Source organism: Jidongwangia harbinensis (genome assembly GCF_020216025.1).
Lineage (GTDB): Bacteria > Actinomycetota > Actinomycetes > Mycobacteriales > Micromonosporaceae > Actinoplanes > Actinoplanes harbinensis.
In genome coordinates, this window is sequence record NZ_JAIWNC010000028.1 from 1 (window position 1) to 57,671 (window position 57,671).

A 57,671-nucleotide genomic window follows, 5' to 3' on the forward strand; every position below is an offset into this window, starting at 1 on the left:
ACGCTGTGGGCCTCGGCGGCCAACCTCGTGCGCCGGCTGACCGGCACCAGCACCCCGTCCTGGCGGTGAACGGGCGTGAACACCACAACCATCCTCGACCTGATCGCCGCCCGGGAAGCGGCCGCGTCGGCTGCCCTCGACGACTTACGTGAGCAGCAGGCCAAGCTCGCCGCCGAGGTAGCCGGCATCGAGTGTGAACTGGCCGATCTGGCGACGACCCGCCAGACCCTGACCAAGATCCTCGAAAACGAAGTGACCGCCTCCGAGCCGGCCATCATCAGCGAGCCCTACCAGCAGATCCTCGCCGTGTTCACACCCGACCGCAGCGCCCTGCGCGCGAAAGACGTCTGCCTCGCCCTGGGCATCGGCACCGAACCCAAGGACACCGAAGGCATCCGCGCCAAGCTGAAACGCCTGGTCAACCGGCACATCCTGACCGAGACCCAACCCGGCCTATTCACCCTCACCCCGGAACGGGCATAACCTCCCGGACCGCCCTCTGAGAGGACGTCTGATTGACGTTGTTTGTGTGTTAAGTGGTTCTAACCGTATCGCCACGTTGGGGTGCTTTCGGCGGTGAGTCGTTTGGCGAGGTTGTCGATCATCGCGATGGTGATCATGCTGGCGGAGTTGTTGGGTCGGGTCTCGTATTATCCCGACGCTCTGGTTATCCCGAGCTGACCCGGTCTGGGCCGGGCAGCTCGGGATCTGGGTCCAGGTTGTTCGGGATAATCGGGTCTGTTCAGAGGCTGTCGAGGAAGGCCAGAACGGCGTCGGTCGGCTTGTAGCGTCCGGGTTTGGTGGCTGGTGGAGTGGTCCTGGCGAGGGCTCGTTCCTTCCGATTGAGGCCGATCACGGCCGGCTCAAGCGCCGGCTACGACCGATGCGCGGCCTCCAGACCGATCGGAGGGCCCAGGTGGTCATCGCCGGGCACGCCTTCGTGCAGAATCTGCGACGCGGCCACTACGACATAGCACTCGACAATCCGCCGGCCACACGACTCGCCGCCGTCTTCGCCGGACTCGCTCGAGTTATCTGACCAGCGGCGGCCGAAGATTCGTCGCGCTTGCCGAACAGATAATGCAACCTAGCCGCTTGTACTGCCCCGACCATCAACGGACGGCTTGATCGACACTGCGGAGTGCGGACCGCTTACCCGGGTGCTCGACGTAGAACTTGAGGGCCCGGTACGCGGGCAGCGCGTGGGCGCCGAGCCAGTAGGAGCGGGCGATCATGAAGGGTAGGGCCTGGCCTTCGAAGGTGACGAATCGGCCGGTGTGCCGTCGTTCTCGCGTGCCGGGAGTGGGCATGGCCCGGACCGTGATCCACGGGTTCCGGCCCTCCCGGGGCTGGACATCCACGACCGCGTCCCACGGAACGAAGTGCTCCAGGACGAGGGAGCGGTGGTAAATGCCGGTAGGGGTCAGCACGATCGTGCCCGGAGCCAGGCGCAGGAGTACGACGAGGAACCAGCCGGTGAAGACCGCGAACCCTCCCGCGATCGCGGCGACGATCCAGCCGGTCACCGAACCGGCGGCGGCCACCACCGCGGCGAATCCGCCGGCCAGCAGCACCACCAGTGCCAGCGTTACGGACAGCCAGTAGTACGGTCCGCGAGCGTACGGAAAAGCTAGCCCCTTCTCGCCCTTGTCGGTCTCTCCCAAAACCCGGACGTCGTCGGCCGGGCGGGGACTACGCAGACCGCTGATGGCGATGCCGGCGATGTGGGCGCCTAGGACAGCGCTCAGGCCGAAGACGACCGCCGGGACGGCGTCCCCGGTCACTGCCGTGGCGACTGCGGCCAGCGCCAAGCCGGCCGTGACCACCGTGAGGAAGGCTGCCGACAGCACCCGGACGGCGGTGCGACGCGGGGCCGGCCAGCCGGCGGGTGGGTCCTGGTTCTGATCCATCTCGGGTACGCCCTGTCGTGAAGTCAGAAGATACTGTTCCAGACCTTCTTCGCCGTGTCGCCGACCGCTTCGCCGGCGTCGGACACGCCTTCGCCGATCGCCTTGAAGCCGTCGTCGATCGCCTGCTGGGTGCCGTCCGGCAAGCGGTCGTAGGCGGCGTCGAGAGCCCCACTGGTCGCCATCCCGATGACGATGCCGGCTCCCGCGCCCACGACCGTGCCGACCGGCCCGCCGATCATGGTGCCCACTGCCGCCCCGGCGGCCATGGAGGCCATGGCGCCGCCGACACCGCTGACGACGGCCTTCCCGACGGGCTTGCCGGTATGGATGTCGTAGCCGATGTCCACCGCGGTGACGGCGAGGCCGATGACGGGAATGCGAGCCTCGATCTTGCTGCCGGCCCGCAGGGCTCTGCGTTCGAACTCGTCGGCCTCTAGGTACTTCTGCCAGGACGCGAGGTTGAGCGCCTTCGCCTCCGGCGATCCACCGCGCGATTTGAGATAGTTGTTGACGGCGTCCTCGGAGGCCGCCTTGAGCAGGTCGCTCTGCTTCTTCAGCTGGCTCACGTGCCGCGCGGCGAGACCGCCGATGACACCTTCGTTCACAAAGCCGGCGGCGATGATCACCGGCTTCTTCCGGAGGTCGTCCAGAGCGTTCTGAAGGGTGTCCTTGGCGAAGTCGCCGATACTGCGAGCCCACTTCGCCTGCGCCTCCGCCTGCGCGTATGCCGTCACCTTCGCCTGATGCTCGTGGTACGCGGTGACCTGGCCGTGGTACACCTGAGCCTGCTCCGGCGTCGCCGCCGCGGACAGCGCCGCCGGTAGCGTCGGGCCTGCCCCCGGGTCCAGGATGGTGGAGCCGGCCAGCGCAAGCCCGCCCTCCAGCGCGATGGCGCGAGCCCGCTGCATGCCGACCTGGGCCGTGGTGAGGTCGTCGGCGTAGGAGTTGAGCGACCGCCCCGCTCGTTCCGCGTCGGCGCGCAGGCGGTCGGCCTCGCGGGCACCGGCATCCAGTTTGCTGGAGAACGCCGGTCCGGCGTCGCCACGCCAGCCGCTCTCCGCCTCGTCCCGAACCTTGAACAGGTCGGTGACGGACTCACCGACCGCCGAGGCCAGCGACGCCGTCAGCCACGAGGCCGAAGCCCGGATGCTGGCCGGATCGCCCTCCAGTTGCGTGTCGATGGGCATCAGTACCCCCGGAACGTTTCCGCCGCCGCCTGGTCCCGGCCGGCGTAGTCCCGGCGGGCTTGGGCGACCGCCTCGCTGGCACCCTTCATCCCCAATACCAGATTGCCGGCGCTCTCGGTCAGGTGAGCGATCGCCGCACCGATGATTCCGGAGACCTCACCGGCGTCCGGCACACCCGGTGCCCTGCCGCCGACGGCATCGAGGGCGTCGGCCGACTCGCCCAGCCGGCCGGCTATCGTGTCCAGCGCACTCAGGTCCGCATCGGTCTGGTCAGCCATCGGCTTCGTCCCCGGTACGACGCAACTCCTCGGGAATGTCCAGATCGAGCAGCACCAGCTCGAAGCCGGTGATCGAACGCACCTGCTCCAGGTCCTTGGTGAGCATGACGGTCCACCGCTGGAACGGCCCACAGTGCGCGATCAACCGGTCCATCGCCGAATAGACCAGCAGCGCGAGTCGCCCGTCCCGTGTCACCCGGAGATCGATGGCGAGCTCGGCATCGGTCTCCGTCGGCGCACACGGGACATAGATGACCGGCGGGAAGGTGTGAGCCGGATCGTGCACACCACCGAGCAGCCGCTCGGTGTCCAGCGTGCCGCTCTCCGCAAAGCCACTCATAGACCGAAGTCTACGAAGTACACACCGCCTGACCTGCGTAAACTGGCCCTTCGACAACTTGCTCCTCGACCATACGCGCTACCCCCGACCCGGCGACGAACATGACGCCCCACTGCTTCGAACCTCGGCACTACGGCGTACGCCAGGCTGATGAATCAGACGGCCGAGATAAGAGGAGGGATACACGATCGCTGCCGTACCAGCCGACGCTTCAAGTTAGGCCTTGCATGGATTCGCCAGATCCTTGAAGTGATCTCGGACGTAGCCAGCTTCTTCTCCTTGTTCCCAGGTGCGAGTTTCATCGCTGTGCCGGGACGTGTAGAAGTCTTGAGACGTCCTTGTACCTAGGGTCCGGTGCTGCCTTCCTTGCCGGCAGTCTTTCCATAGCCGGTTGCCAGAGCGCGGAAGCCTTGGGCCACCGGTGACGTGAGACCCGGCCGTCCGTCGACTGTCGCCTCCGGGCGGCCGGGCTGTCACCCCGCGCATGGGAGGACGGCCAGTGGATCAGTCGTTGTGTACATCGCCGCAATTCCGAACGCCGTATATAGGCACGAGGCGCCGGAACATCCGCTTCAGTCCATTAAGAATTGCACCCTCAATCACGCGCAGTCAATGACGAGATCATGTAAGCCGATGTTTCATAGCCTCTGGTTACTGACCTAGCCGTTAACGCCGACCACATCTCCGTACAGGGACTCACCAATATCAGCCGTAGGATATCGCGGGCTGCGATGCAGCGCACGGGGCTCAGTAACGTCTATGATGATCGTCATCAGACTCGCTGACTCCACACCTCAAACCTCATGGCAAGCACTCATCCGAGTGATAGTTCCATCCGAAGTGCATGGCGTCGCTCAGAGTGGTGGCAGGCCCCGGCGGGTCTCTCAGTGCCAGGATGGGAATGATCTTTTCTTGGCGGTACGATCGTACCCCGCGATACTGAGCAGACAGGGAGGGTGTCATCGCGATCTCCGCCCTGGGCCTGGCAGCCGGCAAGGCTGCAACGCACGCGGCCACAAAGGCATTGACGCTTCTGGTGTCCCGGAAACTGATCACTCCACGGCAGCGGGCGAAGGTTGCCGAAGACGCTATGCGCATCCTGTCAACCGATCCTTCTGTAGCAGCGGGCCTCCCTAGTGAGAATTTCGTTAACGAGCTATCAAGCGTTCAGATTCGATCATTTATCGATTTTGTCGAATCAGCCCAATTCGGTCAGACTGTAAAGCAGGCAATGATCATGCCACGCAATGAGGAAACCACTTCCGCGCTGCGTGAACAGCTGCGTAGCGGTCTGCGGCATCGCCAAGCGTTCGACAGAGGCCAGCTGTTCACCGCGACGGATGTTCTGGAGCAAGTGGTGCACAGCGCCGTTGAGGCGATCACCCGTGCCTCTTCGCCCGGTTTCCAGCGAGACGGCTGGGCAGTGGTTACCGCCGCAAGCGTCGCCGCATCGGCGGTGCGCAACGGCGAACTGCTCGCAAGCCTCCGATCGACCTCGGAGATTCACAGCTTCGCCGAAATGCTGCGTAGTGCGGCCCAATTCGGGCATAGCAAGCTAGAGGTGGCGGCGAACGGCGCCCGCAGGAAGGTGGAGTACTCGCAGCTGTACGTCCCACCGGACTTGGCGTACTCACGGGTGCCCGCGCCAGGTTCACTTTTTGAGGGCTATGGCTCGTTGTCGGTCTCCGAACTGCTCGATCTGGAACGCAACTTGGTGATCCTTGGTGACCCAGGGGCAGGTAAGTCCACTCTAGCCGCGAAGCTGACGCACGATCTGGCGGCCGACGTCTACGAACGGCATCGCGGCCAGGTGCCCCTACTGCTCAAGGTCCGAGACTTCTCGCAGGGCATCCGCACCGACCACGAACCGCTGATGCACTACTTACATGCGTCGTGCCGGCGTCCCAGAAACTTGCTTCCTCCGCCCGGGGCGATCGAGTACCTGCTGCTGAACGGTCTCGGCACCGTCATCATCGACGGCGTCGATGAGCTAGGTGACAGTTCGGCGCGGGAATCGTTTTTCGACCTCGTGCAAGGTTTTGTCCATCTCTATCCGTTGGCCCGGGTGATAGTCACCTCACGGCGGGTGGGGTACGGCGAAGCCTCGCTGGACCCCAGCCTGTTCTCAACCTTTGAGCTGAGACCGTTCGACAGCAGCCAGGTAGCCGAGTACGTCGTACGCTGGTTCCGGCTGGACACATTCGGTGATGACAACGAGGCCGAGATACTAGCCGACGGCTTCATGCAACAAAGCGAACTGGCTTCCGACCTGCGGTCAAATGCGCTGTTGCTGTCCCTGTTGTGTTCGCTGTACTCAGCGGTCCGCTATATCCCCACAAATCGACCGGAAATTTACAACAAGTGCGCGAACCTGCTCTTCGAGAATTGGGATCGGCAGCGGGGGATCGAAGTTGCCCATCGCTACGAGTCGCATATCCGGCCGGCGGTACAGAAGATGGCGATCCACCTGTTTCGCGACGCGCAGGGCCGTCAGGCCCTGCCTCGCAGTGAATGGATGCAGTTCCTCACTAGCTACCTCCAATCGCGACGTTTCCCTAACGTACTCGATGCAGAGCTGGCAGCCTCGGACTTCCTCGACTTTTGCGCCGGGCGAGCGTGGGTCATAACCGATGTCGGATCCGACCAATTTGAACCGCACTACGGATTTGTTCACCCCACATTCCTGGAATACTTCACCGCAGCGCAACTAGTCAAAGAGCGCCCGCGTCCGGCTGAGGTATTTGGCAAGATCGAGCCGCATCTCGGCGACGTATCGTGGCGCATGGTGTCCCAGCTAGCCGTACAAATCCTGAACGACAGCTTCGACGACGGGGCCGATGAGTTGATCAAATTCATGCTGATCAATCACCGGGCGCGAGCTCGTACCCGGGCTGGCCAGGACGTCTACTTAAACTTCATCGCCTCGCTAATGGAGGTCGTTGCTCCACACAACGACAGTCTGGAGGATGCAGTAGGACGGATCGTGACGGCCTCGTGTCAGGTCCCGGTGGCGGAGCGCTTCACCACCCCCACTGAACCGGCGCCGCGAAAGTACGATCCGGTCGCCGCGGTCGGGCCGGTCGACGAGCCGTTCCTTGCACTGCTCGGTGTGACCATGGCGGAGAACGCCGAGCGGATCGCCTCTGCGATCGCGCGCAACCTATGGGCCTGCGCCGCCGACCCGTTAGCCCACCCGTCTGTCGGGCCGTTGTGGGTGGCTCTCCAACAGACGATTTGCGACAGCTTTGAAGTCGCCCGGACAGCGGCCGAACTACTCTCAGGCCAGCGCGTTCCAGCCGTCGTGAGCGACTGGCGACGCCAACTTCAATGGCCGGCGGCAGGTGACCTTGCAACCGGCGGCATCGCGGTGCTGTACCGGCAGATGTACTGCCTGGGTGTCCTGTCACCGACCCCGCTCAACGAAATGATTCACGAATTCGAGCGTGCCGCCGACGCCCCTACCGCACAACGGAGGGTTGCCCGGCGGATCAGCTTACAACTTCGTGATTACCTAACGTATTTGAATGCGCACCCCGACGAGCGTGCAGCGCTCGACCTATTGCCGAGTGAGATGCCCGAAGACACCTGGGTGCTGATCGTTCAGAATCCTGACTGGCTAGACTCAGAGGCCCGGCTGTCCCTCAAGTCCCTTCTCTGGAGACCACGTTAACGACACAGCCACCACCGACCGCTGTGCACAGCGTCAACTGCATCCTTGGGTGCCCTTGCCCAACGGCCACATGATGACCTGACGTCTTCGCGGGCTGGTGCCCCCGATGATATGGACGTGCGTTCCGACCGCCGGCGCACGGACACACCTCGAAGGGCGCAACAGCGTGGTTGCTGTTCGCGCGGTGAGCGTGCACGAGCAGTGAGCCTTTTTCATCGTGACGGCGCAGGTCACGGGCAGTGCGGGAGGCCGGTGTCCATGTAGGACGAGGCTCCCGGTAAGACAGCAAATCGACCAAGATCAGATGCCCCAACCGGGAGCCTCGCTGTGCTGTCTTACCCTGCCGCGATTCCGTTGTCCACCCGCAGCCTGAACCACCTCGCCGTCCTCATCCGGGCACACCGTGAGCTGCGGCGATCCCGATGGCGGCGCCTCGACCCCGGCCGGCAGGCCCTGCTCGCTCTGGCCCACCTGCGCAACGGTGACACCCTGACCCGGCTCGCCGCCGGGTTCAAGATCGGTGTCACGACGGCCTGGCGCTACGCCCGCGAGGCCATCGACCTGCTCGCCGCGACCGCCGACGACCTGGCCACAGCGATGGACAGGATCCGGCTGCTCGCCTACGCCATCCTGGACGGCACCTTGATCTCGATCGACCGGGTCGCCGACCAGAGGCCGTACTACTCCGGAAAGCACAAGCGCCATGGCATGAACGTGCAGGTCATCGCGGACGCGACCGGACGTCTCGTTTGGGCCTCGGCCGCTCTGCCCGGCTCGACGCATGACCTGACCGCCGCCCGCACCCACAGCATCATCGACGCGCTGACCAGCGCCGACGTCATGACTTTCGCCGATAAGGGTTATCAGGGTGCCCACGGCAGCGTGCGCCGTTCAAGCGGCGCCGCTTCCGGCCGAAGCTGTCACGCCGGCAGAAGACGGTCAACCGGGCGCACGCGAAGATCCGCGCCCGCGGTGAACGCGCGATCGCCACGCTCAAGACCTGGAAAATCCTGGCCAAGCTGCGCTGCTGCCCACGCCGCGCGACCGCGATCGTGCAGGCCATTCTCGCCCTGCACCACGTCGAAGCCAACCGCTACGCAGGATGAAAAGGGCTCAGTGTTGTAATGGCGCAGATGCCCAGCCAGCACCCCGTACAACTGGCGCTCGCTCCAGATCAGCGTCCAGTCCACACACTCGAACCCAACCGTGCGCACCCAGCGCTCCGCGTACGCATTCGCGCGAGGCGCCCGCGGCGCAATCTTCACCACGTCAATGCCCACCGCAACCAATACCGCGTCGAACGCGGCGCTGAACTTCGCATCCCGATCCCCGATCAGGTACCGCAACCGGCGTGCCTGTTCATCCAGTTCCATCAGTAGGTTCCGGGCCCGCTGCACCACCCACGCCCCTGTCGGGTGGGCGGTGATCCCCAGCAGATGCACCCCGCGTCGTTGAACGTCGACAACGAACAGTACCTACAGCCGAGTCAGGCCAACCGTTTCCACGGTGAAAAAGTCCGTCGCCAGCAGACCGCCGGCCTGAATGTGCAGGAACTGGCTCCAGCTCGGGCCATTACGCCGCGGTGCCGGCCCGAGACCATGCCGGCGCAGGATCCGCCGTACCGAGGTCGCCGAGACCCGCACGCCGAGGTCACGGCACTCCCCCACGATCCGCAGATACCCCCAGCGAGGGTTCTCCTGCGCCAGTCGCACCACTAGCGCGACAATCTCCTCGTCCACACCGCGCCGGTCACGACCGGAGGCGGATAGGTCCACCGGCGGGCGATCAACTCCCGACGCCATCGCAGCAGCGTCGCGGGTGTGACCAGGAAGACCGCCCAACGCTCCCGCGGCAACAGCTTCGCCAGCACAGCCAACAACATTCGGTCCGCCGGTGTATACCGCGGACGCGTCACCTGCCGGGCCAGCACCGCAAACTGATGCCGAAACACCGCGATCTCCACCGCATCCGCGTCCGGTGTCGGACCACAGCCCAACACCCCCAGAACCCGCCGAACGATCAACAACGCGACCGTATGAACCACCACACCACCAAGCCTGCCCGACCCGGGTCTCCCCAGGCCAGAGTCCTCACCCTGAAGTGGCACCCAACAGGCGCCCCTTCCGCCACTCGAATCGTCGGTGCGACGGTGTCGAACGGAAGCGCACGGTCGGTGACTCGTCGGGAGCCTCCTACGGCAGCGCGCTAAGAGCGGTGCGGAAATCTGAGAAGGAAGCGTTAGTGCCTTCGGGCTTGTCGAGGACTTGCAACTCGCGAACCTTGGCGAAGATCCCGGGAGCATCTGACTCTCTATAGTCGCGATACCTGTTGTTGCGGACAGCGCGTCGGAACTCCTCCTTCGCGTTCCTGATAAGTCCGGTGTTACGACCCATGTACCTCTGAGACAGTTTCCAATGTGACCGGTAGGCCGACACTGCAGTTGGCCACAGAAAAAGCCACGCTTCCATTTCCCATGCGGGCGTAACCGCAGTTACATCAAAACCTTCTGCGCGGAATGCCGTTTCAATCTCCTTGGCATCACCTACGTGAGCTGGAGTTACCGCGTCGCAATCCCGATGCACGAGCACGCACACCACGGAGGAAGTCGCCATCTCAGCGCGTATGACATCGCACATTCCGGACACGTGACTTCGGACGCTCTCCGGATTGGCGCCTTTGCTGAAGACTGGAGGTCGGCGAAGCGGCTTAACAGCGCCTGCGAACGTCGGAACAGCCGCCAATACGACCTCACGGATCGATCTGGTGTCGTTTTCATCTTCGCCGAATATTAAGATTGAGGATGCCCGGTCCCAAGGACCTGCGCGTCGGCGAGAACTCATAATGGCGTTCCGCCGAGCGATCCAGAGAACCACAGTTCACCCAATCCCAATCGCCCCTCAGTAGCCGCCTCCTTGAGCCGGATTTCCTCAGGGTCGGCCGCAGGAAGGATTGTTGACCCATCCTCCGATCGCTCACAAACTAGCAATTCTTCGGGCTTAAGCCGGTTCACGAGTGCAGGTGAGTGCGTCACGATGAGCAGTTGGGTACGCGTTGACGCCTCGCGCAGCCTTTCAACAAGCCTGTCCAACACGTAGGGATGCAATCCGTGATCGATTTCCTCAATGCAGGTCAATTGCGGCGGGTGCGGGTCGTACAACAGGGCCAAGAGCGCAAGTACCCGTATCGTGCCATACGATGTATCTGCCAAGTAGGTATTCGAACGCAGGCCTCGCTCAACCAGCTTCACCGCCATGGATGGCGCGGGCCCATCGATTCCCTCAAGCTCAATAGATTCCAGGCCCGGAACCATTGCACGAGCATCGTCAAGGAAGTCGCCATATACGTCGTCGTCCTTCATCAGTTGCATGATGACAGACGCGAGATTGCCCGCATCGGGAGAAAGCGACCGTTTCGAGATGCGCGACGGCTGTTTGGCTGATTCGACATCAGGGTTGAACACCCGAAAGTTACTGAAGAGTTGAGCCACACGATCAATCTCCTCGCCCCCCTCACTCTTGGGGAGTTGGCGGAGAGCGGCGAGTGCCAGAGTGTTGGTGCTCAGATGTAAGCTCTGTTCCGGATCCTCGGACCCACTTGTGACCCGGATGAATTCAGCCTTCCCACCACTAACCGTGATACGGCGACCTCTACCAGCTGTACGCTTAAACGTGAATTGCTCTTGGCGTACCAGTACGCGACGCTCGCGTGACGCTCGCCGCGTCCAAAATGACAGGCGGTACTCATCAGGAGTCTTCTCGTGACTATAGCGCGTAACGTTGGCCTTGACCTCGATCGCCACCGCGCCCGTAGTATCGCCTCTGAAGCGCACACGATCGTAACCGCCGCGGCGTTCAAGCGCCGACTGTAGATCGTGGCGCGCGGAGTCGCCGAGGAAGGCAATAAGGTCAAGGAAGTTGCTCTTGCCCGCTTGGTTGGGCCCCACGAGGACATTCAAGGGTTGGAGTTCTACGGATACCCGTTTGAGACTCCGAAAGTTCTGAGCGCTTACGGACAGCAAGGGACGCACGTGACGAGCCTACATGCATGAGCAGACGTAGCGCTCTAAGCAGCGAGGACCTGACTGCCTGCTGCACGCTGAACGAACGTCGCCGCGGCAGGTTAGAGCCCGGCGCCCGCCCTGACCGACAGGCACGACCGGCCGGCCGCAGCGCGGACACGCACTGACGTAGATTAAGGCAACGAGTCGTGCCGACGATTGCGGTTAGTTAAGAGTCGGCACGGCAAACCCGCACGCGACAGGGCCGGATTCCTCCCGCACGGTCGACACCAGCCCAGCCGGGCCAGCACGCTCACCCCAGGCTGCAGCACCCGCTCCCGGCGTAACCGCGCCCGGGCATGCTCGAACAGCGCCACTGCGCCCTCGGCGTGACGAGCGTGCAACAGAGGCGCCCGCCGCCGATCAGCCGGTCGGCGTCGTGGTCGTCGGCGGCAGCTCGAGCACTTCGCCGGGATAGATCAGCCCGGGCCGTCCGGACCTGATCCGGTCTCGGTTGTCGGTGATCAGACGATGCCAGTATCGGGCGATGTCGGCGTCGTTCCACGCGGTTGCCGGGGCGCGTGGACCCTGCGCGTGGGCGATGCTCCACAGGTTGTCGCCCGGCTTCCGGATCGATCCCCCTGGTCTGCGCGACCAGAACGGTGCCGTCGGCCCGCACGGCGAGCCCGTGGCGCCGGGGATCGTGGCGAGCGTGCCGTCCGGGGCGATCCGGCGTACGGTCCCGGCGTCCCGATCCGCCGCCAGCAGGTTGCCCGCGGCGTCGAAGACGAGGTCGCACGGCGCCCGCAGGGCGGCGGCGACCGCCGGGCCGCCATCGCCGTCCGAGCCGTTACCGGCCACCGTGGTGATGATGCCGCCGGCGTCGATGCGGCGGATACGATGGTTACCGGCGTCGGACACGTTGCCCGCCGGGTCGACGGCCGGTCCGCCACGGTCGTGCAGACCCGACGGCAGATTCAGTTCCGTGCCGGTGGCCGGGCCGCCGTCACCGGAGTAGCCGCGGGTGCCGGCGCCGGCCAGAATCACTTCGTTGCCGGTGCTCAGGTCGACGGTCAGGCAAGTGGACGCGAACCCGGGTGCTGGTCGACTCAACGCGGCGGGAATGTGCCCGCCTGTACAAGCGCTGCACCTACAACGCCACTCGTGCGCTGGCCAGGATGATGGAACTGGAGAGGGGGGCCGCTTCACGCCGGGCTAGTTGCGGCATCCGTGAGCGCCGTGCACGCGATTATCGAGCCTCCGGACGGGAGCCGACTCGCTAGTTCAACCGCCTCTACCAGGGAGCTTGCAGGGTTCCTTCAATTCCGAGAGCACTGCCCCACTCCCGCTTTGACCAGCCACCAAGGTCACCAAGGCAAAGGTCCGCGGGTCAAGCGGTCCAGGAGCGCCATGCGGACCCCCGGATGAGGCCTTCGCTGCCTTAACGAAGCAGAAGTCTTGGACTTGAGCTGCGGAATCGCACAACCGAGGCAGTTCAGGCGACCTTGGCCTCCTCCTTTGACCCCCAGTACTCAGATCGGTCAGCGGCATGCTCATGCGTGTCTTCCCTGGTCGTCGTCCAGCATACCTGGGCGAGTTCAAGGGCCTACGTCTATGACGTGTTGGCCACACCGGCAACGACGTCGGTGGACGCCCCCCCAATTCGGCCGGCGCGGGCAGTGGACCAGAGGAGACGGTGAGATTGTGGGAGTTGGAACGAACAGCTTCAGCAATCCCGTGCCGAGCAGCCCCGATACCCGGGTGTGTTTGGGTCGGAGCGGTCGTGTGGCTTAGGTTAGGTCGCGAGTATCAGCTCAACGAGTGAACTTTCGCTAGTGCCGTGACCAAGAACGTTTGAGGTGTTGGGTCACGCTGCTCGTGCGGCTGGTTGGCCCCAGCGTCGTTGTCGTTCGCTGCGGATGCGAGCGCGTTCGCGGCGTTGCGCGGCCAGGACGTCGGGGTGGCGGGCGTTGGCGTTACGCCAGCGCAGGTATCGGTGAAGGTGGCGGGTCAACGCGACGTGGTTCGGGTGGTTCGAGCCGACGATCACGAAGGTACGCAGTGGCCCGAACTGGGCCTCGATCGGGTTGGCCCACGAGGCGTAGGTCGGGGTGAAGCACAGCTCGACCTTGTTCCGGGCCGCCCACGTGCGGATCTTGGTGCCTTTGTGTGCGGACAGGTTGTCCAGGATCACGTAGATCGGCGCCCCGTCCGGCCGGGCTTTGCGGATCGACTTGAGCGCTGCCAGGGTGTTCGCGGCGCTCTTGCGGCGATGCACGACACCCCAGAGTTGGTCGTCACCGACCGAGTAGCAGCCGTGGAACTGCCGGACGCCGTGCAGCTTGTGATAGTTCGCGGGCAGCCGTTTCGGATGCGCGGCCGGCGCCCACCCGGCGCCGGTCTGCGGACGGATCACCAGCGGGCCGAACTCGTCGAAGGCGAACACCCGCAGCGGGAAGCGGCTGCTCACGTACTCGATCCGGGCGAGCTTCACGTCGCGGTGCGCGTCGTTGGACTCCTTCCATGTCTTGGTCCGCTGGAAGGTGATCCGGTGGCGGTGCAGGATCTGCCGCAACCGTTCCCGCCCGATCTCAATCGGGCGGGTGGCCTGCGCACACAGGTAGTCGGCGAGCTTTCGGACGCTCCACCGAGTGAACGGCCGCCCCAGACTCTCAGGGCGGGTGTTGGCCGTCGCGACGATGAACTGCTGATCGTCAAGACTGATCTGGCGGGGACGGCCACCCGCCCAGCGAGGGTCCAGGCTGGCCATCCCCAACTCGTTAAACCGGTGGATGACCTGCCGAACCGTGTCCTCGTCCGCCTGCACCAAACGAGCGATAGCCGGCACGGTGTTCCCTCCGGCCGAGGCGAGCACGACCATCGCCCGCCGTAATCGGATCGGTGAACCGGTGCCTCTGCGCGTGATCCTCAGCAGCTGCTGACCTTCCTGGTCACCGAGCCGCCGCACGCGTACGGGATCTGCCACCGTCACAGCCTGAACGGCTAAACACCGCCCGTCCTTCAGGCCGAACGGCGTGTCACCCAACACCGCGAACGTTCGTGGTCACGGCACTAGTTGACGTGTCGCATGATGCGATGCGATAGGCCCCTGACGGTCAGCTCACGTCCTGCGGGACGGGCCATGCCCACTGCTTGGAGCGGACGAACAGCACCCACGGTAGCTCGATCTTGTTCTCACCGCGGTCGGGCGCGCGCGAGCACTCGAACTTGTCGAGGCACTCGTAGATGTCCATGTAGGTGAAGTAGTAGTCCCGTGGTGTTTGATAGCACCTGACGATGAGCCTCCAGACGGGGTCGGTAAGTTCTCGGGGCCGCGTCTTCGGCGTCAGCTGCTCGATCATGGCACTGAGGTGCTCCGGCATGTACGGGTTCTCGGGAACCATGGGCGCCTCCCCGGTGAGAGTCTCCACCTCGGAAGCTACGGACGGCCTCGATACGGGTCCATGACACGTTGTGACAGGATGATGACGTTCCGGCGGCATGCCACTGCCTATTTAGGCGCGCCGCTCTGTCCGTTCCGGTCCGCGGATGTCTAGCCTTCCCCGGTGCTGCATGTCGCCGTGCTCGACCCGCTCCCCTTGTTCGGCCAGGGAGCGGCGACGGTGCTGGCCGCGGCCGGCCACGAGGTGCAGGTTCCCGAGGACGTACGCTCCTGGGCGGAATCCCGCCGTCCCGCCGTCGTCCTGCTGACGTTGCTCGCCGGGCCCGACTGGGGGCTGCTGGTCCCGCTGCGCGACATGCCGGAGGTCGCGGTAATCGCCGTGCTGCAGGACCTGCACCCCGCGGCGATCCGGGCGGTGCGGATGGGCGCACGGTCGGTCCTGCTGCGTACGGCGGGTCCCGCGGCCCTGTTGCGAACAGTGGAGGCCACGGCGGACGGGCAGGCTGTGCTGCCCGCCGAACTGCTGTCCATGTTGGCCGACGCACCGCAGGCCGGACCGGCGACCTTGTCGGAGGAGCGGCTGTCGTGGCTGCGGCGGTTGGCAGCGGGGTCCACCGTGGCGGACCTGGCGGACACGGCCGGCTACTCGGAGCGGGCGATGTACCGAATCCTCAAGCAGATCTACCGGGACATGGGCGTGAGCAACCGGATGCAGGCGGTGTTGCGAGCCCAGGAGCTCGGCTGGCTGCCGGGGGAAGGGAGTTCAGTCCGTGGGGCGTGAGGAGTTGCTGGCCAGGGCGTCGAGCAACGGTTGCAGGCGGCCGGGCGGTTGCGCGTACCCCGCAAGCGTGTTCAAGAGGAAATCGCGGCGCGCACGCAGGACCGAGGCGCCGCAATCGGGGGTGACCAGATATTCCAGGGCCGCCTCCGGCTGGGGGGAGAGCGCGGCGATCGCGAATCCCAGCATGTCGCGGGCGCCGCGGTCGTTCTCGTCCCGGACCCGTTCCCCGGCCTCGTCGGCGAGATCCCGGAAGAGGTCCGCCGCCTTGGCGGGGTCGGACTTCTGGTGCAGCAGCGCGTTCAGGGCGGGCACTGCCAGGGCGCTTCGCGGCGCCCGGTACGGCTCCGCATCTTCGATGTGCCGGCGGGCCTCCTCCGGTTTCCCGGCGTAGAGGGCAGCCCAGCAGAGAGTCGTGCGAGCCTGAAGGACCACGACGGCGTTGTTGGTCTGCACCGCCTGTTCCAGCGCGGTGGCCGCCTCGTCGCCGGCACCTCCGAAGGACCCGGTGGCGAGCAGCCGGTCCGCCTCGGCCTCATGGCAGGCGGCCAGATGCCATTCGCTGTCGCGGGCAGCTGCCCGGGCACGCCGGATCAGGTCTCCCGCCGCACCAGTGTCGCCGGTCTCGACGCGCCACCGGGCGATCCGCAGCAGCAGCCCGATCGGCTCGCCGTCGGCGAGGGCGAGCGCCTCGTTCGCACGGGCGAAAGCGCGGTCGTACTGACCCCAGCGGTGGTGGCATTCGGCCAATTCCTTCAGCGCGGCTCGCAGGACCGCCGGCAACTGCTGCTGGCGCGCCTCCTTCCGGGCCTCCTCGTAGTAGTTGTAGGCGAGGTCGGCGCGCCCGGACAGCCAGTAGTAGGTGCCGAAGTTGTAGCGGATCGTGGCCGAGATCTCGGGGTGGCTTAGCTTGTTGGCCTCGTCCAGCGCCCGCCCGTAGGCAATGTTCGCCGCGTCGAAGTCGCCGACCGACGCGTACGCGTGCCCCAGCTCGTTGTCGTTGAGCATCTCCAAGCCGGGGATGCCGATCTTGCCCTGCATCGTCTTCCGCTCGGCGAGCAGCAGATGACCACAGTTCCACCGCTTGAGGACACCGGTCATCGACTCCATCGCAGCGTACGCCATCGGATAGCGCCGGCCCTCCATCAGGACCGCGACATACGCGAAATGCATGCGCAGGTCGTCGAGCGAGCGCGGATCTGCCGGCAGCCGCGACCGCAGCACCTCCGCGACCCGACGCAGGAGCGCGGACCGTGCCGCCGGGGCAACCGGCAAGAACCAATCGGCGTCGGCGAACGTCAGGCAATACCCGTCATCGATCCGGCGGACGAGCTCGTGCTTCTCGAACCTTTGCAGGGTCGCGATGACCACCGACGGGGCGACCGGCGCAGTGATGGTCGCGGCGATCGCGACGGCGTCCATCGTCGTCCGGAAAGCGGCCACCGCCTCGATCACCTCACGGGAAAGGTCCTCGAGGTTCTCCACCAGGATTCCGGCGAGCCGGCGTGGCATGGTCAGCGGATCAAGGCCGACGATGGTGTCCGCGACCACGTTGATCCCGAGGGCGCGGCTTGGTTCGGCGAGCGCGACGATGGCAAGCATCAGCTGGCCGCATCGCGGATTGCCGTTGAGCCGGTCGTAAAGGACGGCGTGCCGTGCCTCCGGTATCTTGCCGAACTCCGCGTCGCGATCCGTCAGGAACTTCCTGAACTCCGCGCGTGGCAGCTTGCCGATCGAAGTCGCCGACTCTTGCGTCCACAGCCGCGGGCCGGACGAATCCAAGGCGTCCCGGCTGACCAGGACAACCGTGGCGCGATGCAGCTCGTGCCGGTAGATCGCCTCCAGCGCCTCGTCCACCTGGAGGTCGACGTGGTGCCGCCCGTCCGGGACGGCCAAATGCTCGGCGCTCTCGATCACGATCACGATGCGGGTCAGCCCGGCGTTGCGCAGCGCGAGCCGCAGACGAGCGAGTCGGGTCTCGCCGGGATGAAGTTCCGCCGGTTCATCCAAACCCTCAAGATCACCAATTAGAGTGCGGACGTCGAAGCGCAGCCCGGGAGTTAGAACGTGCCGGTACACGGTCAGCGACACGCCGGCCTTCTCCAGATCGCCGAGCACGCTGTCGACGACCTTTGTCTTGCCGAATCCGGCCAGGCCGACCACCCGCACCACACCCGGCGGCAGGTCGCGCTTAAACAGGTCGTACAGGCCGTCGTACTCCTTCTCGCGGTCCAGCAGGGTCGGGTCGCGGGTCGGCGCTGTCGCAGTGGCGGGAGGCGCCGGGGCCGGGACACCCGCACCTCGGAACGAGAGGATCAGCGACAGGGTGCCTGTCGTCATACCGACGATCCAGCTCATCACCTCGACCCAGGGCCAGACGCCCTCGCCCGGATCGGTGAACGCCTTCCACCAGTCGAAACGGAAGCCGAGAATCGCGAACGCGGACAGCACGGTAACCGATGGGAGCCCGTACAGCATCGACCGCTGTCTCATTCCGTCATCATGACGCCCCAGAGAGTGAACGCATAGAGCGGAGCACGGTGTCGGTCCCGTCCGGACGGTGAACAGGGCCCGATGACGGGCGCGGCGGTAGTTGCAGTTGCCGGGCATTGCGCCCGCTCTCGACGACCCCGCGTCGCCGACCTGCCGAACCACATCCGCACTGGCGCGCGCAAACTCTGGAGGGCCGTGACCGATTCTGGAGGGTTGTCTCATCGTTCGGTGCCCCACCGCCCGAGTCGCCGGCGCGATCAATCGCCCGGGAGCGTACGGAGCACGCCGGCCCGGCATCGGCTCGGCAGTACGGGTCAGCTGCGAGGTTGTGCCCCCCTCCCCCCTCCCCCTCCGCGGCGCGGAGCCGGCGCCGGGCCGAGTAAAAGAGTCCGTCCCTGCGGGCGCCCCACGGCCCCTAATACCTGTCGTCGCCGGTGGGGTTCGCGTCCCCGGATCGACACATTCCGATGATTCCTGCCTGGTGCAGTTCTGGCCGACCGACAAAACCTGCGCGCCTACGGACTGCAGCCGTCGGCGCCTAGGAAGGCGCCAGTGTTCGAGCTCCGGCGTTGCACCCGCTTACCGTTCTGCCGGGTGATAGCTGTGCCGGCGTCGCCGCCGATTCGCGTTAACCATCGGGCGGCGTCGCAACAGCCAGGTCAGCCCCAAACGGCCAGGGGTTGGAGGCAAGGCTCGACCCCATGTGGCCCGCACGAGTGCGCCTGCCCAATCTGGCAGTCAGGAATCACGCTGGCACGGATGCACCCGGTCCCGCCAGCGCATGGGAGCTCAGGCCCGAGAGACGGTTGCCAGACTCGTAGCGGACGAACCGACTCAATGAGTTTTTAAGCGACTTCGAACGCCGCGTGTCAGCCGGTTTCGGCGCCACCAGTCTTCGGGTCGGCTTCGTGTCGCTGAGTTTCAGCGCCACTCGCGCGGACCGCTCCGCGGCTGTAGGCGAGCCACACTGTCCAGTGGAGTAGCTGTTCTCGTTGTCGCCGTCTGGCCCGCCGGAGGGCATTGAAGTCGGCCAAGGCGATGTCGAGGCGACCGAAGGCAATCTCGGGCCGGGACCCAGTCGGTGGGTTCCAGTCGTTGACGTGGACGACCAAGCACCTCCACGAAGCCTCCGGGGTGCCCTCGTACCAGTAAGGGAGTAAGGCGAAGATCTCCTGACCTCGCGGGTGGAAGTCCTTTGCCTGTCGACTGAATCCGCGCTGCTCGGCAGTGCTGATCAGTTTTGTCAGTTCGTCGTTGGAGACGACGCGCAGGTCAGCGGGCACGGGCCAGCCGAGCCAAGACTGCACTGCCTTTCGCTTGATGCTAAGCCCGCGCAGCCGGATCAAACCTTGCCTCCTTGATCGGCATGTATGTTCTCACGCTCTGGATCGCTCGTATGGGCCCTGACCTTGGATTTGATACCGAGTTTGAGCGCCACCGGCTGGCGGACCCGATCGGGTGGATTCGATGTCAGCGAGTTTCAGCGCCACCGAGAGTGGTGGAAGCATCGGCTGGTCGGGACGGAGGTCCGCCGATGCCGCGGATGTCGAAGGTCGAACTGTTCGCGGCGATCCGCAGGGACTCGCGGGCGGGCATGTCCGGACGGGCCATCGCGACCAAGTATCGGGTCAGCCGGCACACGGTCAGCGATGCTCTGGCGTCTGCGTGGCCGCGCGAACGCAAGCCCTTTGCCGCCACGGCCCTCGGTGCTGGATCCGTTCAAGACCGTCATCGACGACATCCTCCGGGCGGACCTGGACGCGCCGCGCAAGCAGCGGCATACCGCGAAACGGATCTTCGATCGGCTGATCGACGAACACAGCATGCAGGCCGTCTCCTACCAGGTGGTCCGCGGTTACGTCGCCGAACGCAAGCCGAAGATCCGGGCCGAGGCCGGCCACGGCCCGGTCAATGTGTTCCTCCCGCAGACACACCGGCCGGGCGAGGAAGCTGAGGCCGACTTCGGTGAGATCGTGATCAACCTGCGGGGTGAGCCGGTGACCTGCATGTTGTTCTCGCTGCGGCTGTCGTTCTCCGGCAAGACGGTGCACCGGATCTTCGCCTCGGGCGGCACCGAGGCGTTCCTGGAAGGCCACATCCACGCGTTCACCACGCTGGGCGGCGTCCCGACCGACAAAATCCGCTACGACAACCTGAAAGCCGCGGTCGCCCAGGTACTCGGCTTCTCCCGCCAGCGAGTAGAAACGGCCCGGTGGACCGCCTTCCGATCCCACTACGGCATCGAAGCCTTCTACTGCCAACCAGGGCTGCAAGGAGCGCTACCCCATTATTCGGCGGTCATCGAGCGCGGTTCCAAGCGGCGAGGCAGCCGAGGCATCCAGGACGGCCCGCTCAGCGCCACAGCGGCCGCTCGGTCCGTCGTATTCGGAGACCCCGGCTCGGTGTTGGTCGCCGCTCAACCTCGTCCCGTTCGAGGGCTGTCCCCATTGTCGTGAGGTGCTCCTGGGGCACGATTCCCCGCCGCCTGTTCATGAACCGCTCGTGCGGTGACGCAGACAGACTGGGCAGAACGGGTGGGGAGGGCCACATGGCCGACGATGCTGCTCTCATCGGGTCGATCGCCCGGGGCGATCGCGATGCGCTGGCGACACTCTACTCTCGGCACGCGTCCTGGCTGCAGGTTCGCCTGCGGCGGCGTTGCGTGGACGACGACGTGGTTGCTGAGGCGTTGCAGGAGACGTTCGTCGCGGCGTGGCGTGGCGCTGGCCGGTGGCGCGGTGAGGGGGACGTCGGCGCCTGGCTGTGGGGTATCGCGATACGCCGGATGATCGATCTACTCGCGAAGCGTCCGCGGCACTGTCCGCTGGCTGGAGTTCCGGATCCTGTTGTGGCTTCGGCCGAGGAGCAGGTTCTGGTACGCGTGGAGTATGCCGACGTGGCCACGGCGCTCAATCGGCTGTCCCCGGACCTAGTCGCCGTGGTGCAGGCCACGGTGCTCGACGGCCTCACCACCCGGGAGGCCGCCCGCCTCCTGCAAATCCCACAGGGCACGGTCAAGACCCGGATGGCCCGCGCTCGGCTGCTGTTGAGGGAGGCGCTGTCATGACCGTCTGGCACGCTGACGACGCCTTGCTCGCGGCGTACGCCGGGGGCGGCCTCGACCAGGCCCGCGCGGCTTCGGTCGAGCAGCATCTGACTGGTTGTGCCAGCTGCCGAGCCGCGATCGCGCCGCATGCCGACGCCGCGTTGATAGCCCGGGCCTGGGCCGGCACGGTGGATCGGCTGGACCGGCCACGTACGTCTCCGTTCGAACGGCTGCTTATCGCGCTGGGGTTGTCGCCGTCGGCGGCGCGGCTGGCCACTGGGGCCTCGGCGGCGCGCCGGGCGTGGGTGGCCGGCTGCGTGCTGGTGGCCGGCTTCGCCATCGCCGCGCGGGAGATGGACGGTCCGATGGCTCTCTGGTTCCTCACGGTGGCTCCGCTGGCCCCGCTGACCGGGGTGGCGTTGGCGTACGGACCGGGCGTGTTCTCTATGCACGAGGTGGTGGCGGCCGCGCCGTACCCCCGGCTGCGGCTGGTGCTGCTGCGGTGCCTTCCAGTCCTGCCGATGACGGTCCTGCTGCTGGTCGTGGGCGGGCTGGTGTTGCCTGGCACGGCGGGGGCGGCGTTGTGGTTGCTGCCCGGGCTCGCCCTGGCGGCCCTCGGCCTGGTCGCCGAGCGGCTGGTCGGCGTCCAGACGGCGATCGGCGGGCTGGCCGCGCTGTGGATGGGCGGGGTCGCCTCGGCGCGGATCACCACCGGGTCGGTGCTGGGCGCCTTCTCCCCGACGGTGCAGCTGCTGTCCTCGGCCATCGTCCTCGGCGCGGTGTGCCTCGCGCTGGTCGGCGCCCGACGGACAAGGAGCTTCTGGTGACGGACATCGGGCTAACTGAGGTGAGCAAGAGCTACGGGCGGCGCCGGGTCCTGAACCGGGTCACCCTGGACGTCGGCACCGGTGTACTCGGCCTGCTGGGCCCCAACGGCGCAGGCAAGACGACCCTGATGCGCGTGCTGGCCACCGTCGCCCAGGCCGACGCCGGGCGGGTCGAGCTGCTCGGCCGGGACGCGCGGGACCCGCTAGCGCAGGTGGCGATCCGCCGCCGGCTGGGCTACGTCCCGCAGGAGACCGGCTTCCCGCGCGGCTTCACTGCCTTCGAGTACGTCGACTATGTGGCCATCCTCAAGGAGATGACCGACCGTCGCACCCGGCACGACGAGGTTCGCCGGGTGCTCGAAACCATGGGCCTGACCACGCACGCGCGGCGCCGGGTGTGGCGCCTGTCCGGCGGCATGAAGCGACGCCTGATGATCGCCCAGGCCCTACTCAGCGACCCACGGCTGCTCATCCTGGACGAGCCGACCGCCGGCCTGGATCCAGAGCAGCGGCTACGCCTGCGAGACACGATCTCGACGCTGGCCGAGAACCGGTGCGTGGTCGTGTCCACACACCAGACCGAAGATGTGGCGGCGTTCTGCCCACGGCTGGTGGTGCTGCACGAGGGCAGCATCCGCTTCGACGGCAACCCGCAGCAACTGGCCGCCGCCGCGGCTGGGCGCGTGTGGCGCTCCGAGCAGCGCGATCCCGGCGCCCGGCTGGCCTGGCGCACCAGCGACGGAAGGCTACGACAGGTCGGCTCACCACCGCCCGGCGCCACCCTGGTCGAGCCATCGATCGAGGACGGCTACCTACTCCTGGTGGGTTCGTCCGAGCCTGTGGTGAAGGCGACGGCATGAGCATCGCCACCGCGGCCGCCCGGCGGCTCGGTGTGGTGGAGGCACGCCGGATGGTGCGCCATCCGGTGTACCCGGTGGCGATGGTGTACATCGCCGTCTTCGTCGTCGAGGCGGTCCTGAGCGGACAGACGGGCCCGCCCGCCAACGAGGCGTACACGGTCGTGATACTCACCCTGCTGTTCGTCTACGCGCCCGCGACTATCGTGGCCGCTAACCGGGTAGCCGCGGCCCCGTTCCGGTCCCGGGCCCGCGAGCCGTTGGACGCCACACCTGTCGACGAGCGCCAGCGCACCACGGGCGCGATCATCGGCGTGCTGCGCGGACCAGCTCTGGTGAGTTTCGCGATCACCGGACTGTTGCTGGTGATCGGAGAGTTCACCACCGCGCACCCGGAGCGGCCCATCGATGTGGTGTACCACCGCACGGCGCTGGAGTACCTGCAGGTTCCCGCCGTCGTCCTGGGTGCGGGTCTGCTGGGTATCGCGGTCGCCCGGTGGCTGCCCTGGCCTGGTGCGCTTCCACTGACCGTGTTCCTGGTGTGGTTCGGCACGGAGACGATGTACTGGTCTACCTATACCGGCACCGTGCACGACCGCACCTGGTTCGCTTTGTGGCCGGTCTGGATGGCCTCGAACGCGCCCTCTGGCATGCTGCCGAGGCAGCCGCTAGGGCAGGAGATGTGGCATCTGACGTACCTGCTCGGCCTGGGGGCCCTGGCCGGTGTCGCGGCCATGCTGCGCACCGGCGGAGCACGCCGGGCATGGTGCGCTGCCGCGGCGGCGGCGGTACTGGCGACCGTGACCGCTGGCTGGTTGCAGACACGGTGACTGCGGCACGCCGGCCAGCGGGAAGGAGGCAGTCGATGATGAGTCCGGCCGCGCGGCGGCTCGGTGCGGTAGAGGCCCGCCGGATGCTGCGCCACCCGGCGTACCCGGTGGCGATGCTGTACCTCGTCGTCTTTGCCGTTGAGGTCGTCTGGAACCGCCAGACCGGCCCAGCCGCCAACTTTGCGTATGCGCTTGTGCTGCTGTGCTTGCTGTTCGTCTACGCTCCGGTGACGATCGTGGTCGCCAACCGGGTGGCCGCGGCCACGTTCCGGTCCCGGGTCCGTGAGCCGTTGGACGCCACACCTGTCGACGAACGGCAGCGCACCACGGGTGCGATCATCGGCGTGCTGCGCGGTCCGGTCCTGGTGAGTTTCGCGATCACCGGACTGTTGTTGGTGATCGGAGAGTTCACCATCGCGCACCCGGAGCGGCCCATCGATGTGGTGTACCAGCGCACGGCGCTGGAGCACCTGCAGGTCCCCGCGGTCGTCTTGGGAGCGGGTCTGCTGGGCATCGCGGTTGCCCGGTGGCTGCCCTGGCCCGGCGCGCTGCCGCTGACCGTGCTCCTGGCATGGATCGGCACGGTCACGACGTACCAGCCTACGACCGGCGCGGTGCACGACCGTACCTGGTTCGCGCTGTGGCCGGTGTGGTTCTCCGTGGAGGAGGGCATGCTGTCGCGGCAGCCGCTCGATCAGGAGATGTGGCACCTGGCATACCTGTGCGGGCTCGGGGCCCTGGCCGGTGTCGTGGCGCTACTGCACACCCGCGGACCGCGCCGGGCGTTGTGGACGGCCGCGGTCACCGCCGTGGTCGCGGCCACCGCCGGCGGCTGGTTACAGACGCGCTGAGCCCTTGGCAGGAAGGAGACAGGTCGATGTCCGTGCGCAAGGCGCGGCAGGTGACTCCGGCCGCGCGGCGACTCGGCGCGGTGGAGGCGCGTCGGATGCTGCGGCACCCGGCCTATCCGATGGCCATGCTGTACATCGTGGCGTTCGGCACCGCGATGGTCGTCAACGATGAGGGTGCGCCAGCCAACCAGGCCTACCTGATCGTGATGCTGAGCGTGCTGCTCGTCTACGCGCCGGCGACGATCGTGGTTGCCAACCGGGTGGCCGCGGCCACGTTTCGGTCCCGGGTCCGCGAGCCGTTGGACGCCGTGCCGGTCGATGAGCGGCAGCGCACGGTGGGCGCGATCCTGGGCGTGCTGCGCGGCCCGGTGCTGGTCGGGTGTGCGGCCGCCGCGCTGCTGTTGGTGCTCGACGGGTACGCCACTCCGTACACCGCGGTGCGCAACGACGCGGTCTACCCCCGTACGGCGTGGGAATACCTGCAGTTGCCGGCCCTAGTGCTCGGCGCCGGGCTGCTCGGCATCGCGGTGGCCCGCTGGCTGCCCTGGCCCGGCGTGCTGCCACTGACCGTGCTCGTGGTCGGATTCGGCACGATCGCGATGTATCCCGTCACCGTGGCCGACTCGGTGCATGCCTCGGCCTGGTACGCGCTGTGGCCGGCATGGTTCGCGCTGGACGTCGGCATGCTGCCGCGGAAGCCGCTCGATCAGGAGATGTGGCACCTGGCATACCTGCTCGGGCTCGGAGCCCTGGCCGGTGTCGCATCGCTTCTGCACACCCGGGGACCGCGCCGGACATTGTGCATTGCCGTGGCGGTGGCCGTCCTGGTCACCGCGGCTGCTGGCTGGCTGCAGACACGGTGACAGTGGGCACGCCAGCCGGCAGGGGAAGGAGACGGGCGATGACGACTCCGGCCGCACGGCGACTCGGCGCGGTGGAGGCACGCCAGATGCTGCGCCACCCCGCGTATCCCATCGCGATGCTCTACATCCTCACATGGGACGTCACGTTGCTGATCAACCACGAGGGCGACCCACCGGCCAACCGCGCCTACATGGTCTTGGCCTTCAGCCTGGTGCACGTCTACGCGCCGGTGACATTCGTGGCGGCGAACCTGGTCACCGCCGCCACCTATCGATCGCGAGTCCGGGAGCCGTTAGACGCCACCCCCGTCGACGGCCGGCAACGCACGGTGGGCGCCATCGTGGGGTTGGTGCGCGGCCCGGTCATCGTGGACTCCCCGGTGCGGCACTGCTGCTGGTGCTCGGCGAGTTCACCACCGCGCACACCCCTCTGGCCAGCGAGCGGGTGTACCAGCGCACCGCTGTGGAGTACCTACAGGTGCCGACGCTCGTGCTCGGCGCGGGCTTACTCGGCATCGCAGTCGCCCGCTGGCTGCCCTGGCCTGGCCTGCTCCCGCTGACCACGCTCACATTGTGGCTCGGCACCATCGCCCTGTACTACCACTTCACCGAGTACATCGGCCCTACGCTGGGCGGTCCGCCCGAGGTGGTGCAGCCAAGGACCTGGCTCGCGTTGTGGCCGGTCTGGTTCGCATCCAACCAAGGCATCCTTCCCCGGCAACCACTCGGCCAGGAGATGTGGCATCTGGCATACCTGCTCGGACTCGGCGCACTTGCCGGCACTGCGGCCGTGCTGCGCACCGACGGGCCCCGCCGCAGCGTCTGGGCCGCAGCCGCTGGGATCGCCGCACAGCCATCGCCGGCCGGCTGCAACTCGGCTGAGGGACCGCCAACCGGTTCATCAATACGCGCCTGCCTGCAGCATGCGCACCATTGCCTCCGACCCGCCGTGACCAAGAACCATCCGGCCGTGGCCGCAGACAGCTTGGTAGACGGAATCGGCAGCCGCCGAAGCGCAGCGTGGCCCTCAGTCGTCAACTCTGACCAGGGCAATGATGCGCGAACACCATCGATGTAAGGAGCTCCGGTGAAACGAGCGCGCTACCAGATCAGCATCAACGGTTTCGACGTGAAGAACCAGTCATGGGACCACGCATTGCAAGTTGACGGCAAAGACGACGAGGTGTTCATCGGCTGGAACAGCAAGAAAATGCGCTCCGACGGCACCCTCATCTACGAGGCCGCGACTCGTAAGTCGGCAACGATCGGTGACGTCAACGGTCAATCCGGCCGAGTCGTCGGCGGAAGCGCTTCCAGCAAAGGAGGACTCAGGGATGGGGACAGATATCCACACGACAAGCCATGGATGAAGAAGCGCGTATTCGACCTTCCTGCGATTCCGCCCTTCATCTGGTCGCCGACTCGAATCGAGATCAGTCCGGAAGTTCCTTCCGGCCGCGACTATCCACCCATGAACTGCTTCACCGACACGATCACCGAAGGCGAGGTGGTCTACTTCACGCCTAGCATCTGGGAATTTGATCTCGGTCAAAGCGCATGGGAAGGCATGCTCGCTTGGCTAAGGGACACTGACGACAAGTTCGGTGCTCGGGCGAAAGAGATCTTCACGAAGGTATTCCCTCCGAACAACTGGATCTTCGACGCCGTCTCCCTCGGCATACAGACCGCTTCCACGCTGACCAGCATCACCGGTAGCTCGGGCAGTCGTCCCATCGGGACGGTGCGCAGCGCCACGAACCCCGCGACGTTCGTTTTCAACCCCTGGATCCTTGAGCTGACCTTCGAACGGGCGGAAGCGCTGATTGCGGCCGAGCCCGCCGGCGTCGGGCATGGCGTCTTGGCGATCCCGTACACCGACGACATCTCCCTACGCGGCAGCTATCAGCTCTACCTGCAAGTCGAGCGGCTGGGGCCAGTCGAAGGATAGCCGCCCGACGCGAGCACCACCGGGCCATTCAGTATGAGTGGAACTACGGCGCCAACCCTATGTTTCGACTGATCTGACGGGCACGATGGGTGGCGAGACCTCTCGGCTTAGCTGGGAGGTCCGTCGCACTGTTCTAACGGTGTCTTGCCGGGACTGCCGCCTTGGCTGCAGTTGTCACGACGGCAATCGTAGGTGCTCCTTCATCGGCCCACGCCGCCACAATTGACTTCTTGGCGGCTTCCGTTCTCGAGGATAGCCAGCCGTATCAGTTGGTTTTTGAATGGGCTCTTCGCTGCCTGGAAACCCCATTGGACACCGACGGCGTGGATTGACGGCTCTTCGAAGTTGAGCGGGGTTCGGAGTCGGCGGCGACCCGGGACATAGGGGCTCGCAGCCCATCGGTGATCATCTGAGTGTCGAGTTCGGATGGTCACAAGTGAAGAGCTGCGAGCATGGTCAACGATACGACCCGGCTGCTGGGCCTGGATGGGCTGGTGGTGGAGGGGGTCGAGGTGGACGCTGACGGCGTCCCGGTGGTGGACCTGTCCACCGGTTGTGAGCAGGCACGATGCTGTCCGGGGTGTGGGCGGCGGGCGGCGCAGATCAAGCAGTGGGCGACTACCCGGCCACGGGATCTGCCGGTCGCCGGGCGGACGATGCGGCTGCGGTGGCGTAAACGGCGCTGGTACTGCCCGACCGCGGCTTGTCCGCGGAAATCGTTCACCGAGCAGGTCGCCCAGGTGCCGGCCCGGTCGAGGCTGACCATGCGGTTGCGGCAGGCGGCCGGGGCGGCAGTCGCCGACGGCGGTCGCACGATCGTGCAGTCGGCTCGCGATCACGGCGTCTCGTGGCCGGTCGTCGCGCAGGCGTTCACCGCCCACGCGAGCAGGGTGTTGCCGGACGAACCGGAGCCGGTCGCGGTACTCGGCATCGACGAGGTCCGCCGCGGCGAACCGCACTGGGCATGGGATGAGAAGGCCGGTTCGTGGACCAAGACCGCGGACCGGTGGCACGTCGGCTTCTGCGATCTGTCCGCTGGTCAGGGACTGCTCGCCCAGGTCGAAGGGCGCACCACCGCCGCGGTCACCGGCTGGCTGGCCGCTCGATCACCGGCCTGGCGCGAGCAGATCACGGCGGTCGCGATCGACATGTGCACCGTGTTCAAGGCCGCGATCCGGCAGATGCTGCCGCACGCGCTGCTGGTCGTCGATCACTTCCACGTCGTGCAGCTGGCCAACCGGGCGGTCACCGAGGTCCGCCGCCGGGTGACGCTCACTGCGCGGGGCCGTCGTGGCCGCGGCAGCGATCCTGAGTGGCGGATGCGGAACCGGCTGACCCGCTCGGCGACCCGGATGAGCGGCAAGCACGTCGACCGCCTGACCGACACTCTCGAGGCCCTGCCCACCCGGATCGGCGCCCCGATCCTGGCCACGTGGAACGCGAAAGAGGACCTGCTCGACCTGCTCGCCACCGCCCGCACCCAGCCCGACCGCGAACACGTCCATCGGCTGCTACGCCGCTTCTACACCCGCTGCGCCGCCACTGACCTGCCCGAACTACACCGGCTCGCCACCACGATCGAGACCTGGTGGCCGCAAATCTCGGCGTTCCTGGCCACGGGTATCACCAACGCCGGCTCCGAAGGCACCAACCGCGTCATCAAGACCGTCGCCCGCGACGCCTACGGCTTCCGGAACCCAGAAAATCAGCGGCTACGTACCCGCACCGCGACCACCCGCCGGCACCGCGGACACCTCAACCCCGCTTAACTTCGCAGAGCCGGATTGACTGTTCCAGTGGCCGTGTCACGGCGGTGACCACCAAAGTGGATCTTTTCGCCGACGACTGTCGGTTCAGCAAGATCATTCGGTTTACGACGGAGGCTGTTTTACGGCATCGGCGAACAGTGCGAGGATGTTCAAAACCAGGACTGCAGGGACAGCGGAGAGCGCAAGACTCGTCAGGAGTGGCGGCTGTCGTACGTCCAGGGCAGCTACTACGAGATTGTCAACCGATAAACCGGCCTTTGTCTCGGCATCCGGCATGGTGGCTCAGGCAGCCATGCCGATCAAGTATCGCTGCGGTGGGAACCCAACTTTGGGCCCTGCGGTAACCCTTAAAGGCCGATCAAGTGGCATAGGCGCACGCCGAGTGGTCTGGGCGCTAACCGCGGGCCACACCTGTCATCCTAGCTAGTGCACAACGCGTCGGACGGTTGTCCACGGAGCGCAAAATCGCTCCGCTGCTTGGCGAAGGCAGCCTTCCTATCCCACCTGTAGTGCTGACCCACCAGTTGACCCAGGACAGCACCACAGGTCTGGGCCAACGCCGCGGGCCGCCAGGTAAAGATCCCCACTCACGCGCGTCGACTTCGACCACGCACAGGAGACACTGCATGAACAACAACAGGCCGGATCATCTCCAAAGGAATCCGCTGAGAAGAATGACGGCAATGGCCACAGCGGCGGCGGCCGCCCAGGCAATGTTTGCCGGTGTCGCGCTGACTGCCGGCGTGATGTCCGCACCAGCGGCGCAGGCCAAACCCAAATGCAACGGCCCCTACCCACAGTCCACGTGCTCTCCGCAGGAGAACCGTGCCCCGACTGGCACTGAGACCTTCGACCAGCAAGGCGGCGTGTTCTGCATGTGCCGGGTCGGTGGCCTGTACTTTTCTGGTCACGCTTGCGACGCCCGCGGCGAGACCGTGAACGTCGACATATCCGAAGGAGCCGGACAAAGACGGGAGGGAGCCTACTTGTTTGGGAATGGCTTCGTGGAGGACGACGGCGGGCCAGTCGGCTAAGGAGCCAAGCGAACAGCTCCTCGGTCGACGGCCGGCTGCTTCCAGAGTCTCGCACCGTGGCGGTGGCGGGACTGGACCGGTCAACCAAGGCTCGACACGGAAGCGGTTTCGGATGCCCCGCGCCTGCCAAGCGGGGGCCCAATCGAGGGCAACCGTATTCGCTCGTTAAGGCAACGTGGCCAGGTCCGGTATGTCGCCAAGGGCGCCCGGCGGCGGGAGCGGGCCGGTGCACGCCGTCGGCCCCGTCGACGCCTACCTCGCCGCGCGCGCGAGTGCGGCCGGCATAGTCGTCGAGGCGCTGACTGGTCCGCTGATAGCCACCAGCAAGGCCCAACGGTTTGGCTGGCTCGGCGCCCGCCGCGCCGCCCGCAGGGCCTCGGCCTCGCCCTCGGATCGAGCACAGGCCGGCGGTCACGAACCGACGAATAGCGTCATCCGATGGGGCCGATTTTGAACGCGAGCTTTCGCAGTGAAGACATGGACCATTTCTGCCTTCCTGGAATTCAGTATCAGCGACCCGTGCGTTGTCATCACCGCCCGGTATGGGCGGTTGATGAAGCGTCCTGTCGCTCGCAGGTGCCAATGTGATCGCAGAGCGGACTGCCGTACCCGAGCGGTCGTAGAAGCTCTCCGATGTGGGTCAGGGCTGGTTGTCCCCCAGCGGTCCGGAATGGATGGCACCGCCAGCGCCGACACTTGCCACGCCGCCCACCAGCGATGGTGCGTGTTCCGCGAGCCACGAGGGGATTTTGACGTCCTTGGCTTTGAGGACGGCGATCCCCTTCTTGGCGGCCGACCTCGCCACGAACCCGACTACCGGAATAACGATCAGTGCGACAAGTTCTTCCATGATTGCACTCCTTTGTCGACGGATAACGTCCCAGAACATCTGCCCGCCTGCCGCGTTCGAGACAGTCCCGGCGGTCGACAGTCCGCTATGAGATGGCCGTGTCTAACTTGATGACCTTGGCGTGAGGATGTGAGTGATGATTCTGTAGATTGTCGTGGACATCAGAATCGCGTCCACCGTTTTGCGCCTTCGGTTTCATTGCGCATTCTTCTGGTCTGGGTTCACGACTGGTTTCGCGCCGCAGGCGATGGCGGCCGTCGATCCGGTCTTACCCAAGCTGTCTGCGGGCGACGGCGGGACGGTTCTGGGTCACGGCGCATTGGACGCAAGCGTGCGCATCGTGCAAGCAGGCGCGTATTGATGAACCGGTTGGGGCCGTCGCTCAGCCTGCCTGTAGCCGGCGAGCGGTTCTGCTCATCCGGCGAGGGTGAAGGCCGACAACCCTTCGGCAGCGTCGCCACCGCGACGCTCGACCCGGCGGCTGGCTCGGTGACGATGAAACAGGTCGCGCCTGCCAGCAAGACCGCCGGCGCGACCGTCCTGGTGGCGCCGGATCACAAGCGCTTAGCGATCCACGACTTGACCGGCTGGTACACCACTGTCCTTGGCTCGTCCGCGGCGCCGGTCCGGCAGCCGCTGAGCGAACTGAAGGACCTCGGTGACCCGCTGTTCTGGAACTGATCGGTTCCGATCGCGGGCACCCGCATGCAGGGACTCGTCTGGCGGCGTCGTTACTGGCTGAGCTTGTTCATGGCCACCCTCGCGGATTCGATCATCCTTGGTAGGACCTCAGTCGTCGGTGCAGCGGACCGATGGACATCACGATCGACGAAATCGCGATTGAGTCCTACTACCCCGCATACGCAGAGAGCACCGCCTACTTCAAGCAGTAGCGGGTACTTCTTGTGCATCCCGACGACCGCGCCGAACTTGGTACCCCCGCAGCGTTGCGCCGAATTGCCGGTTGATCTTCATGCGAGCTTGCTGCAGGCTGCGGCATCGCGGAGGCGACTACCGGGGTGGCACCGAAGATACCGGTGTACTGCGCGGCCGAGAGAGGGCCCTACCAGGAGATTTGTTCATCGCGGTTCGCCCGGGCACGCTGGGCAGCTAGGCGTGGGCCGGTGGTGCTTGATCCATGTTTCTACGTCGTCGGCGTGCCAGACTTTTCCTTGTCTCAGGTCGGCGAGTGGTCGTGGGAAGTTTGACTGGCTGGTGAGTTGAGAGACGCGTTGTCGGCTGAGGTGCAGGCGGGTGCTGATCTCGTGGGCTCCCATGAGCCGGATTTCGTGTCCGTGCACAGCCCTACCCTGTCATGCGACTACTGGTCGCGCAACTAGTCGATGGCGCGCCGGCTCGCGCGCACCACAGCAGGTCTACGAAGCGTTCGTGTGGACACGTTCGCGGGTCGCGCCGGCTGCTCAACGGGCTGCGCCTGGACCACGGGCAAGAGTGCGGGTAGTCGCCGGCGCCCCCTATCAGTCATCCGTGGGTGCCCCGGATGGTGATGTAGCTGGTCTGGCGTCACGGGCAACGCGCGCCCCCATCGGGGCGGGAGATGGACGTACCACCCCGGTTGAAGTGCGGAGAGCGATCCGATGAGTCAACCGCCGCAGCATTGCTGCATTCGTTCGAGCCGCAGGCGAGGGAGCAGACCGAACGGGCGCCGTCCCTCAGCCGTCGCCTGGAGCCAGATTCTGTTCTCGTGCGCCGTCGCCGGGCTGCGAAGTCGCTGAGCCGCGGGCGCGCGCCGTACGCGGAACCACGGAGCAGTTCGCGGACGAATGTTGAAGGCGGCGTCGATTAATGGCCGCCTACACAATGGTGGTGCCACCGGCGACATCTGCTCGACCCACACCACTACACCCAGATCAACTCCCCCGTGACGAATCACCGTCTACCGTGAGCAACAACCGGAACCGCATCGATGAGAAGCAAGAACACCTCGCCACGATCAAACTGAGAACGACGCAGCGGACGCCCTCGTCAAGCCCGCTCGGCGAACCGGAACAAACGCAACCCCGGTTACACCGGCGCTACGGCCGGACCAAGCCGCACATGCGCGCAAGGTCGGCGGACTGCACGGACCGACGCCGACGTGTCGGTCCCGTCCTACTTCACACCGCCATGCTCGGCGACGCCCCTACTTCGACCTGCGGGCCGCGAAGATTCCACGCGGGCCGAAGGCACAGGCTTACCGTGAGCGCCGATCGGAATAGCCTGCTAAGTGGGGCGGGACTTCGGGAACGATGACTTTTTCCATCGCATGGACCTGCACCGGAATACCGGCCGTCTTCAGGAAACATTTCAATGTTTCGGCGAGCGCCTCGATGTGGTCGTCTTCGACGAAGGCGTAACCGCGCTCCGAAAAACAGTCGGCGACCTGCTCGGCGATCTCGGTAATTGGGTCAGTCAACTCGTCATCATTCATAAAATATCGATCCTTGAAATCGGCAACAATTTTATACACCGACGACGTATCCGATGGCGGCATCTGTCAGCAGGCATTAGACCCATCCGTGACCGCTTGGTCTGCGGCGCCGTCCCCGGGTTTAGTCGGGTCGCTCAAGTACCTTCTTGCGCCGGTACGCCGACCAGTGGCCGGTCCAATGGGCAAGGTCGTGTATCCAGCCGGCAGTGCTTTGTTGGGCCTTGATGGACCACTTTGCGGCGTTCCGCGAGGCGAACTCGTCCAGGATCTGCGGGTTAGTCGCGCCCCATGCTGGACGTCGCGCGAGCCATTGCTCAGCCTGTTGCGGGGTGTGGCCGCTGGCGATCAGCCATGGAACGAGCAGCGCCAGTTCGACCCATGGTGCCGCCTTGGTGGCGAATGCCCAGTCGACGAGGCGCAGGCCGTGGGGGCTCACGATGAGATTGGTGGGGCTGAGGTCGGTGTGGACGAGTGTGTCGCCGTCCATCGCGGGATGAGTGAAACCGAGCCGGGCTGCCGGGCTGAACCACGGCCGGCCGCCCGGCGCGGGCGTCTCTTGGAGTTGTTTCAGGGTTGCCTCGAGCAGGTCGAGGTCGGGGCTGGCTGGGGACAGGTCGGCGTGTGGGCCGTCGACGTGTTCGAAGCCCACCACCAGCCAGCCGTCGGTTTCGAAGTCCCACTCGATCGCCGGCGCATATGACTGGTTGATGGCCTTACTCGCCAGCAGTTCGTAGCGCAGTGAGCGGACGCCCAGATCGGATGATGCCGCTTTGACGAACACCTTGCCCTTATCGCCGGTGACGGTCGCGGCGATCTCCGCATGGTCGCCGCTGAGGGCTGGGGTGGCGTGGGTGCCGCCGGCTCTCTCCGCGATGGCCGTCAGGACGGCGTCGGGCAGGGCGGTCCAGTCACTGCGCATCAGTCATGCACCCTTTCAGACGCCCGGGTTCGGCGGGCAGCAGCTCTCCGCCTGACCGACCCAGAACTCTGGATCGACGTGGTAACCGGTGGCGTGCAACGCCTGGCGGGTGTACTCGAGGGACGTGCCGTCTGCCATGCCCTCGGTCAGGATCGGCACGTGGTGCACGAAGCCGCCGGCGATCTGCTGACAGGCGGCGAGGTACGGCTCGGTGTGCTGCAGCGACACGTGCCAGGCGGTGTCGACGGGGTTGGTCGGGACGACGCGGTACGACCGGCCGTCGGGCAGGAGCCTGCCGAAATCGGGGTCGTGCTGCGAGTCGGCGTGCGCCTTCAGCAGCAGCAGCATCTGTCCGATCGCTCGCTCGGCGTAGGTCTGGGTGACTTCCTGCACGGCGGCGAAGTGACGGGCGAGCTTGCCGAAGGTTTCCGGGTCGACGAGGGACTGGGGGTCTTTGCCGGTAGCAACCGGCGTGGCGGTCGTGATGGTCACGACTCCTCCTCGGATCTATGGATCGCCGACGCCTGATGCGTCGGTGAAATCCCGTACACAGAAATCAGTCGGTAGTGGCGATCGGCTGGTCGCGCCGCCGGGTCGCCGGGTCGCCGGGTCGCCGGGTCGCCGGGTCGCCTCAGGCGTAGTCCACGTCGCGCTCGGTGCGCGCTCTGTCGAGCAGGTCGGCCGCCAGGGTTGCCTCATCGGCGTGGGCCAGCCAATGCATCAGCAGGTGCCGGGCCTGATCGACCTGCTCGGCAAACGCGGTGAGGTTGACGACGTTGGCTGGTGGGATCACTCGCCGCAGCGATGTCGAGGTGATCGCGGTCTTGGTCAGCTGTTCGCCGATCCAGAGGCCGGTGCGTTCGCGCACCACGAACGTCAGGTGGGTGCTCGCCGCTTTTTGGTCGCGGGCGTGCGCGTTGTGCATCCAGCCGCGCGGCAGCACGAGAACCTGCCCGGGTTCGAGGGCGAGATCGTGGTCCGGGCGGGTGCCCTTGAGGTGGCGGACGAGGTTGCTGCCTGGCCGGGTGTTGCAGGCCAGGTGGTCGCGGTGCGGCTCCTCAACGGCCGGTTCCCATATCTGCCAGGTCTTGCGGCCGGTCACCTGGTAGATGAACCCCATGTTCTGGTCCCAGTGATGGTTCAGGCCCTGCCCTCCCGCTGGGGTGACGAAGCCGGTTACATGACAGCCGTATCCGGTCTCCGTCTGGATCGCCGCGCACACGCTGTGCAACAGCGGGCACCAGCGGTTGATGTTGCGAAGCTGGACGGTGTAACCGCGGCCGCGCCACTTCGCGAGCTTCGCGGGGTCGAGGCGGCTGGCCGTCGTGTACGCGCGAGGGTGCAGTGCAGCACTGTCCTTGATCACGATGATGTCGTCGGCTGGCGCCGTGCCGGTGTCGAGGTAGGCGTGGAGAAGCTGGGCGTTGGCGATGCCGGGAAGACGGCTATCGGCCGGGAGCTCGGAGACTGCCGGCTTGGTGGGCCAGGCCGTCATCATGTCGTTGACGTGCTCCTCGCCGAACAGTTCCCTGAGAGACATGTGTCCTCCGATCGAATGGTCAAGCGCCGAGCGCAGCGGGATGGTGATGGCAGCCCGGCGGGTGCGCCGTAGGCGGATGCAGGTGTACGTGCGTCTGCCAGATCGCGGTGAAGGCGTCGGTTCCGGGGCTAACCGCACCAGTGGAGTTGTTCATGGTTTTCGTGCCACTCCGCAGAAGACGTCGACCATGGCCGGGACATCGGCGTCGGGGTCTGGTCGCCAATGGCTGGTGGAGATCACGCCGGGCTCGATGAGGTCCAGTCCGTGGAAGTAGCCGGCGATCTGGTGGGGGTGGCGGGCGATGTAGGGGGTGCCGGCTTCGATCGAGAGGCGGGTGGCTTCGTTGCGTTCGTCGGGGTGGATGACGTTGGTGCCGTCGTTGATCACGACGTAGCTGCCCGAGGGGAGGGCGGATACCAGCCGGTCGACGATGGTGCGGGCCTGGTGGTAGTCCATGACGTTGCCGAGGATGCCGAGCATCATCAGCGCGATCGGCTCGGCGAAGTCCAGGATTTTCTCAGCGCCTTGCAGGATGTCGTCCGGGTGGTGCACGTCGGCGTGGAGGTAGTCGGTGACGCCCTGCGGTGAGCTGGTCAGCAGCGCCCGGGCGTGTGCCAGCACCAGCGGGTCGTTGTCGACGTAGGCGATCCGCGCGTAGGGGTCGATCCGCTGGGCGACCTCGTGGGTGTTGTCCCGCAGGGAAGACCAGTGCCGATGTCCAGGAACTGCCGGATCCCCTTCTCCCCCGCGAGGTCCCGGACCGCGCGGATAAGGAATCGTCGTGATTCCCGAGCGATACCGACGATGCCCGGGAAGGACTGCATGATCTGTTCGGCGAGGGCACGGTCGGCGGCGAAGTTGTCCTTGCCGCCCAGCCAGTAGTTCCACACCCGAGCCGAATGCGGAACTGACGAATCGAGTACCACGGGAGGCTGCCGCTCGTCCGGCGAAACGCCCGTCATGACGGGCACCACCTGGACGGAGCTGCGGCGGGTGGGTTGTGGTGGAGGGTCATCGCATCGCTGCCACGGCGAGGTCACCGCGGCCGGCGTCGACTGCTTGGACGACGGCGGCGATGGCCGGGTTTTCGTGGGTGGTGACGATGTGCCACAACTGCTGGATGAGTTCTGTGGTGGACAGGCTGCCGTCGTAGAGGAATTCCGCCAGTTCGAGGGCGGCGATCAGGCCACACAGGGCGGCGCATTCGTCGTCGGGCGCCGCGTGCCGGTTCCGGCGCGGCTGACGGTGGTGGGTGACGGCATCACGGATATGGGCGCGGGCCCGGACGGCGTAGCCGTAGTGCACCGGCAGGTGGGTTTCGGTCCTGACGAGCCCGCCGAGGCGGCGGCGTTCGGTGCGCTGTATCAGGCCTACGGCGATCAGGGCAGCACGAACGCGTTCATATAGGTCGGGGGTGGCGAACGAGCGCAGCCACGTCCGCAGCTGGTCGTCGCTGCGGTCCTCACGCACGGTGCGTGTGACGGCGGCCAGCGCGGCGTCCAGCGGTGGGTTCGCGGTCGGGCCGGGTCGGTACACGGTCAGCCGGCCCGGTTGGGTTTGCCATTGCCGGCGGGCGCTGTGGTAGATGTAGCCGATCGCGACGTGCCCCTTGTGGGACAGTTCCAGCAGCAGTGCTCCGGCCAGGCCGAGGGCGAGGGCCTGTTCGTTGATCAGCAGGGTGCCGGTGTCGTCGTCGTGAGCGAGGAGGTACAGCTCGGCGTGCAGCGGCAGGACCGCTCGGGGGTCGAGGCGAATCGTGGACACGGTGCGGGCCTTGCCAGCAGTCACGAACACGGTCATCGCGCACCGATCCCCGGGGCGGCGGCCTGGGGTGTGGCGCGCAGCCGCTGGTGGGCACCGTCGTAGACGGTGGCGCCTCGCAGCAGCGGCTTGGGCAGGCAGGCGAGCATGGTGTAGTTCGGGTCGCACACGTTGCCCACCGGCGCGGTGCCGGCCTGCGCGACGAGCTGATACGCGTCGAGGGTGTCCAGGCCGGTCAACTCGGCGGTCCAGCCGACGAGATCGTGCTGGCTGATCCGGAACGCGTCTTCCAGGGGGCGGGCGCAGCCGACGGACATGATGGCGGTGTCGGACTCGATGCGTGGCCACCGTGTCGGTACGCCTTTGATGACTTCGACGGCGAGGGTGGTGTGCATGGCGACTTCGACCGCAACCCCGCTCGCCTCGCCGTGGCCTTGGCGGGCGTGGCCGTCGCCGAGGCTGAGCATCGCGCCGTGCACGTTGACCCCGAGGTACAACGTGGTGCCAGCGCGCAGTTGCGGGGTGTCCATGTTCCCGCCGTGGGCATCGCAGGTGATGCTGCTGCGGGCCTCGAACCCGGCCGGGGCGACGCCGACGGTGCCGTGCATCGGCTCCAAGGCCAGGTCCGCGGTGTAGTCGCCGTTGCGGGCGCGGTAGCGCACCACGCCGGCCTCGGCGTCGATGTCGTACAGCCACACCCGCTCCTCCAATGGTGGTTGCAAAGTGGCGGTGTGCGTAGTCGAGGTGAGGGCCCCGAAGTGCGGGAACGTGCTGGACACGCCGATGGTCCGGGCCGGGACGAGGGACAGTAAGTGCACGGCGAGGGTGTCGCCGGGCTCGGCGTCGTCGATGAAGAACGGCCCCGTGACCGGATTCAGGTACGGCATGGTGCAGACCTGCGACGGCAGGTCGTCCACGGTGGTGACCGCACCGCCGAAGCAGTCCTCCGTGTACGTGGACAGCGTGTCACCGGAGCGCAGCGTCGCCACCGGCATCGCGCCGCCGAAGGTGTACCCGTAGTCCTTCGCGGTGGGCGTGAACGTGTGGTGTTGTCCCATGGCTCACACCCCCTCACGCACGGGTGCGCCGAGATGGGGCACGGGGGTGAACCCGGACAGCTGCGGGCGCCGGCCCGTGAGGTACAGGCCGATCAGCACCAGCAGGCCTAGGCCGATCCACGCGAGCCCCAGCTTCTGCGCCGCGACGTTGGCGTTCCACACCACGAACCCGAGGATCGTGGCACCCGTCAGGGGCATCAGCAGGTGGGCGAACAGGTTGCGGCTGCGCTGCCGGTAGAGGTAGTAAACGATCACGGACAGGTGCAGCAGCAGGAACGCGGTCAACGCCCCGAAGTTGATCAGACTGGCCAGCAGGGCAGTACCGTCGTCGCGCTTGTTCATGGAAAGCCCGATCCCGAGCGACACCAGGGCGACGAGCCAGATCGCGTTGCGGGGCACGTTGTGCTTGCGGGACACCTTCGCCAGCGGACTCGGGAGTTGTTTGTCGCGGGCCATCGCGTACAGCAGCCGCGAGATGGCCACCTGCGCGACCATCGAGTCCGGCAGCCCCCAGGCGATCGCGGTCGCGAACGCGCACAGTGTGCCCAACCACGGCCCGGCGGCCACGGCGGCGGCGGTGTAGAACGCGGTCCCTGCGGGGTCCCCGTTGGTGATCAGCGCTTGAGGGTCTGGGGTGAGGATGGCCGCTACCCAGGTCTGGGCGATGAACAGCAGACCCGTGACCAGCAGCGCCCCGGCCATGGCCCGGCCGATCACCCGCGCGCCGGCCTTCGCCTCCTCGGCCAGCATCGAGATGGCGTCGAAGCCGAGGAACGACAACACCGCCACCGACGCCGCAGCGAGTACCAGTGCCGCCCCGAAGGTGTCCGGGTTGTACAGCGGGTCCCACGTCCACCGGCCTTTGCCGGTGGCGATGGCCCAGGCGCCGAAGCCGAGAAACAGCAACAGCACGCCGAGTTCGCCGATCAGCATGATCCACGTGAACCGGGCGGTCACTTTGATGCCCCGCGTGTTGACGAGGGTGTTCGCCGCGACGAACGCGAGCAGCCATCCCCACACAGGGACTGCCGACAGCACCGGGACCGCGGACAGGCCTGCGTGCAAGGCGACCGACGCCACCAGATACAGCAGGGACGGCACGAGGACGTAGTCGAGCATGATCGCCCACCCGGCGATGAATCCCACCGCGGCGCCGATGCCCCGGCCGACGTAGTTGTAGACCGACCCTGATAGCGGGAAGGCCTTGACCATCTGGGAGTACGAGAACGCGGTGAAGATCAGCGCGGCCACGGCGATCGCGTACGCCGTGACCACCATGCCGCCCGATGCAGAGAACACCGCACCGAAGATCGCCATCGGCGCGATCGGCACCATGAAGATCAACCCGTACGCGAGCAGGTCTCGGAACCGCAGCGCCCGCCGTAGCTGCTGCTGATAACCGAACCGTTGCAACTCATCGACCGGATACGACACCGGGGAGATCCCTTCTCTGGCTATTGAGGGATGTGGACTTCCGTAGGCCAAGGGCGGCATGCGGGAAACGGGAGGTTTCGGAGGCAGGTCATGTGGCGCTGGCTTGCCGCGGTGAGCTTCGCGCCACCCGCCGCCGCGCCCCGTCCTGGCAGCGACGGCGGGCGCGGTCTAGGTACGCGGGACGAACCTCGCGTCGTTGACTGTCCCGGCAACTTCGATCCGCGTGTCCAGGCGGCCCAGCACGTCGGCTAACGCTTCGCAGGCCCAGCGGCCGGTGGTCAATGCCGGACCGAGCCTGGCCGCGCCTGCGCACGCCCGGCGCTCGATGATGTCCGCATCGATCGGCCTCAGTCGACAGCCGCACACGGTCATGTACTCGCGTTTCGAGTCGGCGAACTCCATCGGCCAAACGGTGCTCCGCGCCGGCAGAACAACGGGCCGCACCGCGGATAGGGATTGCTTAGTCGGGCCGGGCCGGCGAGGTCGCGATATACAGGTGTTTCCTTCGACTCCGATGCGAGTGGCCGCTGGGCCGCCATCACGGCCTCGCGGCCGTGCAGTTGGTCGCGCCTTGATCTGGCGCGCCAACCGCACGGCCGGGTCAGGCCACGACACTCGGCGGAAGGCCGTGACCGGACGCTTCGGGCAACTCTCACCCTCGCGGATGAACGGCGGCCAGCAGCTGTGCCGGGCGACTGGAGTCGCCGGCTATTGCTGCCGCGGCGCGTGGGCGCGGTGGCATTGGCCCCGTAGATCCCTGCAGCCGTGATGACAGCCGCAGCATGAGTTCGCGATCGCCAAGTCCGGCTCACGTCGGACACGCACCGGTCAGCGTCATCACGCTCGTGCAACCGGTAGATCCACACCGCCAGTCCAAACCAAGATGACGGGGACAGGCCGCGGACGACGGCGTCGGCGCGGAGAGCGGCCGGGCCGCGGATTGCCCCCGAGGACGGCCCCACGCGGAGCACGTTCGACGTATCACGGCGTGCGGTGGGTGTCGGTGACCCGTTGACGGTCATCACGTGCTCCTCGGCAGGGGTCGGGACATGTCGCCAGCGTCGCGGCTGTCTGGACGGCCGCTTGGCGAGCTACGCATCGATGTGTCGCTTGTGGTGTGCCTACGATCACCGACAGTCCGCGAGGGCGGAACCCCGAATTACTTGGAGAGTTAGCAGGAAAGTTGGCAGCAGACATGGTGCTGACCTGCGGCCCCTTAACGCCAGGAGACGGCCGGGAAGATCATCACGTCGAAATCCGGGGTTACGCTCTGGCTACACCGGACAGCACCGCGCGGTCGGACAGTCACGGTGGACTCGCTCCTGTCCGTGCCGGAGGTTCGCATTGATTTTGCCCATACGTGCGACGCCATCGCCTGGCCACCGAGCTGATCCGCCTCCGCGAAAGGCACGGCTACTGCACCCAGCGGCTCGCGGCGGCCGTCGGCTTCCCCCGACAGCGCGTGAGCCAACTACAGAACGAAGGCATGGCATTCGACCGTTGGTCCCGACCCGTGTGGTTCGCCGTGCCGGACCCTGAGGAGCTACACGGTGGACGACGCTAGCAACCCCAACACCAAGCTGATCGCTGCACGCAGACGGCTGCAGTCGCCAACCGGTTCTGGGCATCCGATGTCGCGGCAAGAACTTGCCGAAGCGGTCAACGCCTGGCAGTGGTCCAGATACCAGCGCGAGGACCGGCTCGACGAAACCGACGTCGGCAAGCTCGAACGCGGTGAGACCCACTGGCCAGGCCTCACGCGCCGGGAAGGTTTCCGCGCCGTCCTGAGGGCTACGACCGACGCTGAACTCGGCTTCTACCGCAACCGGCGTTCACGATCACCCACCGCTGCCGGCACCGTGGCCCTGGCCCCGTTGCTGCCGTCGCTGCTGACCAGCTCGTCCATCGCTGCACGCGGACCTGAATCACGGCAGCCAGAGCAGCAGGCACTGCTTTCTGCGGCTGGTCGGTTCTTCGACGGAGAGTCCGTGGACGCGCGGATCTATCCCGCCGTGGAGGACGGACGCGTCCTGGCGACGGTGCCGGCGGACTTCGCCGGCAACCGGTTCCTGACCCGAGCCCGCCGAGGACTTGTGGTCGGAGCCGTCACCGATGACGAACGCGTGATTGGCTACGGCCTCGACACTCGACAAGCTCGCCGGCGGCTGGCCAAAGCCGAGCCGGGATCGCGTCTGCTCATCCCTCCCGCCTACGTTCTGGACGACATCACAGTCGGGATTCTCTGGGCCGTCGTCAACCTCGACGAACCACTGCTCAACGACGATGCGCTGCTCGCCGACCTCCAGCAACAGCTCGGCCCCTACGAATCCCTGCCAACCTCATCACTCGGGCGCGATCCAGCGTCCGAACTCGCCGCGGTGTCACAGATGTGGTTGGGCAGCTACTTCTGCGCCCACCACATCCTGCGCCATCTCAACGGCATCGCCGACATCCCGCAATTCTGGACCCGCGAGCAACGCGGCGAAGAGGCCAGCACCTGGCTGCTGTTCCGCCACAAGTACGACTACCTACGCGCCATAACCGACCGGTTCACCGGCCAGCCGCTCACCCGCGCCCTCTGCATTCCGTCAGCCTCGGTCACCGCATCGCCTCCCGGAGAGCGCATCCTGCTGCTCCTAACCGCCGCCCTGATGGAATCCTTCAACATCCGCGTCAACGTGAGTGCCGATCCGGAGTACGCGGCCGTCGAGGGCTTCGTCCTGGACAACGACCGCCAAGCGATCGTCGCGAACTGGATAGGAGCCGAGGGGATCTGGCAGGTCGGCGTGACAACGGACCGGCCCGCCATACGCGACTACGGTGATCTGTCCTCACACACCAGCGCTCACTCGGTCGTAGCCGGTACCTCCGCCAGCCGTCGCCTCCAGGCAATGGCGGACTATCTAGAATTGGACTGGTCCTGGCTGGTCACTCGCTGCGCGCGGCTCGGCGACTACGGCTGTGCGGGGTTCGCCCAGCCCCGTAGCCGACTGCTGTCCATTGTCGGCGTGGACCGTGCCTGTCGGTACCTCGGGCAGGCCGGCACAGCAAACCATTAGGCTCCGAGAATTCGTCCCATTGAGGTGGAGGACAACCCTGTGCCCGCTGCATCCGAGCCACGCCGGGTCCTCGTGGCCAGCCTGGGCGGTACGATCGCGATGACAACCAGTACGAGCGGCGGCGTCACACCGGTCCTCTCCGCAGATGACCTGCTGGCAGCCGTACCCGGCCTCGCGGATCTCGGCGTGGCCGTCCAAACGGTCGACTTTCGCCGGCTCCCTGGGGCGTCACTGTCCTTCGACGATCTGACAGCCCTGGCGACGCTCCTGCGAGAACGGCTGGCCGACGGCTTCGACGGCATCGTCGTCGTCCAGGGAACCGACACCATCGAGGAGACCGCCTACCTCCTCGACCTGTACCACCACGGGCCACAACCCATCGTGATCACCGGCGCCATGCGCAACCCGACACTGGCCGGCGCTGACGGACCAGCGAACCTGCTCGCCGCCGTACAGACCGCCGCGAGCCCCACCGCCCGCAATCTGGGCTGCCTGGTCGTGCTCGCCGACGAGATCCACGCAGCCCGGCGCGTCCGCAAAACCCACTCGACCGCCGGATCAACCTTCCAATCCCCGACCGCCGGACCACTCGGCTACCTCGTCGAAGGTCAGCCCCGGATATTCAACCGGATCACGAACCGAACCGTCGTACCGACGCCGACCCACCAACCCCGTGTAGCACTGCTGACAGTCAGCCTCGGCGATGACGGCACACTCCTGAACGGCCTCGCGGATCTCGTCGACGGCGCCGTGATCGCCGGCTTCGGTGTCGGCCACGTCCCGCAACACCTGGTGCCACAGCTGCATTACCTCGCCGATCAGTTCCCTGTCGTACTCGCCAGCCGGACCGGCGCCGGCTCCGTACTCACAACAACGTACGGCTTCCCGGGCTCAGAGCGCGACCTGCTCAGCCGAGGACTGATCTCGGCCGGATTCCTCGATCCACTCAAGGCGCGCATCCTGTTGTGGACCACGCTCGCCGCCGACGCCGACCGCAAGTCAATCGAAGCGGCGTTCAGGGCTGCCAGCGGCTGCGGCGATACCGCGGCGTGGCCTTGGGCGCAACGCCACGAACGCGGACCGGAAGAGGCGGAGGATGCGTAGTCAACAGGTCGACATCGGCCGGACCTTCGTGGTGGCGTTTGACCACGGCGAGGACTTCTTCACCGCCTTGGACGAGTTCTGCCGCACCAACCGGGTTCGTCAGGGCGTCATCTCATCCTTCATCGCCGGCTTCTCGCAGGTAGAGATCGTCGGTACCTGCAGAAAACTCGAAAACCCGCAAGCTCCCGTCTGGTCAGCCGTCCACCTGACCAACGTCGAAGTCCTCGGCAGCGGAACCATCGCCTACGACGAAACAGAGCAACGGATACTGCCGCACATCCACGTATCCGTCGGCCTCAAGGAACACAGCGCCACAGCGCACACCAGCCACCTGTTGTCAGCCAAGGTTCAGTTTCTCACCGAGATGCTCCTCGTTGAAGTGTCGAGTCCGGTCCTCCGACGAGAACGCGATCCCGAATTGTATGACGTCCCACTCCTGCGGTTCGACCGCGCGTCGCACTCGTAGGGCGCGGAATGGTCAACGGTCTTGGACTCCGGACGCCAGCTAGATCCATTTCGCATGTGGCGCCGGTCGCAGGATGTTTGGGCTGCGTCAGGTGTAGCTTGATCGCTGCTGGTCGGACCGTAATCCTGGAACCTGACGAGGAGGTATGCCGCGATGGGTGAACGCAACCAGGCGAATGCCAAGCTGACCAACGCCCGCTTGCGGAAGGCGTCCCCAACAGGCTCGGGACGCCCGATGTCGCGGCAAGAATTAGCTGAAGCGGTCAACACCTGGCAATGGCGCGTCCACGGAAAAGAGGACCGCCTGGACGAAACCGACATCGGCAAGCTCGAACGCGGTGAAACCCGCTGGCCCGGCCGCGCGCGTCGCGACGGATTCCGCGCCGTCCTCGACGTCCACACTGACGCCGAACTGGGCTTCTACCGTCACCGGCGACCACAGCGCCGCCCCTCAACGCCCGAGCCGCCCGACGAACTGGCCAACACGCTAAGTCTAGAGAGCGATCATCAGATCACGGCCCCGACCCAATACCGCCGGGACAGCGCCGACCTAGATCTCATCGAACTCGCCTCGGCACTGGACCAAGGCGGAATCAGCACGGGCGAACTGACGGCCGCTGAACTGGCCTGCGAACGACTGGACGCGGACTTCGCCCAGACTCCACCCGCCGATGCGCTCGCCAAGATCCGGGTCCTGATGGAGCTTGTCTCTGCCCGACTGCACCAGTCCCACACGCTGCGCCATCACGAACGGCTAGTGAGGCTGGCGGCGCGTCTTGCCGGACTACGCGCCTGGGCCTGCTTCGACCTCAACGAACACCACCAGGCGGACCGGTGGTACGCGGTAGCGGTAGCCGCCGCCGACGAGGCCAGGGCTTGGGGACTCGGCGCGTGGTTGTTGGGCGCTCAGAGCCTCATCCCCTGGCACAATCGCGATCTCCGCCGCACGGGCGAGCTGATCGAGCGCGGCATCTACTTCGCCGGCCAAGGCTCAGACGCGACGACCCGAGCTTGGCTGCACGCACTGCACGCCCGTACCTCCGCGGGCATGGGGAACAACGATGGTTTCGACACTGCCTACGCCGCGGCAGAGAAAGCAGCCGAATACTCCAGCGAGCGCGACCGGCGTCATGGCATGGACTTCGCCCACGGCACGCTCGATCTGCGGTACTACGTCGGCACGAGCAAACTACTGCTACATCAGCCAGAACGAGCCTATCCGGAGCTAGCCGAAGCCCTCGCCGCATTACCCGGGTCCCACACCAAAGCACGCGCGGTCCTGCGCCTCTACATGGCAGACGCCGCTGTGCACATCGGCGACATCGACCAGGCAACTGGCCTTACTCAGCTGGCATTGACCTCCACCATCCACCAACCTATCGTGCCAATCCTTCAACAGGCCCGCCGAATTCGGCGACTCGTCCAGCAAGTTGATGCTCGCGCAAGCAACACCTTGAATGAACTGGTCCACGAGTTCGGCTGTGCCCTCAGCGGCGTGGCCAGCCGAGCGAAGTCATGAATCTAGCCGGCGTGGGGGTGTGGACCGCCCAATTCGACTTTCAACCCGCCTCGGTCGTACGCGACTCAGTCCAGGAACTCGAAGCTTTGGGATACACCTCCGTATGGGTCGGCGAGAACGTCGGCCGCGAGCCCATCAGCCAGTCTGGCATCCTGCTGGCGGCTACCCAACGCACCATTGTCGCAACCGCCGTCGCGAACCTGTGGGCGCGTGACCCACTATCGACGGCAGCAGCTCACCAAACCCTCGCCGAGGCTTACCCCAACCGCTTTATCCTCGGCCTCGGCGTCAGCCATCCGAAACTGGTCAACGACATACGCGGCCTGTCCTACGGACGGCCGTTACAAGCCACGCGTGACTATCTCGCGGCGATGGACAGCGCTGCCCAGCACTACAGGGCTGTACCAGCCGAGGAGGCTATTCGTATGCTCGCGGCGCTCGGCCCCCGCATGCTAAGGGTCGCGGCGGAGCACACCGACGGCGTCCACACCTATCTGGTCCCTCCCGAACACACCGCTCACGCCCGACAAATCCTTGGAGCAACCAAGCTATTGGTGCCAGAACAAGCGGTCGTACTTGACAGCAACAAGACCCGAGCACGCGAGATAGGACGACAACACCTCCGCCGATATCTCACCCTGCCCAACTACACGAACAACCTTCGTCGGCTCGGCTACACCACCGACGACCTGGATCGCCACGGCAGTGACCGGCTCCTGGACGCTCTGATCGCTTGGGGCGATGAAGCTGCCATCGCGGAGCGCGTTCGCCAACACCTCGAGGCCGGCGCCGATCACGTGTGCCTACAAGTCCTCGACCCCGATAGTCGAGGACTCCCACTACCCCAATGGCGCCGTCTCGCAGGCATCATCCCAGCAAGTTGAACTGTCTTATTATCCGATCGTCCGTAGCCAGCCCCACATTGCCACTCAGTCGAACCAGTTGAACAGCAGATCACCGAGTCGGGGTGGACGGTGATAGGCCACGTCACGTCGTTCATCCGCTGCGAGTTCCTGAAGATGGCGCTCGGTGAGCGGTTCGTTGAGTTCCGCTTGGTCGGCCACCGAGAATCCGCGAGTGGAGAAGACCTCGCTCCCAGGCACGTCTGCGAACACCGCGGCGGACTCCTGCGGGCTACCGCCCTCGGCTGCGGCCACCACCAGGGCGGCCGCGTTGAACAGGATGGCCCCCGCGGCACCGTCTCGGGCTCTCACGCTGACCCGGTAGTAGTTACGGCCAACAGCGGGTTCCTCGGCACCGGCAGTGACAGCGCCGCCGACGCTTCTCACCGCGTGGTACACGGCGGCGAGCCAACGAGCACGGGCGGCGTGATCGACGTGAGGCTTGGTCACACCCGGCCGCAGCAGCTTGAGGATCTCCACGGGATCATCTTCCGGCACCGCCCTACGAACGTCGAACTCACCTGCTGCGGCACTACTGTGCCGCCGGGTTCAGACGATCGCGCGACCGCACGCGGAGTTTGCACGCGACACTGCCTGGGGTCAGGGGGTGTGGTGGCGTGTCGTGGTGGTGTGGGTGCGGATGGCGTGCAGGAGTGTGGCGGTGCGGGGGTCGTCGAGGGCGCCAGGGCGGTGGGCGGCGTGGAAGGTGATGGTGGGGAGGTCGGTGATGGGGATGGCGGTGAGGCCGGGTAGGGGTTGAACGCAGCCGGTGACAACGGCGGGTCCGACGCCGAGGGCGGCGAAATGGACGGTCAGGGGCCAGCCTTCGGCTTCGACGGCGACGTGGAGGGTGTGTCCGGCGTCGCGCATGGCGCGTTCGAGGCTGATGCGATGCGGTCGGGTGGGTGGGGGGACGACGAGTTCTTCGCCGGCGAGGTGGTGCAGCCGGACGGTGCGGCGTCGGGCGAGGGCGTGGTCGTCGGGGACGAGTAGGACTTGGGGGTAGGTGGCGACGGGCACGGTGATCAGGTCGTCGGGTTGGACGTCGAGGACGGCGACGCCGAGGTGGGCGCGTCCGGTGCGGACCGCGGCGAGCATTTGTTGGCGGTGGGTGTGCAGCAGCCGCAGGCTGCCGGGTTGGTGGGTGAGGGTGGTTTTGATGATGTCGCCGAGGATGTGCAGGTAGGCGGCGTGTCCGGCGGCCAGGATGATGGGCCGGGTGGGCGGGGTGTTGCGGAGTTCGTCGAGGAATCGGGTGAGGCGGTCGTCGTGGTCGCGTGCGAACCGGGCGATCCGTTCACCGTCAGGGGTGAGGACGAGCCTGCGGCCGACTTTTCGTACAGCGGCCGGTCGAGTTCGCGGGCGAGGGTGGCGAGTTTGCCGTGCAGCGCCGGCTGGGAGATGTGCAGGGCGGCGGCGGTGCGGGTGAGGTTGAGGTGTTCGGCGAACACCACGAAAGCCGATAACGCGTCGGAGGAGACCCGTAGCTGACCCATAGCCTCACCCTATAGTTGGTTGTCGAATCCATAGTTCCGGCCGAAGCCACAAGCGACGATCATGGATGGCATGACGAACACTGGTGGTCCTTCCGCCTCCGCTTCTGTTTCTGTTTCTGCGTCGGTGTTGCGGGCGATGCCGTTGCATGCTGTCACCGAAGTTCACGGTGAAGCTGGCCTGCGTCGCCGGCTCACCCTCGAACTCGACCACCACCTCCCCGGCCCAGCCGCGGCGGTGGTCGCGGACGCCGCCGGGTGGGCCGGCCGGGTGCATGCGGGGCAGTGGCGCACCCGGGAGCCGTATCTCAATCATGTGCTGCGGGTGACGTTGCGGATGCTGTGTCACTACCGGGTCACCGACGCGCAGGTGCTGATCGCCGGGCTGTTGCACGACAGCGTCGAAGACCAGTCGTGGACGGTGGCCAGCCGGTCCGGTGGTACCGGTCCACCACCGCATGAGGACGCGTTCGCGGTGATCGCCGGCCGCTACGGCGACCGGGTGCAACGCCTGGTCCGGGCGGTCACCCAACCAGATCCGCGTCCTGGCACTGACCGGGTGCGCGCTTATCTCGATCACCTTCGTGGTGTGGTCGCGGGCGAGCCGTGGGCGCGGGTGCTGAAGTTGTCGGACTTCACCGACAACGGGGTCGGGATCATCCACACCACCGGCACCAAGCTGGACCGCTCCGCCCGCAAGTACGCCCCGGCCGTACCGGTGTTACGGGACCTGCTGCACCGCGACGACACCCCGCTGCCGACGGAAGTCAAACAGCACATCGACGCCCAGCTCGACCTCGCCGACCACCGCTTCGCCGCCATCCTCGCTGCCTGACCCACCCCACACCGGCAACCGAGATGGCCGCGACGACGGCGGCGGCGCATGGAAAGGAGCAGGTGGTGGACATCTCATTTCTGGACTGCTGCCACGACCCACAACTGCAAGCGTTACGGGTGCTGTACGAGTCGACGCACGACCTGGAATCGCTGCAACGCTGCACCGGCTGCGGCGCCTTCTGGTTCTACCGCTTCCACGAGTGGGTCAACTACTGCGGTGGAGACGACGACCTCACCAGTTGGTACACCCAGTTGACCGACGACGATGGCCGGCGCCTGCTCCGCCAGGGCGACCGTCCGGACCTGTCGTTCCTGGCCGGTTGTCCGAGTTGGATGGATGACCGTGACGGCGTTCGCCGGGTCGCTGGTGCCCCTACCGGTCCGCGCTCCTGACCACCATCAGCGGGTCCACTGTGGTGGTATGGGAAGGCGCCCGGAGCGGCTGCGAAGGCCGTGGCAGGCAGCAAGCGAAGCAGACACTCGTACGCTCGGAATATTTCGTCCAGATCGATTGGTGTTGATCAGTGATCGTGGGGTGACGCATGGACGATCGTCTGTTTGACTTGACCGTCATGCAGCCCGCCGAGCCGCATCTGGTGATCGATTACGGCACCGCCTGCACCCAGGCGGTGGTGGTGTGGCCGGGCGGGGCGTGGGAGCCGTTGACCTTCGACGGCGCCCTCGAACTGTCCAGCGCTGTGCACACCGCCGGCGACGACGGTCAGGTGGTGGGTGCGGCGGCGTGGCGGCACGCCGCCACCGTCGCGGACGGGTTCGTGCCGTCGCCGCTGGCTGTGCTGGACGGCCCGGACAGCGGCGCTGTGACGGTGCCCGGCGGTATTAAGGTACCGGTGGCTGATCTGGCGGTGGCGACGTTGCGGCACGTCGGCGCGGTCGCGGCGGCTCGGGTGGGTGGCCCGATCACTGATGTGCGGATGGTGGTGCCGGCCGGGTGGGGCCCTCGCCGGCGGACCTGGTTACGGCAGGTGGCGCTCCGCGCCGGCCTCGGCCAGCCCCGGCTGGTCGAGGCACCGGTCGCCGCCGCGCAACGATGGCTGGCCGGCGGGATGCACCTGCCCGTCGGCGCTCTGCTGTTGATCTGCGATCTGGGTGCTGGGTGCGAGGCCACCGTGCTGCGCCGCGGCCCGGCCGGCTTCGAAGTGCTGTCTACCCTGGCCGACCCGCAGGCCGGTACCGCCGCCATCGACGATCACCTCCTCACTACCCTCACCAGTCCCGACGGCGCCGCGGCGGCGGACGGGGCGCGGTGGGCGACAGCGGCGGCGCTGCGCACGGCCCGCGAGTCCCTCACCCACCAGGCAGCGGTCACAGTCCCGATGCCGGCATCGGCACCGACCCTGGTCGTGCACGCCCATCTGGTCGAGGAGGCCGCCGCGCCGGTACTCACGCAGGCCGGGGACCTCGCCGCCCGCGCCGTCGCCGCCGCGGACCTGACCGTCGGGCAGCTCACCGGCGTGTACCTGATCGGCGGCGCCGCCGTCATGCCCGCCGCCGCACCCGCGATCGGCGCCCAGCTCGGTGCCGTACCGCAGGTCGTGACCCAACCGGGGTTCGCCGCCGTGCTGGGCGCCGCCGACACCACCACCCCCGCCGGCACGCAACCCGGAGCAGCCGCAGGACCGGCCGGAGTGCAGATGCCGCCGCTGCGGCGGATGGGGTCGGTCCTGATCGCCGGCGTCGCGTCGCTGGCACTGTTCGCCCAGATGCTGTTCACCGCGGACTTCGAGGGCGGCACCCGCCGGGACCCGCATTGGATCCTGGTGACCTGGGGCGAACTCACCCTGGCCACCACAGTGGCGCTGGTCGGTGCGCTCTCCGCCGCATCGTGGCTCGGCACCGCCCTCGCGCACGCCCAGCCCCACCTCCCCGCCCCGGGCAGGGCTGGGGAGGTGGCGGTGGTGCGCGCCGCCGGCGGTATCACCCTCGCCGTGCTCACCGGGCTGGCCATTGCCGCCCTGTACGCGGTCGCCGCCGCGGCGTACCTAGGGCTGTGGCTGTCGCTGAGCCTGCGATGGGCGGTACTGCCACTACTGCCGGTCACCGCCGTTCTCGCCGCAATGGCGTGGACGCTACGCGACCGCCAGCAGGCGCTGAACGAGGTGGATGCGGTGTTGGCGTTCCCGGCCAGCTCGATCGTGTTCACCACCACCGGGATGCTGCTGGTCGTGGTCTGGTGGTCGGTCTACCTCCCCCCGGCCCTGTCCAGCATTCAACCCGTCCTGCGCATTCTGGGCGGCGTCCTGGTGGGGATCGGCATCGCGTGCACGCTGGCCCGCTCTCTGCCCCTGCGTGGCGTGCTCGCGGTGTTCCTGGCGGTGTTTTGCGTCGCCGTCGCTGGCGCCGGCCACCGCACCCTCGCTCTCACCGGGGGGCCAGGCATTCTGGCCCTGCTCTACACCGGCGCCGTGACCGTCTGGGCCGTCTACCGGCTGTGGCAACTCACCCGGCTGCCCGTGACCGCCCATGCCCGCTAATCCACCACCCCAGCCTCAAGCCCGCTGTCGGATGGGTCGGCGGTGATCGGCGCGCTGAACCGGCTGGCCACCAGCCTGCTGGTGCTGGTCTTGGTCGTCGGGCCACCCGCCGCCGTGGTCGTTTGGACCGCCCGTCAGCCGTGGCGTGACCTCGACCGCGGCGAGGTCCTGGAGTGGGCTGGCGATCCCCCGCCGGAGGCCCTCGTCTGGCTGGTGGTCGGATCCGGGATCGCCGCGCTGTGGCTGCTCACCGCCGTCCTCGTGGTAAGGGCCGCTAGCGTCGCCGGGCGCCGCGCGTGGCGGCGGCTGCGGCGTCTGCCCTTGCCGACCCCGGCGCAGGCCACCGCCACCTCCCTCGCCGGGACCGCCATGCTCGCCCTGCCCGCCGGCACCGGAGCCCTGGCCGGGATCGCCTCGCAGCCCGCCGCCGCGGGCAACGCCGATCACGACTCCCACGACCCGCTCTCCTCCAGCGACGAGAGACCGATGCACGCTGCAGACGCCGACATCGCTCAGGGTGGGATCGCGTTGCCGGGCGGTGGATGGGTGCCGTATCCGACCGCGCTGGCAGTCACCGCGCTCAGCACCCTGATCTGGCTGCATCGCCGACACCGATACCAACCGGGCCCCCAGCCACTCGGCCACCACCGGCATGACGCCGATCTGCAACCTCTACCGGAAACCGCAGAGGCAATCACTGCGGCCGTCACCGCCGCCGACCCGACACCACCAGCGCCGACGCCCGCAGCCGATGTAGCCCTGCTGACGCAACTGCCTGCGGGCCGGCTGACCCTGTGCGGGCCCGGTGCTGCCGACGCCGCCCGCGGCCTGCTCGTGACCGCCGCCCTGCACGCCGCGCTACACCACAGCAGCCCGGTCGACGTTGTGCTGCGCCGGCACGACCTGCGACTCCTGCTCGGCACCGATGTGGCCGAGTCGCTGCCGCCGGGACTCGGCCTCGACACCACCACCGTGCCGGGGGATCCCGGCCATGAAAGTCACCCGGCCTACTCGCTCACGGCCGGCTCGATCCTGCGGGTGACCCGCCGCGGCGGGCCGTCGGCTGGCCGCAACACGTCGACAGCCCCGTCGGCGCCCGCTCCGGACGACGTCGTTACCGTTGTGACGGTCAGCGACCGGCCAACCGGCGCTGCCGGGTGGGACGTACGCGCTGACGGCGCCGTCAGCAACGCCGGCCCGGGTGTTCCGCGGCGGTTGTGCGTGCTCACCCCGCACGCCGCCACCGACCTACTGCGCCTGGTGCAACACCTCGGCAGTGCTACTCCCCCACCGTCCACCCCGGCCGAACCCGCAGTGGGGCCCGCCATCCGAGGCGAACCGGCCGGCCGGTTGAAACTGCTGGGCGGCTGCGACCTGTTCCTTGACGGCGCCCCGGTACGGCTGCGCCGGACCGCCGGCCTGCAGGTCCTGGCGTTTCTGGCCGTGCACCCGGACGGCGCCACCACCACCGACCTGGTCCGCGCGTTGTGGCCCGGCCACCCACCGGCCGCCATCACCAAACGCCTGCACACCACCCTGACCGACCTGCGCCAGCAACTGGCACCGCGCATCGCCGAACCCGTGCGGCGCCGCGACGAGCGGTACCTGCTCAACACCGACGCGATCACCAGCGACCTGCACGCCCTGCGCCACGCCGTTACCGGCGCCGCGGCGGCGCTCACCGCAGAAGAGCGTCAGACAGCCCTGCGCACCGTCATCGACACCTACCGCGGGGACCTCGCGGCCGGGTTCAGCTGGCCCTGGCTGCACCCGGCACGTGAACAGCTGCGCCGCGACCTCATCGACGCCTACCTGCAGATGGCCGCCGTCAGCAACTCCGCCCACGCTGTCGAGGTGCTCCGCGCCGCCGCGACCGTCGACCCGTACAACGCCGAGGTGCACCAGCGCGCCCAGAAGATCCTGCGCGCAACAGGTGACCACCACGCCGCCGACGCCCTGCACCAGGCCTACACCCAACGGCTCGCCGCCGCCGGCCTCGGCCCCACCACGGTCACCAACTCCACCACCGGACACCGCCGCTGACCTGCGGTTGTCATTCCGTGTGCGTGACTGTCATGAACTGTGCGCGCGCACCACCGACGCACGGGCAGCCACCGCACCTACCGTCACCTCCACACCAACCTGTCGCCGCTACCGACGGCCGGAACGGGCCGCCGAAAGCCGGCATCCGTCGGCTTCGTGAGGAGGTGCCACATGATCCGCTTCGTTGTCGCCGCCCGCACCACCGTGCTGGTCACCGCCTGGCTGATCGGCGCACCGCTCCTGCTCACCGCCGTCACCGGCCCACCCGTCCCCGAGCACTGGCCCACCGCCGAGCAGATCCACGCCTGGCTCGACGACCCGCACCACCCCGCCCACCAGGAGGCGACCGCCCGCATCCTCGCCTGGCTCGTCTGGGCGATCACCGCCGCCGCGATCAGCACCGTACTCACCACCTCCCTGCGCCGGCTGCCCTGGGCGGCATTCACCCGCTACCTGCCGCCACCGGTCCAGGGCGTGACCGCCGCCATGCTCGGCACCGCCGCGATCACCACCAGCGCCGCCCCCGCCGCCGCGGCCACGACACCCGTCGCGGTCACCGCGACCGCTCTCGACATACCGCAACGCCCGGACACGGCCGCCGGCACCGCCGTGGCGCCGGAGTCCGTGCCCGCCGATGCCGCCGCCGGACGGCACGCTGGCGCGAGACGTCCACCTGTCTACACGGTGGCGCGCGGCGACTGGATGGTCGACGTCGCCCAACGATTCCTCGGCGACGCCGACCGCTACCCCGACATCGCCCGCCTCAACCCGCACTGGGAACGCCGCGACCACCGCTTCCCCGACCACTGGCAAGCCGGTTGGACCATCGTGCTACCCCGCGACGCCCGCGACCACGGCACCCGCCCCCACGCCACCGGCCACCTCACCCCGCCGCCCCCGGCCACGCAGCTCCCGAGCAACGACACCCGGCCCGGACCGCGCACCCTACCGGCACCGTCCACCGCCGGGCCCTCGCCGATCACTCCCGCCACGTCGGCACCTGCCACACGCGCTGCCTCAGACGGTCCTACCGGCGATCACCGCGCCAGCATCTCACCGGCGACCACCCATGCGTCACCGGCCTCCACCGCACCACCGCGTCCCAGGGAATCCGAGCCACCGGCCACCGGCACCCCCGAACAGACCGGCGTGGACCTACCCGGCGGGTGGGTCGGGCTACCGTTGGCCGCCGCGCTGGCCGCCGCCACGGCCATGGTGTGGCGACGCCGCCGGCACCGCTACACGCCCACCCCGATCACCAGCGACCACCTCCACGACGCCGACCTGCTGCCCCCGCTTGCCGCGATGACCCGCATCCGGACCCGCCTGCGCCGCCCCTCCCCGGACATCCTCGACGAACACCCAATGCCGACGGTGCGCGAGTACCAGGTCGCCGCGGTCAAACCCGCGCTGCCGTCAACCGGACCGAGCGGCTCCGAGCTGGCCGGCGCCGCCGCCCTGCCACTGTCCACCGGCCTCGGACTGACCGGTGACGGCGCCCTCGACGCCGCCCGCGGGCTACTGGTCTCCACGCTCGCCTCCGGCCGCGACGACGACCCCGACGCCAAAGGCCGCGCCATCATCCCCGCAGCCACCCTCGCCACCCTGCTGGGCGCACCCGCCGCCGACCTCGGCCACATCGACCGGCTGACCGTCACCACCTCCGACGCTGACGCCATCACCCAACTGGAAGAAGAGATCATCCGCCGATCCCGGCTGCTCGGCGACGCCCAAGTGGCCGACGTGCACACCCTGCGCGACACCAACGTTCATGCCGAACCGCTGCCGCAGCTGCTCCTGATCACTGCGATCCCCGACAAAGCCTTCACCAATCGCCTCGCCACCGCGGTCAGACTGGGTCACCACGTCGACATCGGCGCCGCCCTGATCGGTGACTGGCCGACCGGCACCACCCTGACCGTCGCCCCCGACGGCACCACCGGCAACCACGACACCCCCCGCCTGGCCGTCCTCGACACCACTGCCACCACCGAGACGCTCAGCATGCTGCACGAGGCCCACGGCACCATCGACCACCCCGCACGCCTCCAACCGCCCAAGCAGCCCCACCTGCCCGCGACTGTGCCCGCCGAACCCGGAATCGTCGAGCCAGACACCAGACACGCCGACGACATCGCGCCGCCGGCCATCCCACCCCTGGCGCCAGCCGGCCGGCTCCCGGTCGCGGTCCGAGTCCTGGGCCGGCCTGCGGTCCTCGACCACAACGGACAACCCTCAACCGGAATCCGGACCAAAGCGCTCGAGCTGCTGGTCTACCTCGCGGTCAACCGGCACGGTGCCGACCTCAGCGACATCATGGAAGCGTTGTTCCCCGATGCCACCCTGCGCCGCGCCGGCGAACGACTCTCGACCGTTGTCGCCGACCTGCGCAAACACATCCGCCAAGCCGCCGCCCCCGCCTCCCCCTGCGCCGAGACAGCACAACCCCGCAAACAGCGGCTGGAGCCCATTCCCAACACCGGCAGCCGCTACCACCTCGACCCCGCCATCGTCCGCGTCGACTGGTGGACCGTCCTCGACCACTACGAGGCCACCGCCACCGCCTCCAACGACGACCAGCGCCTCGCCCACGCCAGCGCCGCCCTCGACGCCGCCGGCGGCGCCCTGGCCGAGGGCGCCGAATACGACTGGATCGACACCGATCGCGAGGTGGTCCGACGCCACCGCGTCCAGCTGCTCGCCCACGCCGCCGCGCTGCAAGCCGACACCGATCCGCACCGGTCGTGGGTCCTACTCGAACAGGCCTGCCAGCTCGACTCGCTCTCCGAGGCACTCACCTGCACCACGATGCACGCCGCTGCCGCCCTCGGCGACGCCGACGCCATCCGCCACCGGCTCACCACCCTGCACAACGCCCTCGACTCCCACGGCATCGAACGGTCCGAGCACACCGAGTCCCTCGCAAGCGAACTGCTGAGCCGGATACATCCACCGCCGCACGAGTGACATTTTCAAACGGCACGCCTCTGTGACCAGCATCCGCGCCCACCGCAGAAAGGTCTCCTGACATGCTGCGCACATCGGCCGCCGGCCCGCCGCCGGGCACCGCCGCACCACCCACGCGGGTTGGTGTTGAGCGGGCGGCCTGGACGTTCTACGTCATCGCAGCGCTAGGCTCTTCGATCGGGCAAATCTGGGTCGGCGTCCAAATACCGCCGTGGCCCGACGCCCTCCCGCTCTGGGCCCGCGCGCTGCTGGTCATGCCATTCGCCATCGTCATCGACCTCGGCGGCGCCGTAACCGCCGCCTTCGCCGACACCCGCCGCCGCCTCGGCGAGACCGCCTACGGATGGCGCCTGCTGTCCACCGCGTCGGTGGCCCTCGCCGTCGGCATCAACATCGCCGGTCACGCCAGCTCCCCGTATCTCGCCACCGTCTTCGGCGGCCTGGGAATCTTCGCCTACAGCGTCTGGCTGCTGCACTCCGCCGCCCGCCGCCGCGACGCGCTGCGAGGCTGCGGCATGCTGCGCCACACCGCCCCGGCCTACGGGCTGTGGCAATGGAAACGCGAACCAGCGATCACCTGGCGCGCCCGCACATTGGCCATCGACAACGGACACGGACTCGTTGAATCGCTGACCGCCGCCCGCACCCAACTCGCCGCCGAGGCACGGCGAGCGGCGCTCGCCACCCACATCGAAGCCAAAATCCGTGCCCGA

General features: G+C 67.1%; 50 protein-coding genes and 5 pseudogenes (1 of these 55 running past the window's edge). 29 read left to right on the forward strand and 26 right to left on the reverse strand.

What is annotated here, in order from left to right:
* Positions 1 to 75 precede the first annotated feature (75 nt).
* On the forward strand, positions 76 to 483 hold the full coding sequence (locus LDL48_RS29690; protein WP_225257810.1) for a hypothetical protein: 408 nt from the start codon (positions 76 to 78) through the stop codon (positions 481 to 483).
* Positions 484 to 542: 59 nt separating this feature from the next.
* Here the strand turns inward: LDL48_RS29690 and LDL48_RS29695 are convergent.
* A pseudogene (locus LDL48_RS29695) lies at positions 543 to 650 on the reverse strand (IS5 family transposase); the annotation flags it as partial.
* 191 nt (positions 651 to 841) lie between these two features.
* Here LDL48_RS29695 and LDL48_RS29700 point away from each other — a divergent pair.
* A pseudogene (locus LDL48_RS29700) lies at positions 842 to 1,039 on the forward strand (DDE-type integrase/transposase/recombinase); the annotation flags it as partial.
* 73 nt (positions 1,040 to 1,112) lie between these two features.
* Here LDL48_RS29700 and LDL48_RS29705 read toward each other — a convergent pair.
* Genes LDL48_RS29705 through LDL48_RS29720 form a run of 4 tightly spaced genes read right to left on the reverse strand, consistent with a single transcriptional unit; the run spans position 1,113 to position 3,715 of the window.
* Complete coding sequence (locus LDL48_RS29705) at positions 1,113 to 1,910, reverse strand: hypothetical protein (RefSeq protein WP_225257812.1); 798 nt, start codon at positions 1,908 to 1,910, stop codon at positions 1,113 to 1,115.
* A 23-nt stretch (positions 1,911 to 1,933) separates the two neighbouring features.
* Entirely contained in the window at positions 1,934 to 3,097 is a 1,164-nt protein-coding gene (locus LDL48_RS29710; protein WP_225257813.1) for a hypothetical protein, read from the reverse strand.
* Positions 3,097 to 3,375 (reverse strand): hypothetical protein, encoded by a 279-nt coding sequence (locus LDL48_RS29715; RefSeq protein WP_225257814.1) that lies wholly within the window; start codon positions 3,373 to 3,375, stop codon positions 3,097 to 3,099. The genes LDL48_RS29710 and LDL48_RS29715 overlap by 1 nt, the downstream gene beginning before the upstream one ends.
* The gene (locus LDL48_RS29720; protein WP_225257815.1) at positions 3,368 to 3,715 is read right to left on the reverse strand and encodes an SAV_915 family protein; all 348 of its coding nucleotides are present in this window, start codon (positions 3,713 to 3,715) and stop codon (positions 3,368 to 3,370) included. Before LDL48_RS29720 ends, LDL48_RS29715 begins: the two co-directional genes overlap by 8 nt.
* 1,090 nt (positions 3,716 to 4,805) lie before the next feature.
* Here LDL48_RS29720 and LDL48_RS29725 point away from each other — a divergent pair.
* Complete coding sequence (locus LDL48_RS29725) at positions 4,806 to 7,385, forward strand: NACHT domain-containing protein (protein ID WP_225257816.1); 2,580 nt, start codon at positions 4,806 to 4,808, stop codon at positions 7,383 to 7,385.
* A gap of 327 nt (positions 7,386 to 7,712) precedes the next feature.
* Positions 7,713 to 8,491: pseudogene (locus LDL48_RS29730) on the forward strand (transposase family protein).
* Positions 8,492 to 8,860: 369 nt separating this feature from the next.
* On the opposite strand, the gene LDL48_RS29735 reads toward LDL48_RS29730, so the two are convergent.
* From LDL48_RS29735 to LDL48_RS29760, 6 genes are all read right to left on the reverse strand, one after another.
* Positions 8,861 to 9,124 carry an IS3 family transposase gene (locus LDL48_RS29735; RefSeq protein WP_225257817.1) on the reverse strand — a complete coding sequence of 88 codons (264 nt, stop codon included), beginning with the start codon at positions 9,122 to 9,124 and terminating at the stop codon, positions 8,861 to 8,863.
* Positions 9,100 to 9,432 carry a hypothetical protein gene (locus tag LDL48_RS29740; protein ID WP_225257818.1) on the reverse strand — a complete coding sequence of 111 codons (333 nt, stop codon included), beginning with the start codon at positions 9,430 to 9,432 and terminating at the stop codon, positions 9,100 to 9,102. The genes LDL48_RS29735 and LDL48_RS29740 overlap by 25 nt, the downstream gene beginning before the upstream one ends.
* 789 nt (positions 9,433 to 10,221) lie before the next feature.
* Entirely contained in the window at positions 10,222 to 11,412 is a 1,191-nt protein-coding gene (locus LDL48_RS29745; protein ID WP_225257819.1) for an AAA family ATPase, read from the reverse strand.
* A 393-nt stretch (positions 11,413 to 11,805) separates the two neighbouring features.
* Positions 11,806 to 12,495, reverse strand: coding sequence for an NHL repeat-containing protein (locus LDL48_RS29750; protein ID WP_225257820.1), 690 nt, complete (start codon positions 12,493 to 12,495; stop codon positions 11,806 to 11,808).
* 754 nt (positions 12,496 to 13,249) lie between these two features.
* A complete protein-coding gene (locus LDL48_RS29755; RefSeq protein WP_225257961.1) occupies positions 13,250 to 14,368 on the reverse strand; it encodes an IS630 family transposase in 1,119 nt (372 codons plus the stop codon).
* Positions 14,369 to 14,498: 130 nt separating this feature from the next.
* Positions 14,499 to 14,813, reverse strand: coding sequence for a hypothetical protein (locus LDL48_RS29760; RefSeq protein ID WP_225257821.1), 315 nt, complete (start codon positions 14,811 to 14,813; stop codon positions 14,499 to 14,501).
* Between the two features lie 135 nt (positions 14,814 to 14,948).
* Between LDL48_RS29760 and LDL48_RS29765 the strand changes: the two genes are divergently transcribed.
* Positions 14,949 to 15,566, forward strand: coding sequence for a helix-turn-helix domain-containing protein (locus tag LDL48_RS29765; RefSeq protein WP_225257822.1), 618 nt, complete (start codon positions 14,949 to 14,951; stop codon positions 15,564 to 15,566).
* Here the strand turns inward: LDL48_RS29765 and LDL48_RS29770 are convergent.
* Complete coding sequence (locus tag LDL48_RS29770; protein WP_225257823.1) at positions 15,549 to 18,014, reverse strand: tetratricopeptide repeat protein; 2,466 nt, start codon at positions 18,012 to 18,014, stop codon at positions 15,549 to 15,551. The genes LDL48_RS29765 and LDL48_RS29770 overlap by 18 nt on opposite strands.
* A 911-nt stretch (positions 18,015 to 18,925) precedes the next feature.
* Positions 18,926 to 19,402: a hypothetical protein gene (locus LDL48_RS29775; RefSeq protein WP_225257824.1), complete on the reverse strand. Its 477-nt coding sequence runs from the start codon at positions 19,400 to 19,402 to the stop codon at positions 18,926 to 18,928.
* Positions 19,403 to 19,705: 303 nt separating this feature from the next.
* Between LDL48_RS29775 and LDL48_RS29780 the strand changes: the two genes are divergently transcribed.
* From LDL48_RS29780 to LDL48_RS29830, 11 genes are all read left to right on the forward strand, one after another.
* Positions 19,706 to 20,512, forward strand: a complete 807-nt coding sequence (locus tag LDL48_RS29780; protein ID WP_225257825.1) for a hypothetical protein — start codon at positions 19,706 to 19,708, stop codon at positions 20,510 to 20,512.
* 92 nt (positions 20,513 to 20,604) lie between these two features.
* Positions 20,605 to 21,123, forward strand: coding sequence for an RNA polymerase sigma factor (locus LDL48_RS29785; RefSeq protein WP_225257826.1), 519 nt, complete (start codon positions 20,605 to 20,607; stop codon positions 21,121 to 21,123).
* Positions 21,120 to 21,929, forward strand: coding sequence for a zf-HC2 domain-containing protein (locus tag LDL48_RS29790; protein ID WP_225257827.1), 810 nt, complete (start codon positions 21,120 to 21,122; stop codon positions 21,927 to 21,929). Before LDL48_RS29785 ends, LDL48_RS29790 begins: the two co-directional genes overlap by 4 nt.
* The gene (locus LDL48_RS29795; RefSeq protein WP_225257828.1) at positions 21,926 to 22,789 is read left to right on the forward strand and encodes an ATP-binding cassette domain-containing protein; all 864 of its coding nucleotides are present in this window, start codon (positions 21,926 to 21,928) and stop codon (positions 22,787 to 22,789) included. Before LDL48_RS29790 ends, LDL48_RS29795 begins: the two co-directional genes overlap by 4 nt.
* Positions 22,786 to 23,616, forward strand: a complete 831-nt coding sequence (locus tag LDL48_RS29800; protein WP_225257829.1) for a hypothetical protein — start codon at positions 22,786 to 22,788, stop codon at positions 23,614 to 23,616. The genes LDL48_RS29795 and LDL48_RS29800 overlap by 4 nt, the downstream gene beginning before the upstream one ends.
* Before the next feature lie 35 nt (positions 23,617 to 23,651).
* Entirely contained in the window at positions 23,652 to 24,467 is an 816-nt protein-coding gene (locus LDL48_RS29805) for a hypothetical protein (protein WP_225257830.1), read from the forward strand.
* A 26-nt stretch (positions 24,468 to 24,493) separates the two neighbouring features.
* Positions 24,494 to 25,330 (forward strand): hypothetical protein, encoded by an 837-nt coding sequence (locus LDL48_RS29810; RefSeq protein ID WP_225257831.1) that lies wholly within the window; start codon positions 24,494 to 24,496, stop codon positions 25,328 to 25,330.
* A 397-nt stretch (positions 25,331 to 25,727) separates the two neighbouring features.
* On the forward strand, positions 25,728 to 26,408 hold the full coding sequence (locus LDL48_RS29815) for a hypothetical protein (protein ID WP_225257832.1): 681 nt from the start codon (positions 25,728 to 25,730) through the stop codon (positions 26,406 to 26,408).
* 9 nt (positions 26,409 to 26,417) lie between these two features.
* Positions 26,418 to 27,278, forward strand: a complete 861-nt coding sequence (locus tag LDL48_RS29820) for a hypothetical protein (RefSeq protein ID WP_225257833.1) — start codon at positions 26,418 to 26,420, stop codon at positions 27,276 to 27,278.
* Positions 27,279 to 27,730: 452 nt separating this feature from the next.
* Positions 27,731 to 29,047: an ISL3 family transposase gene (locus LDL48_RS29825; protein ID WP_225257834.1), complete on the forward strand. Its 1,317-nt coding sequence runs from the start codon at positions 27,731 to 27,733 to the stop codon at positions 29,045 to 29,047.
* Positions 29,048 to 29,673: 626 nt separating this feature from the next.
* On the forward strand, positions 29,674 to 30,081 hold the full coding sequence (locus tag LDL48_RS29830; RefSeq protein WP_225257835.1) for a hypothetical protein: 408 nt from the start codon (positions 29,674 to 29,676) through the stop codon (positions 30,079 to 30,081).
* Positions 30,082 to 30,721: 640 nt separating this feature from the next.
* On the opposite strand, the gene LDL48_RS29835 is transcribed toward LDL48_RS29830, so the two are convergent.
* On the reverse strand, positions 30,722 to 30,931 hold the full coding sequence (locus tag LDL48_RS29835; protein WP_225257836.1) for a hypothetical protein: 210 nt from the start codon (positions 30,929 to 30,931) through the stop codon (positions 30,722 to 30,724).
* 154 nt (positions 30,932 to 31,085) lie between these two features.
* Here LDL48_RS29835 and LDL48_RS29840 point away from each other — a divergent pair, with 154 nt between their 5' ends.
* Both LDL48_RS29840 and LDL48_RS29845 read left to right on the forward strand, forming a co-directional pair.
* A complete protein-coding gene (locus LDL48_RS29840) occupies positions 31,086 to 31,292 on the forward strand; it encodes a hypothetical protein (protein WP_225257837.1) in 207 nt (68 codons plus the stop codon).
* Positions 31,292 to 31,612 carry a hypothetical protein gene (locus LDL48_RS29845; protein ID WP_225257838.1) on the forward strand — a complete coding sequence of 107 codons (321 nt, stop codon included), beginning with the start codon at positions 31,292 to 31,294 and terminating at the stop codon, positions 31,610 to 31,612. Before LDL48_RS29840 ends, LDL48_RS29845 begins: the two co-directional genes overlap by 1 nt.
* 1,513 nt (positions 31,613 to 33,125) lie before the next feature.
* On the opposite strand, the gene LDL48_RS29855 is transcribed toward LDL48_RS29845, so the two are convergent.
* The 9 genes and pseudogenes from LDL48_RS29855 to LDL48_RS29895 form a co-directional block, all read right to left on the reverse strand.
* Positions 33,126 to 33,362 carry a hypothetical protein gene (locus tag LDL48_RS29855; RefSeq protein WP_225257839.1) on the reverse strand — a complete coding sequence of 79 codons (237 nt, stop codon included), beginning with the start codon at positions 33,360 to 33,362 and terminating at the stop codon, positions 33,126 to 33,128.
* A gap of 121 nt (positions 33,363 to 33,483) precedes the next feature.
* Positions 33,484 to 34,281 (reverse strand): phosphotransferase, encoded by a 798-nt coding sequence (locus LDL48_RS29860; protein ID WP_225257840.1) that lies wholly within the window; start codon positions 34,279 to 34,281, stop codon positions 33,484 to 33,486.
* 15 nt (positions 34,282 to 34,296) lie between these two features.
* Positions 34,297 to 34,773 carry a glycine-rich domain-containing protein gene (locus LDL48_RS29865; RefSeq protein ID WP_225257841.1) on the reverse strand — a complete coding sequence of 159 codons (477 nt, stop codon included), beginning with the start codon at positions 34,771 to 34,773 and terminating at the stop codon, positions 34,297 to 34,299.
* Between the two features lie 139 nt (positions 34,774 to 34,912).
* Positions 34,913 to 35,821, reverse strand: coding sequence for a JmjC domain-containing protein (locus LDL48_RS29870; protein WP_225257842.1), 909 nt, complete (start codon positions 35,819 to 35,821; stop codon positions 34,913 to 34,915).
* 150 nt (positions 35,822 to 35,971) lie between these two features.
* Positions 35,972 to 36,783 (reverse strand): annotated as a pseudogene (locus tag LDL48_RS29875) (SAM-dependent methyltransferase).
* Between the two features lie 49 nt (positions 36,784 to 36,832).
* Positions 36,833 to 37,621: a GOLPH3/VPS74 family protein gene (locus LDL48_RS29880; RefSeq protein ID WP_225257843.1), complete on the reverse strand. Its 789-nt coding sequence runs from the start codon at positions 37,619 to 37,621 to the stop codon at positions 36,833 to 36,835.
* Positions 37,618 to 38,640, reverse strand: coding sequence for an acetamidase/formamidase family protein (locus LDL48_RS29885; RefSeq protein WP_225257844.1), 1,023 nt, complete (start codon positions 38,638 to 38,640; stop codon positions 37,618 to 37,620). The genes LDL48_RS29880 and LDL48_RS29885 overlap by 4 nt, the downstream gene beginning before the upstream one ends.
* Positions 38,641 to 38,643: 3 nt before the next feature.
* Complete coding sequence (locus LDL48_RS29890; RefSeq protein WP_225257845.1) at positions 38,644 to 40,074, reverse strand: APC family permease; 1,431 nt, start codon at positions 40,072 to 40,074, stop codon at positions 38,644 to 38,646.
* A 168-nt stretch (positions 40,075 to 40,242) separates the two neighbouring features.
* Positions 40,243 to 40,476 (reverse strand): hypothetical protein, encoded by a 234-nt coding sequence (locus LDL48_RS29895; protein WP_225257846.1) that lies wholly within the window; start codon positions 40,474 to 40,476, stop codon positions 40,243 to 40,245.
* Positions 40,477 to 41,624: 1,148 nt separating this feature from the next.
* On the opposite strand from LDL48_RS29895, the gene LDL48_RS29900 reads away from it, so the two are divergent.
* The 5 genes from LDL48_RS29900 to LDL48_RS29920 all read left to right on the forward strand — a co-directional run bounded on the left by LDL48_RS29900 (position 41,625) and on the right by LDL48_RS29920 (position 47,105).
* Positions 41,625 to 43,133, forward strand: coding sequence for an XRE family transcriptional regulator (locus LDL48_RS29900; protein ID WP_225257847.1), 1,509 nt, complete (start codon positions 41,625 to 41,627; stop codon positions 43,131 to 43,133).
* Positions 43,134 to 43,172: 39 nt separating this feature from the next.
* On the forward strand, positions 43,173 to 44,237 hold the full coding sequence (locus LDL48_RS29905) for an asparaginase (RefSeq protein ID WP_308016491.1): 1,065 nt from the start codon (positions 43,173 to 43,175) through the stop codon (positions 44,235 to 44,237).
* Positions 44,230 to 44,703, forward strand: coding sequence for a PPC domain-containing DNA-binding protein (locus LDL48_RS29910; RefSeq protein WP_225257848.1), 474 nt, complete (start codon positions 44,230 to 44,232; stop codon positions 44,701 to 44,703). The genes LDL48_RS29905 and LDL48_RS29910 overlap by 8 nt, the downstream gene beginning before the upstream one ends.
* Before the next feature lie 153 nt (positions 44,704 to 44,856).
* Positions 44,857 to 46,221, forward strand: a complete 1,365-nt coding sequence (locus tag LDL48_RS29915; RefSeq protein WP_225257849.1) for an NsdA family TPR-like regulatory protein — start codon at positions 44,857 to 44,859, stop codon at positions 46,219 to 46,221.
* Positions 46,222 to 46,232: 11 nt separating this feature from the next.
* The gene (locus LDL48_RS29920) at positions 46,233 to 47,105 is read left to right on the forward strand and encodes an LLM class F420-dependent oxidoreductase (protein WP_308016492.1); all 873 of its coding nucleotides are present in this window, start codon (positions 46,233 to 46,235) and stop codon (positions 47,103 to 47,105) included.
* 45 nt (positions 47,106 to 47,150) lie between these two features.
* Here the strand turns inward: LDL48_RS29920 and LDL48_RS29925 are convergent, their stop codons facing one another.
* The 3 genes and pseudogenes from LDL48_RS29925 to LDL48_RS45175 all read right to left on the reverse strand — a co-directional run.
* Entirely contained in the window at positions 47,151 to 47,603 is a 453-nt protein-coding gene (locus tag LDL48_RS29925) for a hypothetical protein (protein WP_225257851.1), read from the reverse strand.
* A 120-nt stretch (positions 47,604 to 47,723) separates the two neighbouring features.
* On the reverse strand, positions 47,724 to 48,416 hold the full coding sequence (locus LDL48_RS29930; RefSeq protein ID WP_225257964.1) for a LysR family transcriptional regulator substrate-binding protein: 693 nt from the start codon (positions 48,414 to 48,416) through the stop codon (positions 47,724 to 47,726).
* Positions 48,417 to 48,502: 86 nt separating this feature from the next.
* Positions 48,503 to 48,619 (reverse strand): annotated as a pseudogene (locus LDL48_RS45175) (LysR family transcriptional regulator); the annotation flags it as partial.
* Between the two features lie 136 nt (positions 48,620 to 48,755).
* On the opposite strand from LDL48_RS45175, the gene LDL48_RS29940 reads away from it, so the two are divergent.
* The 6 genes from LDL48_RS29940 to LDL48_RS29965 form a co-directional block, all read left to right on the forward strand.
* Positions 48,756 to 49,451, forward strand: coding sequence for an HD domain-containing protein (locus LDL48_RS29940; protein WP_225257852.1), 696 nt, complete (start codon positions 48,756 to 48,758; stop codon positions 49,449 to 49,451).
* A 23-nt stretch (positions 49,452 to 49,474) separates the two neighbouring features.
* Positions 49,475 to 49,846 carry a hypothetical protein gene (locus tag LDL48_RS29945; protein ID WP_225257853.1) on the forward strand — a complete coding sequence of 124 codons (372 nt, stop codon included), beginning with the start codon at positions 49,475 to 49,477 and terminating at the stop codon, positions 49,844 to 49,846.
* Positions 49,847 to 50,025: 179 nt separating this feature from the next.
* Positions 50,026 to 51,948 (forward strand): Hsp70 family protein, encoded by a 1,923-nt coding sequence (locus LDL48_RS29950; RefSeq protein WP_225257965.1) that lies wholly within the window; start codon positions 50,026 to 50,028, stop codon positions 51,946 to 51,948.
* 42 nt (positions 51,949 to 51,990) lie between these two features.
* Entirely contained in the window at positions 51,991 to 53,991 is a 2,001-nt protein-coding gene (locus LDL48_RS29955; protein WP_225257854.1) for an AfsR/SARP family transcriptional regulator, read from the forward strand.
* Between the two features lie 171 nt (positions 53,992 to 54,162).
* The gene (locus LDL48_RS29960; RefSeq protein WP_225257855.1) at positions 54,163 to 56,958 is read left to right on the forward strand and encodes a LysM peptidoglycan-binding domain-containing protein; all 2,796 of its coding nucleotides are present in this window, start codon (positions 54,163 to 54,165) and stop codon (positions 56,956 to 56,958) included.
* 62 nt (positions 56,959 to 57,020) lie between these two features.
* Positions 57,021 to 57,671 carry the 5' portion of a hypothetical protein gene (locus LDL48_RS29965; RefSeq protein WP_225257856.1) on the forward strand. 522 nt of this gene lie beyond the right edge of the window, so 651 of the gene's 1,173 nt are visible here — the first part of the coding sequence; the start codon lies at positions 57,021 to 57,023; the stop codon falls past the right edge of the window.

Bases quoted from the DNA above. Each gene is read 5' to 3' on its own strand.
- LDL48_RS29705 (WP_225257812.1), bottom strand. From the start codon at position 1,910: ATGGATCAGAACCAGGACCCACCCGCCGGCTGGCCGGCCCCGCGTCGC.
- LDL48_RS29710 (WP_225257813.1), bottom strand. From the start codon at position 3,097: ATGCCCATCGACACGCAACTGGAGGGCGATCCGGCCAGCATCCGGGCT.
- LDL48_RS29715 (WP_225257814.1), bottom strand. From the start codon at position 3,375: ATGGCTGACCAGACCGATGCGGACCTGAGTGCGCTGGACACGATAGCC.
- LDL48_RS29720 (WP_225257815.1), bottom strand. From the start codon at position 3,715: ATGAGTGGCTTTGCGGAGAGCGGCACGCTGGACACCGAGCGGCTGCTC.
- LDL48_RS29725 (WP_225257816.1), top strand. From the start codon at position 4,806: ATGCGCATCCTGTCAACCGATCCTTCTGTAGCAGCGGGCCTCCCTAGT.
- LDL48_RS29780 (WP_225257825.1), top strand. From the start codon at position 19,706: ATGCTCTGGCGTCTGCGTGGCCGCGCGAACGCAAGCCCTTTGCCGCCA.
- LDL48_RS29785 (WP_225257826.1), top strand. From the start codon at position 20,605: ATGGCCGACGATGCTGCTCTCATCGGGTCGATCGCCCGGGGCGATCGC.
- LDL48_RS29790 (WP_225257827.1), top strand. From the start codon at position 21,120: ATGACCGTCTGGCACGCTGACGACGCCTTGCTCGCGGCGTACGCCGGG.
- LDL48_RS29800 (WP_225257829.1), top strand. From the start codon at position 22,786: ATGAGCATCGCCACCGCGGCCGCCCGGCGGCTCGGTGTGGTGGAGGCA.
- LDL48_RS29805 (WP_225257830.1), top strand. From the start codon at position 23,652: ATGATGAGTCCGGCCGCGCGGCGGCTCGGTGCGGTAGAGGCCCGCCGG.
- LDL48_RS29810 (WP_225257831.1), top strand. From the start codon at position 24,494: ATGTCCGTGCGCAAGGCGCGGCAGGTGACTCCGGCCGCGCGGCGACTC.
- LDL48_RS29825 (WP_225257834.1), top strand. From the start codon at position 27,731: ATGGTCAACGATACGACCCGGCTGCTGGGCCTGGATGGGCTGGTGGTG.
- LDL48_RS29830 (WP_225257835.1), top strand. From the start codon at position 29,674: ATGAACAACAACAGGCCGGATCATCTCCAAAGGAATCCGCTGAGAAGA.
- LDL48_RS29835 (WP_225257836.1), bottom strand. From the start codon at position 30,931: ATGGAAGAACTTGTCGCACTGATCGTTATTCCGGTAGTCGGGTTCGTG.
- LDL48_RS29845 (WP_225257838.1), top strand. From the start codon at position 31,292: ATGAACCGGTTGGGGCCGTCGCTCAGCCTGCCTGTAGCCGGCGAGCGG.
- LDL48_RS29855 (WP_225257839.1), bottom strand. From the start codon at position 33,362: ATGAATGATGACGAGTTGACTGACCCAATTACCGAGATCGCCGAGCAG.
- LDL48_RS29860 (WP_225257840.1), bottom strand. From the start codon at position 34,281: ATGCGCAGTGACTGGACCGCCCTGCCCGACGCCGTCCTGACGGCCATC.
- LDL48_RS29870 (WP_225257842.1), bottom strand. From the start codon at position 35,821: ATGTCTCTCAGGGAACTGTTCGGCGAGGAGCACGTCAACGACATGATG.
- LDL48_RS29880 (WP_225257843.1), bottom strand. From the start codon at position 37,621: ATGACCGTGTTCGTGACTGCTGGCAAGGCCCGCACCGTGTCCACGATT.
- LDL48_RS29885 (WP_225257844.1), bottom strand. From the start codon at position 38,640: ATGGGACAACACCACACGTTCACGCCCACCGCGAAGGACTACGGGTAC.
- LDL48_RS29895 (WP_225257846.1), bottom strand. From the start codon at position 40,476: ATGGAGTTCGCCGACTCGAAACGCGAGTACATGACCGTGTGCGGCTGT.
- LDL48_RS29910 (WP_225257848.1), top strand. From the start codon at position 44,230: ATGCGTAGTCAACAGGTCGACATCGGCCGGACCTTCGTGGTGGCGTTT.
- LDL48_RS29915 (WP_225257849.1), top strand. From the start codon at position 44,857: ATGGGTGAACGCAACCAGGCGAATGCCAAGCTGACCAACGCCCGCTTG.
- LDL48_RS29940 (WP_225257852.1), top strand. From the start codon at position 48,756: ATGCCGTTGCATGCTGTCACCGAAGTTCACGGTGAAGCTGGCCTGCGT.
- LDL48_RS29945 (WP_225257853.1), top strand. From the start codon at position 49,475: ATGGCCGCGACGACGGCGGCGGCGCATGGAAAGGAGCAGGTGGTGGAC.
- LDL48_RS29950 (WP_225257965.1), top strand. From the start codon at position 50,026: ATGCAGCCCGCCGAGCCGCATCTGGTGATCGATTACGGCACCGCCTGC.
- LDL48_RS29960 (WP_225257855.1), top strand. From the start codon at position 54,163: ATGATCCGCTTCGTTGTCGCCGCCCGCACCACCGTGCTGGTCACCGCC.